At 63.3% G+C, this 46,463-nt stretch carries 49 protein-coding genes, 1 tRNA gene and 3 pseudogenes; 26 read left to right on the top strand and 27 right to left on the bottom strand.

Annotated elements, in window-relative coordinates:
• The 4 genes from kdpA to A5699_RS21495 form a co-directional block, all read left to right on the top strand.
• Positions 1-1,042: potassium-transporting ATPase subunit KdpA (gene kdpA / locus A5699_RS21480; protein WP_067773602.1), on the top strand; the 1,042-nt coding region annotated here is incomplete at its 5' end.
• A gap of 137 nt (positions 1,043-1,179) precedes the next feature.
• Entirely contained in the window at positions 1,180-2,049 is an 870-nt protein-coding gene (locus A5699_RS21485) for a hypothetical protein (RefSeq protein ID WP_197508355.1), read from the top strand.
• The gene (locus A5699_RS21490) at positions 2,046-2,768 is read left to right on the top strand and encodes a hypothetical protein (protein WP_067773608.1); all 723 of its coding nucleotides are present in this window, start codon (positions 2,046-2,048) and stop codon (positions 2,766-2,768) included. The genes A5699_RS21485 and A5699_RS21490 overlap by 4 nt, the downstream gene beginning before the upstream one ends.
• Before the next feature lie 227 nt (positions 2,769-2,995).
• Positions 2,996-3,604 carry a LysA protein gene (locus A5699_RS21495; RefSeq protein ID WP_231965793.1) on the top strand — a complete coding sequence of 203 codons (609 nt, stop codon included), beginning with the start codon at positions 2,996-2,998 and terminating at the stop codon, positions 3,602-3,604.
• On the opposite strand, the gene A5699_RS21500 is transcribed toward A5699_RS21495, so the two are convergent.
• Positions 3,601-3,969: a nitroreductase family deazaflavin-dependent oxidoreductase gene (locus A5699_RS21500; RefSeq protein WP_231965794.1), complete on the bottom strand. Its 369-nt coding sequence runs from the start codon at positions 3,967-3,969 to the stop codon at positions 3,601-3,603. The genes A5699_RS21495 and A5699_RS21500 overlap by 4 nt on opposite strands.
• Positions 3,970-4,317: 348 nt before the next feature.
• Here A5699_RS21500 and A5699_RS21505 point away from each other — a divergent pair.
• Positions 4,318-4,998 (top strand): annotated as a pseudogene (locus A5699_RS21505) (site-specific integrase); the annotation flags it as partial.
• Here the strand turns inward: A5699_RS21505 and A5699_RS21510 are convergent.
• Positions 4,999-5,523 carry a hypothetical protein gene (locus tag A5699_RS21510; protein WP_157561381.1) on the bottom strand — a complete coding sequence of 175 codons (525 nt, stop codon included), beginning with the start codon at positions 5,521-5,523 and terminating at the stop codon, positions 4,999-5,001.
• Positions 5,524-5,600: 77 nt separating this feature from the next.
• Positions 5,601-6,248: a DUF4145 domain-containing protein gene (locus A5699_RS28755; RefSeq protein ID WP_082957817.1), complete on the bottom strand. Its 648-nt coding sequence runs from the start codon at positions 6,246-6,248 to the stop codon at positions 5,601-5,603.
• Between the two features lie 885 nt (positions 6,249-7,133).
• Between A5699_RS28755 and A5699_RS21520 the strand changes: the two genes are divergently transcribed.
• The gene (locus A5699_RS21520; protein WP_013470983.1) at positions 7,134-8,525 is read left to right on the top strand and encodes a hypothetical protein; all 1,392 of its coding nucleotides are present in this window, start codon (positions 7,134-7,136) and stop codon (positions 8,523-8,525) included.
• A 457-nt stretch (positions 8,526-8,982) separates the two neighbouring features.
• On the opposite strand, the gene A5699_RS21525 is transcribed toward A5699_RS21520, so the two are convergent.
• Positions 8,983-9,429: a hypothetical protein gene (locus tag A5699_RS21525; RefSeq protein WP_013470984.1), complete on the bottom strand. Its 447-nt coding sequence runs from the start codon at positions 9,427-9,429 to the stop codon at positions 8,983-8,985.
• A gap of 214 nt (positions 9,430-9,643) precedes the next feature.
• Here A5699_RS21525 and A5699_RS30020 point away from each other — a divergent pair, with 214 nt between their 5' ends.
• The 3 genes from A5699_RS30020 to A5699_RS21540 all read left to right on the top strand — a co-directional run bounded on the left by A5699_RS30020 (position 9,644) and on the right by A5699_RS21540 (position 11,825).
• Entirely contained in the window at positions 9,644-9,811 is a 168-nt protein-coding gene (locus A5699_RS30020; RefSeq protein ID WP_231965796.1) for a hypothetical protein, read from the top strand.
• A 95-nt stretch (positions 9,812-9,906) separates the two neighbouring features.
• On the top strand, positions 9,907-11,007 hold the full coding sequence (locus tag A5699_RS21535) for a HigA family addiction module antitoxin (RefSeq protein WP_013470986.1): 1,101 nt from the start codon (positions 9,907-9,909) through the stop codon (positions 11,005-11,007).
• 107 nt (positions 11,008-11,114) lie between these two features.
• Positions 11,115-11,825, top strand: a complete 711-nt coding sequence (locus tag A5699_RS21540; protein ID WP_067773623.1) for a hypothetical protein — start codon at positions 11,115-11,117, stop codon at positions 11,823-11,825.
• Between the two features lie 238 nt (positions 11,826-12,063).
• Here the strand turns inward: A5699_RS21540 and A5699_RS21545 are convergent, their stop codons facing one another.
• Together A5699_RS21545 and A5699_RS21550 are read right to left on the bottom strand one after the other, a co-directional pair.
• Entirely contained in the window at positions 12,064-15,189 is a 3,126-nt protein-coding gene (locus tag A5699_RS21545) for an RND family transporter (RefSeq protein ID WP_067773626.1), read from the bottom strand.
• Between the two features lie 273 nt (positions 15,190-15,462).
• Positions 15,463-16,104 carry a TetR/AcrR family transcriptional regulator gene (locus A5699_RS21550; protein ID WP_067773629.1) on the bottom strand — a complete coding sequence of 214 codons (642 nt, stop codon included), beginning with the start codon at positions 16,102-16,104 and terminating at the stop codon, positions 15,463-15,465.
• 104 nt (positions 16,105-16,208) lie between these two features.
• Between A5699_RS21550 and A5699_RS21555 the strand changes: the two genes are divergently transcribed.
• The gene (locus A5699_RS21555) at positions 16,209-17,078 is read left to right on the top strand and encodes a metal-dependent hydrolase (protein ID WP_067773633.1); all 870 of its coding nucleotides are present in this window, start codon (positions 16,209-16,211) and stop codon (positions 17,076-17,078) included.
• Positions 17,079-17,209: 131 nt separating this feature from the next.
• On the opposite strand, the gene A5699_RS21560 is transcribed toward A5699_RS21555, so the two are convergent.
• From A5699_RS21560 to A5699_RS21570, 3 genes are all read right to left on the bottom strand, one after another.
• The gene (locus A5699_RS21560) at positions 17,210-18,100 is read right to left on the bottom strand and encodes an alpha/beta fold hydrolase (RefSeq protein ID WP_067773636.1); all 891 of its coding nucleotides are present in this window, start codon (positions 18,098-18,100) and stop codon (positions 17,210-17,212) included.
• 58 nt (positions 18,101-18,158) lie between these two features.
• A complete protein-coding gene (locus tag A5699_RS21565) occupies positions 18,159-18,611 on the bottom strand; it encodes a PaaI family thioesterase (protein WP_082957820.1) in 453 nt (150 codons plus the stop codon).
• A gap of 182 nt (positions 18,612-18,793) precedes the next feature.
• The gene (locus A5699_RS21570) at positions 18,794-19,990 is read right to left on the bottom strand and encodes a cytochrome P450 (protein ID WP_067773639.1); all 1,197 of its coding nucleotides are present in this window, start codon (positions 19,988-19,990) and stop codon (positions 18,794-18,796) included.
• Between the two features lie 73 nt (positions 19,991-20,063).
• On the opposite strand from A5699_RS21570, the gene A5699_RS21575 reads away from it, so the two are divergent.
• Together A5699_RS21575 and A5699_RS21580 are read left to right on the top strand one after the other, a co-directional pair.
• Positions 20,064-20,660, top strand: coding sequence for a TetR/AcrR family transcriptional regulator (locus A5699_RS21575; RefSeq protein WP_067773641.1), 597 nt, complete (start codon positions 20,064-20,066; stop codon positions 20,658-20,660).
• A pseudogene (locus A5699_RS21580) lies at positions 20,657-21,707 on the top strand (LLM class flavin-dependent oxidoreductase). Before A5699_RS21575 ends, A5699_RS21580 begins: the two are co-directional and overlap by 4 nt.
• 48 nt (positions 21,708-21,755) lie before the next feature.
• On the opposite strand, the gene A5699_RS21585 reads toward A5699_RS21580, so the two are convergent.
• The 3 genes from A5699_RS21585 to A5699_RS21595 all read right to left on the bottom strand — a co-directional run bounded on the left by A5699_RS21585 (position 21,756) and on the right by A5699_RS21595 (position 23,488).
• Positions 21,756-22,229, bottom strand: coding sequence for a DUF6188 family protein (locus A5699_RS21585; RefSeq protein ID WP_067773643.1), 474 nt, complete (start codon positions 22,227-22,229; stop codon positions 21,756-21,758).
• A gap of 78 nt (positions 22,230-22,307) precedes the next feature.
• Positions 22,308-22,979: a TetR family transcriptional regulator gene (locus tag A5699_RS21590; RefSeq protein ID WP_067773645.1), complete on the bottom strand. Its 672-nt coding sequence runs from the start codon at positions 22,977-22,979 to the stop codon at positions 22,308-22,310.
• On the bottom strand, positions 22,976-23,488 hold the full coding sequence (locus A5699_RS21595) for a PaaI family thioesterase (RefSeq protein WP_067773704.1): 513 nt from the start codon (positions 23,486-23,488) through the stop codon (positions 22,976-22,978). The genes A5699_RS21590 and A5699_RS21595 overlap by 4 nt, the downstream gene beginning before the upstream one ends.
• 102 nt (positions 23,489-23,590) lie before the next feature.
• On the opposite strand from A5699_RS21595, the gene A5699_RS21600 reads away from it, so the two are divergent.
• The 3 genes from A5699_RS21600 to A5699_RS28760 all read left to right on the top strand — a co-directional run bounded on the left by A5699_RS21600 (position 23,591) and on the right by A5699_RS28760 (position 26,130).
• The gene (locus tag A5699_RS21600; protein ID WP_067773648.1) at positions 23,591-24,283 is read left to right on the top strand and encodes a TetR/AcrR family transcriptional regulator; all 693 of its coding nucleotides are present in this window, start codon (positions 23,591-23,593) and stop codon (positions 24,281-24,283) included.
• 544 nt (positions 24,284-24,827) lie between these two features.
• The gene (locus A5699_RS21605; protein WP_013471002.1) at positions 24,828-25,145 is read left to right on the top strand and encodes a hypothetical protein; all 318 of its coding nucleotides are present in this window, start codon (positions 24,828-24,830) and stop codon (positions 25,143-25,145) included.
• Positions 25,146-25,263: 118 nt separating this feature from the next.
• Complete coding sequence (locus A5699_RS28760; protein ID WP_013471003.1) at positions 25,264-26,130, top strand: hypothetical protein; 867 nt, start codon at positions 25,264-25,266, stop codon at positions 26,128-26,130.
• Between the two features lie 4 nt (positions 26,131-26,134).
• Here the strand turns inward: A5699_RS28760 and A5699_RS21615 are convergent, their stop codons facing one another.
• The 3 genes from A5699_RS21615 to A5699_RS28765 all read right to left on the bottom strand — a co-directional run bounded on the left by A5699_RS21615 (position 26,135) and on the right by A5699_RS28765 (position 28,570).
• Entirely contained in the window at positions 26,135-26,596 is a 462-nt protein-coding gene (locus A5699_RS21615; RefSeq protein ID WP_067773651.1) for a transposase, read from the bottom strand.
• A gap of 79 nt (positions 26,597-26,675) precedes the next feature.
• Positions 26,676-28,238: an ATP-binding protein gene (locus A5699_RS21620; protein WP_067773654.1), complete on the bottom strand. Its 1,563-nt coding sequence runs from the start codon at positions 28,236-28,238 to the stop codon at positions 26,676-26,678.
• Positions 28,239-28,372: 134 nt separating this feature from the next.
• Positions 28,373-28,570, bottom strand: a complete 198-nt coding sequence (locus tag A5699_RS28765) for an AlpA family transcriptional regulator (protein WP_013471006.1) — start codon at positions 28,568-28,570, stop codon at positions 28,373-28,375.
• A gap of 195 nt (positions 28,571-28,765) precedes the next feature.
• Between A5699_RS28765 and A5699_RS21625 the strand changes: the two genes are divergently transcribed.
• On the top strand, positions 28,766-29,977 hold the full coding sequence (locus A5699_RS21625; RefSeq protein WP_013471007.1) for a site-specific integrase: 1,212 nt from the start codon (positions 28,766-28,768) through the stop codon (positions 29,975-29,977).
• A gap of 20 nt (positions 29,978-29,997) precedes the next feature.
• A tRNA-Leu gene (locus A5699_RS21630) sits at positions 29,998-30,071 on the top strand.
• A 101-nt stretch (positions 30,072-30,172) separates the two neighbouring features.
• On the opposite strand, the gene A5699_RS21635 is transcribed toward A5699_RS21630, so the two are convergent.
• The 4 genes from A5699_RS21635 to A5699_RS29345 form a co-directional block, all read right to left on the bottom strand.
• Positions 30,173-30,679: a hypothetical protein gene (locus tag A5699_RS21635; protein WP_157561382.1), complete on the bottom strand. Its 507-nt coding sequence runs from the start codon at positions 30,677-30,679 to the stop codon at positions 30,173-30,175.
• Between the two features lie 89 nt (positions 30,680-30,768).
• Positions 30,769-31,947, bottom strand: a complete 1,179-nt coding sequence (locus A5699_RS21640) for a ParA family protein (protein WP_197508356.1) — start codon at positions 31,945-31,947, stop codon at positions 30,769-30,771.
• 98 nt (positions 31,948-32,045) lie between these two features.
• On the bottom strand, positions 32,046-32,294 hold the full coding sequence (locus A5699_RS29340; protein WP_157561383.1) for a hypothetical protein: 249 nt from the start codon (positions 32,292-32,294) through the stop codon (positions 32,046-32,048).
• Positions 32,295-32,366: 72 nt separating this feature from the next.
• On the bottom strand, positions 32,367-32,768 hold the full coding sequence (locus A5699_RS29345) for a hypothetical protein (protein WP_157561384.1): 402 nt from the start codon (positions 32,766-32,768) through the stop codon (positions 32,367-32,369).
• A gap of 571 nt (positions 32,769-33,339) precedes the next feature.
• Here A5699_RS29345 and A5699_RS30340 point away from each other — a divergent pair.
• From A5699_RS30340 to A5699_RS21660, 3 genes are all read left to right on the top strand, one after another.
• Positions 33,340-33,618, top strand: a complete 279-nt coding sequence (locus tag A5699_RS30340; protein WP_067773660.1) for a type VII secretion target — start codon at positions 33,340-33,342, stop codon at positions 33,616-33,618.
• A gap of 104 nt (positions 33,619-33,722) precedes the next feature.
• Positions 33,723-34,811, top strand: a complete 1,089-nt coding sequence (locus tag A5699_RS21655) for a hypothetical protein (RefSeq protein WP_231965797.1) — start codon at positions 33,723-33,725, stop codon at positions 34,809-34,811.
• A complete protein-coding gene (locus A5699_RS21660) occupies positions 34,808-35,104 on the top strand; it encodes an ABC transporter ATP-binding protein (RefSeq protein ID WP_067773666.1) in 297 nt (98 codons plus the stop codon). The genes A5699_RS21655 and A5699_RS21660 overlap by 4 nt, the downstream gene beginning before the upstream one ends.
• 46 nt (positions 35,105-35,150) lie before the next feature.
• Here the strand turns inward: A5699_RS21660 and A5699_RS29350 are convergent, their stop codons facing one another.
• From A5699_RS29350 to A5699_RS21670, 3 genes are all read right to left on the bottom strand, one after another.
• A complete protein-coding gene (locus A5699_RS29350; RefSeq protein ID WP_157561385.1) occupies positions 35,151-35,315 on the bottom strand; it encodes a hypothetical protein in 165 nt (54 codons plus the stop codon).
• A gap of 108 nt (positions 35,316-35,423) precedes the next feature.
• Positions 35,424-35,810 (bottom strand): hypothetical protein, encoded by a 387-nt coding sequence (locus A5699_RS21665; RefSeq protein ID WP_067773669.1) that lies wholly within the window; start codon positions 35,808-35,810, stop codon positions 35,424-35,426.
• Positions 35,807-36,025: a hypothetical protein gene (locus tag A5699_RS21670; protein ID WP_157561386.1), complete on the bottom strand. Its 219-nt coding sequence runs from the start codon at positions 36,023-36,025 to the stop codon at positions 35,807-35,809. Before A5699_RS21670 ends, A5699_RS21665 begins: the two co-directional genes overlap by 4 nt.
• Positions 36,026-36,599: 574 nt before the next feature.
• Between A5699_RS21670 and A5699_RS21675 the strand changes: the two genes are divergently transcribed.
• The gene (locus tag A5699_RS21675; protein ID WP_067773674.1) at positions 36,600-37,229 is read left to right on the top strand and encodes a cutinase family protein; all 630 of its coding nucleotides are present in this window, start codon (positions 36,600-36,602) and stop codon (positions 37,227-37,229) included.
• Positions 37,230-37,273: 44 nt separating this feature from the next.
• Positions 37,274-38,416 carry a zinc-binding dehydrogenase gene (locus A5699_RS21680; RefSeq protein WP_067773676.1) on the top strand — a complete coding sequence of 381 codons (1,143 nt, stop codon included), beginning with the start codon at positions 37,274-37,276 and terminating at the stop codon, positions 38,414-38,416.
• A 6-nt stretch (positions 38,417-38,422) separates the two neighbouring features.
• Here A5699_RS21680 and A5699_RS21685 read toward each other — a convergent pair whose 3' ends face one another.
• Positions 38,423-38,731: a GNAT family N-acetyltransferase gene (locus A5699_RS21685; RefSeq protein WP_067773679.1), complete on the bottom strand. Its 309-nt coding sequence runs from the start codon at positions 38,729-38,731 to the stop codon at positions 38,423-38,425.
• A 188-nt stretch (positions 38,732-38,919) separates the two neighbouring features.
• On the opposite strand from A5699_RS21685, the gene A5699_RS21690 reads away from it, so the two are divergent.
• On the top strand, positions 38,920-39,534 hold the full coding sequence (locus A5699_RS21690; RefSeq protein WP_067773683.1) for an LGFP repeat-containing protein: 615 nt from the start codon (positions 38,920-38,922) through the stop codon (positions 39,532-39,534).
• Here A5699_RS21690 and A5699_RS21695 read toward each other — a convergent pair.
• From A5699_RS21695 to A5699_RS21705, 3 genes are all read right to left on the bottom strand, one after another.
• Positions 39,521-40,000, bottom strand: coding sequence for a hemerythrin domain-containing protein (locus A5699_RS21695; protein WP_067773686.1), 480 nt, complete (start codon positions 39,998-40,000; stop codon positions 39,521-39,523). The two genes, A5699_RS21690 and A5699_RS21695, sit on opposite strands and share 14 nt — an antisense overlap.
• Before the next feature lie 172 nt (positions 40,001-40,172).
• On the bottom strand, positions 40,173-40,631 hold the full coding sequence (locus tag A5699_RS21700) for a MarR family winged helix-turn-helix transcriptional regulator (RefSeq protein ID WP_067773689.1): 459 nt from the start codon (positions 40,629-40,631) through the stop codon (positions 40,173-40,175).
• Positions 40,628-41,044 (bottom strand): PAS domain S-box protein, encoded by a 417-nt coding sequence (locus A5699_RS21705; protein WP_067773692.1) that lies wholly within the window; start codon positions 41,042-41,044, stop codon positions 40,628-40,630. Before A5699_RS21705 ends, A5699_RS21700 begins: the two co-directional genes overlap by 4 nt.
• A gap of 152 nt (positions 41,045-41,196) precedes the next feature.
• On the opposite strand from A5699_RS21705, the gene A5699_RS21710 reads away from it, so the two are divergent.
• The 3 genes from A5699_RS21710 (at position 41,197) to A5699_RS21720 (ending at position 46,252) form a co-directional block, all read left to right on the top strand.
• On the top strand, positions 41,197-42,690 hold the full coding sequence (locus tag A5699_RS21710; RefSeq protein WP_067773695.1) for a catalase: 1,494 nt from the start codon (positions 41,197-41,199) through the stop codon (positions 42,688-42,690).
• 98 nt (positions 42,691-42,788) lie between these two features.
• Positions 42,789-44,708, top strand: coding sequence for a hypothetical protein (locus A5699_RS21715; protein WP_157561387.1), 1,920 nt, complete (start codon positions 42,789-42,791; stop codon positions 44,706-44,708).
• A 5-nt stretch (positions 44,709-44,713) separates the two neighbouring features.
• Positions 44,714-46,252 carry an AMP-binding protein gene (locus A5699_RS21720; RefSeq protein WP_082957822.1) on the top strand — a complete coding sequence of 513 codons (1,539 nt, stop codon included), beginning with the start codon at positions 44,714-44,716 and terminating at the stop codon, positions 46,250-46,252.
• A gap of 1 nt (position 46,253) precedes the next feature.
• Here the strand turns inward: A5699_RS21720 and A5699_RS21725 are convergent.
• Positions 46,254-46,463, bottom strand: a pseudogene (locus tag A5699_RS21725) (acyl-CoA synthetase); the annotation flags it as partial.

The following is a 46,463-nucleotide window of genomic DNA, read 5'->3' on the forward strand; positions in this document are numbered from 1 at the left end:
CGGCGGCACCCAGACGATCCCGGGCGGCCCCGTCGCCAGCCAGGAAGTCATCAAGCTGCTCGGCACCAACGGCGGCGGCTTCTACAACGCCAACTCGTCGCACCCGTTCGAGAACCCCGCCACCTGGACCAACTGGGTGGAGATCTTCCTGATCCTGATGATCCCGTTCTCGCTGCCGCGGACGTTCGGCCGCATGGTCGGCAGCCGGAAGCAGGGTTACGCCATCGTGGCGGCGATGTCGGTGATCGCGACGGCCAGCGTCAGCCTGATGATGCTGTTCCAGCTCCAGGCCCACGGCACCGTCCCGACCGCGGTCGGCTCGGCGATGGAAGGTGTCGAGCAGCGGTTCGGTGTCGCCAACTCGGCGGTGTTCGCCGATGCGACGACGCTGACCTCGACCGGCGCGGTGGACTCGTTCCACGACTCCTACACCAGCCTCGGCGGCATGATCACCATGTTCAACATGCAGCTCGGTGAGGTGGCTCCCGGCGGCGTCGGCTCCGGCCTGTACGGCATGCTGGTGCTGGCGATCATCACGGTGTTCGTGGCCGGCCTGATGGTGGGCCGCACTCCGGAGTACCTCGGAAAGAAGATCACCCCGCGCGAGATCAAGCTCGCGGCAACGTATTTCCTCGTGACCCCGCTGATCGTGCTGACCGGCACCGCGGTGGCCATGGCGATGCCGGGGCAACGCGCGGGCATGCTCAACACGGGGCCGCACGGGCTCTCCGAGGTGCTGTACGCCTTCACCAGCTCGGCGGCCAACAACGGCAGTGGCTTTGCCGGATTCAGCGGCAACACCACCTGGTTCAACGTTGCACTGGCGATCGCGATGGTCATCGGCCGCTTCCTACCGATCATCGCGGTCCTGGCCATCGCGGGAACGTTCGCCGCGCAGCGCCCCGGCGTCGTCACCGCCGGCACGTTGCGTACTCATACACCGACATTCGTGGTGCTGACGCTGACCTCGACACTGCTCTTCATCGGTCTGGAGTACCTACCGGTGCTCGTGGTCGGGCCGATCGCCGACGCGGTGCAATGATCAAGAAAACGTCAAAGTTGGTCTGGGCGCAGTCAACAGAACGCTAAGGCGCTGGTGGCCGCATCGCGGTCCGAGGATCGTCGGGAGGCGGCCACTGGCATGAGGTCAGTGCCTCGACGAGGAAAGAACAATCGCCGGTGAATCTCTCGGAATTCCTGACGCATGCGTTGTCCGTCCCGACACTGCGCGCCCGCGCTGCCGTGCACGGAGCGGATGCGGCGCGAAGTCCGAATCCCGATTCCTCGCTTGGGGGCGGGTTGGAGGGCCTGGCGCGCTACCAGGATTACCGCAGGATATTGCGGGGCGCAGAGGTGAGATTGCCTGCCGCGCTTCTCGACAACCGCGCAGTGGCCACGTGGGTGAGGGATCAGCGGGTCGGCGTCGACGTGCGCTCCGGGACCGACCTCGCGGCCGTTGCCGCGGCCGGCCTCCCGTATTCGCGGGCGACGGTCTTCGCCGACGCATTGTCGGAATCCGAGCTGCGAGCCGTGGCCGACCAGCGATTCGGCCGTGTCGTGGCCGGAACGGTACCGCAGGTCGAGATGCTCAGGTCGGTTGGCGCGCACCGACAGGATGTGGTCATCCGGATGTCTGACGCGGGTGTGTGTGTGCATGCGGTGGTAGGCGGTGCGCCGTGCGGTTTCCGGTTCGACAGCGCTGCGTCGGATGCCGCGATTGCCGCGATCATCGACCATGACAAATTGAGACTCGTTGGGCTGCATTGTGACGTCGGTGGCTGCGATGACGACTTCATCAGTTATCCGGCCGCGATCGGTCAGATGATCGCGAAGATGACCCAGATCCGCCTCAACCATGGTGTGTTACTCGCACGGCTCGGGTTGGGTGTGGGACGGACCCTACCGCCCGCGACGCGGCGGGCGGAATTGCGCCGGCTGGCCACGGAGATCGAGGAGTCGGTCGACGACGCATGCCAGACCTTGCGATACCCGCGACCGTTGGTGGTGCTGACCACCTCCGTCGACGTCGGGCAACGGAGCGCGGCGTGACAACCTACATCGAACGGCAGGTGCTGCTGGACGAGTCGGTGACGCTGCGGCGGTGCGCGTTGTGGCGCAACGTGTTCAAGGGGTCGTCGGTGAGTTTTCCTGTGCAGCTTATGAGTTCACCACCAGTTGCGGCCTGGATGGGGCGATGCCGGGTCACGGTCGACGTCGACACTGCCGCCGAGCTCGACATGGCTCTGGCATGCGGCATTCAGCCGGCACAGCTGGTGATGCATCCGCGTGACGGAGCCGCGCTCGCCCGTGCCGCGGCGGTACGGGCGGCTCGGTTGGTCATCAGCTCCGAGGAACAGGCCACGGTCGCCGCTCGCGGCGCACAACGGATCGAGCAGGTGCTCGTAGCCGGGGGAGCCCGAAGCCGCGAAGTGATGGCCGAGGTACTGGCGCACCGGCAACTCGACGTCGTCGGATTGCACTGCGCCGCTGACCCATCCGATGATCCGCTCGGGATGGGGGCGCTGCGGTCGGCGCTCGCGGACATGGTGCTGATCCGGCGACGTTGTTCGGTGGTGCTGAGCCGGATCAGCCTGGCTGGGCTGGACGGGGGCCAGCTGTGCCTGCGGCCATGGGCCCTGCGCCAAGTCGCCGAGGCGCTCGATGAGGTGGTCCACGAGCAGTGTGCGCGCTACCGCTATCCGCGACCGGCCCTGACGGTGGCGCCGTCCTTCTCCGCGCTGCTGCCGCGAAACCTCAATGTTGCGTGAATGTTTCGCCGGATCGCATCAAGAGTCCGCAAGGATTCTGGTCGGGCCGCGGACGCGCGGGAAGACTCAAAGCAGGCGCAGGCGGCATCCGGCCGCTGCGCGGTGAAGAAGAGGTTTCGGTGACAATGTCGACAGGTTTGCGGTCAGCACCTTCATCGCTGCTGGAATGTTCAGCCGAACGGGAGGCCATGCGCCGATGTGCGACATACTGCCGCTCGCTCGATCCCGTGGAGCTGGCGCTGCCGGCCCCGGCCCTGCGAGACACCAACGTGGCCAAGTGGGTGCGCGATCACGGGACGACGGTCGCCGTGCGCGGTAGCGAAGATCTCGCGGTGGCGATCGGGGTCGGTATCCATCCGATGCGGCTGGTGGTGCACGCCGACGGGTTCAGCGGCGACGAGGTGGTGTTCTGCAGCGCCAATCTCGGGGTGGGTCGGATTGTGGCCGACACTGCCGAGCAGATCGGTCTCCTGACTTCCTGCGCCGTGCGGCACCGCCGGCAACGGGTGATCCTGGGTGCCCTAGATGCCGAGGTGGTCACTGCCGTTCTGAACGGGCCGCGGCTCGACCTGGTCGGGCTGTACCGCGAGATCGGATCGGGAAAAGACTGGTTCACCGAGTACCCCGCCGCGGTCGGCGACCTGGTGGCGGCGATGGCCGACATCCGCCACCGGCACGACGTCGTGCTCACCCGGATCCTCGTCGGCGGCGGGCTGCGCCTGGGCACACGGGCCGAGGATCTGCCGGAGTTCGCCCGCGCGATCGAGATGACCTTGGACGACGCGTGCGCGACGCTGCGCTTCCCGCGGCCTGTCGTCGTGATCACGGCTGACTAGCCGCTCGGCCCCAAGGACGCGACGAACCTGGCCTTCTGATCTGTGGCGGGGATGATGCGGGGCTTGCTCAGCCGGTAGCGCCTGCCACGGTGCACCACCCCGGCGCTGCCGGCGGCTCGGACATTGCGCACCCAATCGGACGTCTCGCCATAGTTCAGCACCACAGAGACGGACTTCTCGTCGATGAAGGCCATGACCGGGGTGCGATACGGCTTGCCCGACGTGCGGCCGGTGTGCTCGATGACGGCCATGTACGGCAACCGTGAGGCCACGAGCCGCTGCAGTGGGTTGGTCACGTGCTTGTTGAACCGGGCAAGCCTCCGCATGTTCCGTGGCCCAAGTGTGATCGCGATCCGTTCAGCCACTACGGCAATGGAATTGGCGATACTGCTTGGCATATGCGACCCCCGACGCTGTGCACCCCTTGCGCACATTCAACCACCGCGGCAGACCCCCTCTGTGCACCTCTTTGGCCCCACCCCTGCTGCGCGAGCGTGCGCGTCTGCTGCCCGACACTCCGTGTCCGGGCAGCATTCCGCGCACCCTCGTGAGACGTGGGCTGGCAGTCTCCGGTCCCCAGGCCGCCAGGTACGGTGCTTACCGATCGCCCCCATAGCCCAATTGGCAGAGGCAGCGGACTTAAAATCCGGATCTCCGGTCTGATTAGAGTTGCTGTACCGCCGCCTCGAGATCCAATTTCGGATCTAATCCGCATCTACGCTCTAGCTGTCCTGTTTGCCGCGCATACCGGAGTACGTGCCAGTGAGCTACAGGGTCTACAGGTCCAAGACATCACCCTCCCCGCCACGGTTGATAACGGTGAAGTAGCTACCGTTCGCATTTCACGCACAGCCAAGCGCAAGGGGCGGCAGTGGATCTACGGCACGCCCAAGAGTGAGGCGTCCACTGATCGCGTAGTGCCGCTAGCTCCATGGCTGGCCGACGAGCTGCGCCAGTACCTGGACACCGTCCACCCGTTTGCCGGCCAGCTGCGCGACGGTAAAGGCAAGACGCACTACATTGCCCACGCGCCGCTGTTCCCCGGTCGCGGCAACCGCTACACGTTCGATTGGGCGCACCCTGTCCACGCGGGCAACCTGTACGAGAACTACCTAGCTCCGGCCTGCCAAGCGCTGGGAATCGATAAGGCAGTAGGCGGTACGGTGCGCTTCCACGATCTGCGCCACACCTTCGCCACGATGAATCTAAGCGCGGGGGAGCACTACATGCAGGTGAGCAAGTGGCTGGGACACTCCACTTACGTACTGACGCTGAGCGTTTACGCGGACTACATCACCGAGGAGCAGGTGGTTGTGCCCAAGGTGGGGCGTGGCAGCTCTGGCAGTGCTGCGCTCCCGAGCAACGTAGTGCCATTACAGCGGAGGGCGAGGTAGTTACTTCAGGCCGTCAACGGCAGCCGTGATCGCCTGTTCAGCCGATTTGAAAAGCTCCGTTGCACGCTTCTCATCGACGGTGCCAGTTGGATTCAAACGGAGGGCCTTCCATACCTCGATCAGCTCGTCGTGAAGCTTCAGCAACGCCTTATAGGCGACTCCAAACTTGTAGATGGGCAACTTAGTAGTGGCGACCACGTACTCGTCCGAAAGTTCCCACATCGGCCCCGCCTTCATTTTGGTGATGTTCGCAATTCGCTCAGCTGGGTCGTCGAGTTTGTTCGCATGCTCAAGGGCTCGGGAGTACTTCACAGCCGCACTCCATGCGTCACTCAGTACGGCGACCTTCTCCGCTCTGCGGTTCTCCTTCCGCGTTGTGCGGGTCGTGAGCGTCACACCAAGGAAGGCAGCCACAGCGCCAAAACTCGCGATCACCGCAGCGATCACCGTTGCCGTCGGTTGCGTGAGTCCGCCAGTCTCGACAGCGGTAGGACACGTATCCGCAGCAAGCCATACGTGAGTCATGACTAAAGCGTGGACGACAAACGGAGCCTACGGGACACATTTCGGCTCAAAAGTTGCCAGCCACGTTCTGGCTCTACTCAGCTGCTGCCGTCGCTGTCCGCGTCTGTCGGGCCTGCAATCATCGCGTCCAGTTCGTATGCCAGATTGATCAGTTGTCGTGTAAACGTGGCCACATCGTTTGCCTGCGCAACCGAGACTGCGGCGAGGTCGTGGTTAGCCTCGTTTCCTACGTCTTTGATCCGTTCAACCCAGGGCCGCATACGGGTTGTAAAGACACCGCACGCTTCGAGGTGATCCAACGCTTCGACGAAGGTTGGCGCACGGCCCCTCGAATCCTTATCGGGCAGTCCGTGTTCAACCGCGACGTGGAATAGCAGCTTGCGACACATCATTACTGCTGCAGTAGTCGCGCCGACGGACAAGCAACGCCGCACTTCCTGCCAGGCCGCCAGAGCTTCGCCTGTGAGCGCTCGTGGTGTGTCGAGTGGCAGCGTCGCGGGGCTGACCCCATTGCCGTTTCTAACGATTCCACGCAAGCAGTTGGTGCAGCGAAGCCACTGGACATACTCTTCGCTTCCCGGATCCACGGTGTTGAACCCGATAACAAGCATTTGTGTCCCTCCGCAAAATGGGCAGTCGAGTCGCTCCCATGAACGAGGATCTTTGGTTTCCAAACTGCCGAACCGCCCGGCGGTAACGAACAGGTCCGAGTTCAGACTCACCATGTACTTGATGATCTCACTCGGTGCTCGCGTCTAGCTCCCTGCCAGCGCCGTGTGTTGTGCACGGGCTAGGGTTGGCGCGTGCTCAGCTCACGGACAGGTTGCGTCCACATGTGGACGTGGTGTGGACGTAGCGGGCTGACACAGCCATCCAGCGCTTGCTGGACAGCCCAGTAATAGGCTCTGAGCTGGGAAAGCCCCCATAGCCCAATTGGCAGAGGCAGCGGACTTAAAATCCTCTGAACTGGGCGTTTGTTGTGTTGGGAAGTGGCGGTAGCCGCCGGAAGAACCGTATCTAGCTGCGGATTTTGTGTTGGCTGCGTTGGCGGTCATCGAAATCGGACGAGAGCACTGCGGTACTCACTGCGGTATTTCCCTGGTCATACTTCGTGCGAGAATTTAACTAGCCGCGCGCCACTCGAGATCGGGAAAGACGTCCGCTGGACATGGACGAACTGGACTCGGAGGCTAGGAGTTCTCATGTGGCCCCGAGGATGACCGCATTCGCAACAACTCTCGGGTGACTGAGGACGGTCGAGTGGCTGCGCAGCGCGTGGAGGCTTCGCTCCTGGCACCCGGCGATGGTGTCTACGGACGAACTGACGCTTGGTTTCGCCTCCGCACCCGCATCCACAGGCGTTCACGGCGTTGTCGTCCCACCTCCCATCGCTCTGCGGTGCCTTTAGCGATCGCGCGAGCGGATTCTATTAGAGAGGTACGACCAAATCGCGCCCAACTGAGGCCGCCTGCTGCTGTCGCGCATAGTCGGCCTTTGTAGGGAACGCCAGGAAACTGTCGTGCGTTCTGTCGCACCTCTGTGCGATCCTGTATGGCTGCCCACCAGAAGGGAGCCACACACGATGTGAAAGATCGAAGAAAGGCACGCATGTGGAGGCCGACGAGCAGGAAGAGATAGAGCGAGTACGAGAGTGGATCGGCCGGCTTGAAGCCTTCGCCTCTGCACTTGACGACATCGAAGGCAACAGCGCCACTGATTTCGCCAACGACGTGCTTGAGGCAATGCAGTCCGTGGTGATGCCGCACGTGGCCCCGGCACGGGTTCCGTCAATGCTGCTGGCGTTGGAGGCCGCGAGCACGGTGACCTGGGCAACGACAACCGTGATCATGGACTGGGCGGACACACCTGACGTTCGGGATCGTTACACACGGGACACCGCGCAGCGGCTCGTGAAGGACGCGCTGGATCGCGTGCTCTCGAACTGCACGCGTTGGTTTTCCGACGGCCTACCTTCCGAGGAGGAAGTGAAGCAACGTATCTCGACCGCGGCGAAGGACATGCGAGACGCGCAGGAACTGCTTGGCAAGCGCAATGCAGAGCATGACGCGCAAGACGCAGAAGCTGCGGCAGACCCCTACGGCGCGATCCTGGTTCACCTGGACCCCAGCCGATCTGCTGATGCTCCAATCTTCGAGAAGGTGTGTTCCTTGACTGAGGACGAAGATGAGCGTTATCGCGATGCATACGAACAACTTCGGCGCATGATCGACAGCGAACTATTGCAGCACATCTCGGACGAGAGCGACCGGCTCTGCGACGTGGTGATGGCGCTGCTGACTGACCTGCGGTACAACCGGATTCCAATCTTCGATGAGGATGCTTGGGACGAACACAGGCGCAAGGTGCGGTCCGCGTTGATCTCATTTACTGCCGCGCTGTACAGCCACAGGGAGCAGACGGTCAGGACGGCCAAGAAGACCCTCAATCGCGGTCCTGAGGTCCAGGCGGTCGAGAAATTGTTTGACGAGCTGCGCAAGACGTCGTTCGAGTACGGCTGGCTGGAAGAACTGCGTGGCGCGCTGCAGCACGGCGACATCAACGCCTTTAAGTGGGGCTTCGGGGCATCGATGAACGAAGAACCGGTGGCGAACGTGTACATGAGTCGGGAGTTCATGCTCGACTTCACGCGCAACTCGTCGCAGAAGAAGTGGTTGAAGCGTCGGGAACTGGAAGACATGGATTCTGATCCGAGCGTGTTGGACATGATCAAGGCAATTCAGCCGCTCATGGGACCGCTTCAGGAGAAGCTTGACACGATTCTGTACCCGAACGTGGCGGATGATGTTGCGACCGTTCGCGAACTGTTGAGCCGCTACCCGCACCCGAACGGAGTGCATGCGCTGCAGGACGGTCCTGGCTTCACGCGTCGCAAGATGTGTCCGCCCATGAGCCCACTCGCCCCGCGCGTGCTGTCCTTCGTCGCTTCGTACGAACCTGACGACGTGGGTGCCAGTGATGCAGGTGACGGGACAGCGACCTGACAGCAGCGCGGCAGCAATCCGGCTGCCTGCGACAACGAGACAGCACCGGCTACAGTGCCCGTTCTCGGAGCCGTACCCCACCGCTGAACTGGATATTGACGGCCCTGTTGGATCGCGACGAAGCGTCGTAGAAACCCTAATCAGGCAGGGTATTCGGGCTTAGAAGTTCCTGAACTGGGCGTTTGTTGAGAATCGCTTCGCGCAGAATGCAGTATTGGCTGCGTTGGCCGGCGTCGGGGCCGAGTGAAACGACTGCGGTACCGCCTGGCTTGGCTCAGGGGTGTGTAGCCGGCGACTGCCGCGCTGCAAACGGTTCTATCCGGTACCGCAGTTTCGGTTCCATGTATCGGTTACCTCTCCCCGAACCGGACCGCTACGACGGTGAGCCACTAGGCGTCATTGAAGCCCGGGCCAGGCCGGAATCGGCGGGACAGTCGCACAGCCCGCGACTGGGTGTCTAGCTAATCGGCCTGATGTGATCACGTATGTACTCCACGCGGGCGGTGATCGCTGAATCGTGCGATTTTCGCCTCAACCGAAGCTCCCACAGCACGAACACCGGAACAACGAGTAGGACCACCGCGGCGGCGACCCAGCTGCCCGTCCGGTGCCAAGCCCACGCAGCAACCAAGGCCTCGACCGGCGTCAGCATTTGCCAAAGGTCTCTCCTCCCCGCGGCGCGTATCTGCTGCTCAGCGGACAGAAGCATGACGCGTTCTTCGACGTAGAAGGCGAGCATTCGTCGAGCCTCAGAGTCCCCCGGCAACTTCTCCAGCAGGTCGAGGTCGCGTGCGATGCCATCCCGGAGGTCTCGGCGGTCCTTGCGCGCCGCGAGGTAGGCGGCAGCGATCGTCGCGAGACCGGCGATCAGCGCCACGCTGAGAGGGACGACCCACTTCTCCATGGGGCAAGTATCTACGGTTGGGGCGCCAACCTTGGCTAAGCATGGCCGCAACACCTGACGGGGAGAATGCCTGCGCGCGCCCTCTGGGTCGTCGCCTCTGATGGGCATAATGTCTCCAGTACGTGCGTTAGACTGTAACGAGATCGGTGACATCCACTTGGAAGTGCAGTACGAACACAAGAAGCTTAAGAAGCTGTGCACAGACGAGCGGGAAATGAAGAAGAGGCGCTCTGACATCGCGGGGAAGCTGCGGCTGCGGATCAAAGCGCTGGAGACAGCGAAGTCTGTTGGCGAGCTGTCCACTCACGACCCGCTGGGGGAATGGCACCAGCTCAGCGCTGACCGGGACGGTCAGTGGGCGGGAAAGCTCAGCGGCAACTAACGCCTTGTGATTCGTCCACACGACGCAACTGAGCCGTGGAACTCGGTGACCGTAACCGTGATCGAAATCGACGACTACCACTGAGAGGAGAAGCCATGACTGCGACCAACTACGCCGTTGCTCCAGGTGAATACCTGGAGGAGTGGATAAACGAGCACGGCTTGTCTCAGCAGCGCGTCGCCGAGCAGCTGGGGTGTAGCCGCAAGCAGGTCAACGAGATCGTCAACGGGCGCGCACCGATCACTAGCGATACCGCGGTTCGCTTGGAGCGCGTCGTCGGCATCCCGGCCGACTCATGGCTCCGCTACGAAGCCGCATATCGCGCTGACCTTGCACGGATCGCCGATGAAGAGAACCTAGCGGCGCACGCAGACGAGATCGATCCGGGCGCAGTGACCTACCTTCGAAGTTTGGGCGCGACTAAGGCGACACGGAAGTCACCTGGGTCTCTGGTATCGGATTTCCTGGCCTTCCACCGCTGCGGTACTTGGGATGCCTACATTCATCTGCATGAGACCGCATCCACGGGCGACTATGCGCTCGCCGCTCTGAAGGAGTCCGGCGACGCCAAGATCGACGCGACGGTGCTATCGACGTGGTTACGCGCAGCAGAGCTCGCCGAGCCGTTTGAACGTGGGCGGCGCTACGTCTACGACCCAGACCGGCTGAGAAAGGCGCTTCCACAGCTGCGAGCTCGAGCAGCCGAACCCGGCGCCACGATGCTTCGCGACATCGCGAACATGCTTGCCGATGTCGGAGTCGTCTTCATGGTGGTCGACCCGCCCAAGAAGTTCCCGCTGCATGGCATGACGCGTTGGATCGACAAGCGAGTACCTGTGATTCAACAGACCGGGCGGTGGGGCAAAGATGGCTTCGTCATCTGGGCGTTGTTTCACGAACTCGGCCACGTGCTGAACGACCCCCGCGGAGAGATGCATCTGGAGTACAAGACGGAGAAGAAACGCAACAGCGAAGCGGAGAAATCCGCCAACAAGTTCGCGATGGACGTCTTGTTCGGCGAGACCGGGATCAAGCCGTTCGAGGGACTGACGCGCGATCGCGACATCGAGACCGTTGCGAGACAGCTAGGTGTCTCGCCAGGTGTGGCCGTTCACCAGATGCACCGACGCAGACTGCTCGATTACCGGTTCGGGAACAAACTCTGTGTCGACCTCGCTGGAACCTTCACGGCATAGATAGCGGCTTGGTGCATCGTCACCCGGGACCACGCGGGAATTCGCCCGCAAACTTGGGATGATGCGGCTGTGACTGTTGTCCTCTCGGGCCACGGTTTTGGATACGAATGAATCCACCGAAAAGCACCACCAGCACCGACGCCAACGGGCTGCGGTGGAAGCAGACCCTCGACGGCAAAATCGAGCGGGTGCTATCCACCACCGCGGTGCCCGCACCCCGCACAGCTGACAGCGTGCAACCCTATTCGCAGATTCAGACCATTACCCCGGAGGAAGCCAAAGCCCATCGATTTGGTGGGCCAGACGTTCCCGATTTCGGCGACGAGGAGAGTGGCGATTCTGCTGAGACTGAAACGGCAGCAAGGAACATCGTCAACGACTGGACTCCCGTCAAACGCATCGGCGCCCCGATCGTCGAGCCGCACCACTCCGATCCGAAATTGCTGGCGATCGAAATCGGCTACGCTCCGGACGCGCCCCAACCTTGGTACCAGTACTTCAGGGACGGGCTCCGCGCAGCCGGCATCCGCTCGAACCAGAGTCATTCGCAGGGTCCGTACCAGTCCTCGACCTTCGAAGCTGCGAGATCTGCTCTGCCGCTCGTCATCGAGGGGTTCGATGCAGCCGTCAAGTCCGCGAACGAGCGATTCGAGACGGAGCACTTAGTACGGCTCCGTGAGCGTTTAGCCAAGCTGGATGCTGCGAATGCACGGCAGGGCGAGCTCGATAATCTGGCCGAGCACTTCAGAGAACCCGGTCGGTTGCCATGGGATCAGCGCGACTTAACCCACCCGGGCGATGACGACAACCACGAGTAGCCCGTTTGAGGTGTTCGACCTGCGGGGAACTGGGTGTCGCGAGAAGATTTTCAACCGGTCCATCCCTCGCCAACCTCGCGGCTCTTGCCGCGAAACTACTACGCCGTTGTGAAGGTGTTTCCGAACTTCGTCCGTCGATAGCCGACGGATCTTACTGGCGCAGGGGTCGTATTCATTCGGAGTGAATACGCCTTCACGCTGGTCGGCATGTAGCGCCGGGCATTGCCCTGTTCGCTTCTCACCGATCCTGGACCAGCACGTGAGGTGCGTCCTTCATGCCTCCTGCGTTGGTCTGACCACGTCGCGGGGCTGTTGCTTTAGTGGGCCACCAGCTGGCTTCGCGTAGGAGTGTGGCGATGGCGGGCACGGTGAGGGTGCGCACGAGGAAGGTGTCGAGCAGCAGTCCGAAGCCGATGATGAGGCCGGCTTGGATCATGATGGCGACTGAGCCGACCATGAGGCCGAACATGCTGGCGGCGAATATCAGGCCAGCGGAGGTGATGACGGCTCCGGTGTTTGCCACGGTGCGCAGGACGCCGACGCGGATGTTGGTTCCGGATTCTTCGCGGAGCCGTGAGACGAGCAGCATGTTGTAGTCGGCGCCGACGGCGACGAGGATAATGAACGCGAGTAATGGTACGGGCCAGGCGATTTCGTGGCCCAGTCCCCATTGGAAGACCACAACGCCGATGCCGAGCGAGGCGAGGTAGTTGAGCACGACGGTGCCTAGTAGGTAGAGCGGTGCCAGGAGTGCTCGCAGCAGTAGGACCAGGATGACGCCGACGATGATTATGGTGGCGATGGCCAGTTGTGCGAAGTCGGCCCATAGGAATCGTTGGATATCGGAGTTGACGGCGGGGAAGCCGGCGACGGACACGGTGGCGTCGGCGAGTGACGTGTTGGGTCGTGCGGTGTTGGCGGTGTCGGTGATGCGGCTGGCGAGGTCCATCGCTTCAACGCTGTAGGGGTCGTAACTGCTTTCGATCATGAACCGCGCTGTTTTGCCGTCCGGTGAGAGAAATTGTTCGGCGACGTCGGTGAATTGCCGGTTCTCGAATGCGTTGGCGGGCAGGTAGAAACCGCTCGAGGAGTCGGAGTCGGCCGCTGCGCGTGAGGAGTTTTGCAGTTGGGTGGCGATCTGGCTCATGCCGGACAGCATTTCGATGTTGCTGTCGGCGAGGGTGCGGACGCCGGTGGCGAGTGCTTGGGCGCCGGAGGCGAGCTGGCCGATTCCGTCTTGCAGTCGGCGGAGGTTGGTGGCCAGGTCGGCGGGGTCACCGAGGGCTCCGAATGCCTTGTCCAGCGAGGCGACTGCGTTCTCGACGTTGGCGAGGGTGCCACCGACTGTGGCATTGGTGGCGGGATCGTAGCGGTCCCCGAGGTCGGCGATCTGGGTGAAGAATCCGCTGTCGCGCAGAGTGACCAGGATCTTCACCTGGTCGCGGATTTGGGCGCATTGCGGGGTGGTGGCACACCACGGTGAGGTGTTGAGGGCGCCGACGAGTGGGTCGAGCTGGGTGATTGCGTTTTGGGCTTGGTTGGCCAGCGGTCGTAGTCCTGGGCCGGATTGGATGGCTTGGTCGACGGCGGGGGCAGTGGCGGAAAGTTGTTGGAGCAGTGGCCGGAATTGGTTGACCTGAGTTCCTGCGGATTGGGCTTGGGTGAGGATTCCGGCCAGTGGTGTGAGGGCGGTGCGCACGGTGCTGTCGAGTTGGGCGAGGCCGTCGGCGAGCTGGTCGGCGCCGCCGGTGAGTTTGGCGAGGTCGTCTTTGCGTGAGTTGCCCTCGGCGACCGCGCCGGCCATTTTGTCGCCGATCTGGCCGTTCTGCCAGGCTAGTTCTGCTTGGTCGAGGCGCTCTCCGGTGGGGCGGGTGACTCCGGAAACCTTGGTGACGCCGGGGATCTGGGAGACGCGGGAGGCCATCTCGTCGAGATCGGCCAGTCCTTTCCCGGTCCGCATGTCGGTCGGGTTTTCCACGACGAGGAATTCGCTGATGACGACGTCTTTGCGGAAGTGGCGGTCCAGCAGGTGGTAGCCCTGGTTGCTGGCCGTGGTGTCTGGTTGTCCCTTGCGGTCGTCGTAGCTGATTTTGATGGTTGCAGCGGCTGCCGATAGGGCGAGCAGGATGACCAGGCTGACGATCAGTAGTGGCACGGGACGGCGGACCACGGCGACGGCGACGCTGTTCCAGTAGCGGCGGGTGCGATCGGGTTTGGGTTCACCGATGCCGCGTTTGGCGGCTAGCGACAGCACCGGTGGCAGCAGGGTGACGGTGGCCAGAAATCCGAACAGGACGGCGATGGCACACGCGGGGCCCAGGGCGGCGAAGACGCTGAGCCGTGCGAAGACCATGGCCAGGAACGCGAGTGCGACGGTGGCGGCGGAGGCGAGGATGACGCGCCCGATGCTGGCGGTGGCGTGGATGATGGCCTGATCGGCGGGTACTTGGGCGCGGCGCTGTTCGTGGTATCGGCTGATCAGGAACACGGTGTAGTCGGTTCCGGCGCCGAGCAGGATCGCCGTCATGAAGGCGACGGTGAACTGGGAGACCGGCATGCCCAACTCGCCGAGGACGGACAGCACGCCGCGCCCAACTGCCAGGCTCAATCCGATTACCAGCAGCGGCAACAGCGCGGTGAACACCGACCGGTAGACGATCAGCAGGATCAGGGCGATCACGCCGGCGGTAGCGATTGAGATCAGCAGCAGGTCGTGCTCGGCGGAGGCGATCATGTCGCTGAAGGTCGCCGGTGGTCCCGTCACTTGGACGGTCGTGGCCGATCCGGTGAACACCTCCGCGGCGATGTCGCGCACCACGTTGACCGATTCGGCGGCCGTGGGGTCTCCGAGGGTGCCGGCGACGCCGACGGGCAGGTACCAGGCTTTGCGGTCGGCGCTGACTGCCTGGGCTTCGGTAATCGGATCGGACAGTAGGTCCTGCACCAGCAGGACGTGGTTGCCTTCGGCCTGCAACCGGCGCACGAGTTCGCTGTAGCCCTGCCGGGCAGTCGGAGTCAAGCCATTGGGGTCTTCCATGGCGACGAACACCACGGTTTTCGAGCCTTCTTCGCCGAAAGCGGCGCTCATGCGGTCAACCGTCTGCAAGGACGGCGCATCGCGAGGAATGAGGTCCACCGACTGTTGGCGCACCACGGTTTCCAGCTGGGGGAACAGCAGCGCAAGGACCACCGCGGCGCCTAGCCATGCCCCGATGACCAGCGCTTTGTGCCGGAGGGTGAATCGGGCTAGCGCTGCCAACCGTTCGCTGTACTCGCGGGTGTCGGCCGGGTCGGGGGAGGATCCGTTGGCCCGCCGGCCACGGCGCGTGGCCTGGCTTGGGGAATCTGCAGTGCCGTCGGCCACTGGACCTCCACTGGTAGCGAATCGTATCGATACTGTCGGTATCGCTACGCTACCGCATGTAGTGCAAGTTGGTGCGGCCGCTATTCAGTCGGGCCCCGGCCGCCGGTCACAGTCGGCAGAGGAATCGTCGAAACTCAGTTGGCTTCTATAGCCAGGCCGACGTTGTTCAGTCGACGACACTGGCCTTGGCTGCCGTTCAGGGTCTTGCTGTTGCTGGCCCAGGCGTTGGCATCGAGGCACGCACGGCCACATCGTGTAGCGGGCCGCGGGCCGCTACCTGTGGGGTCGGGCTTCGGTCGTGGCCGACTGGCCCGTGTTCTGCAGCAGCACGTAATTGCCGAGGCTGCCCAGGAAACCTGCGCAGTGCTGAACGAGTTCATCGGTGGTGAACTCCAGTTCTCCGTCGAGTCGGCGGCGCAAGACTTCGAATAGCCCTCCCACGCCCAAGGTCGAAGCCAAATGGGCAACCCCCACGGCGGAGTCGGCGATGTCGAGGTGGAGTCTGGCCTCGCGCAAGACGAGGTCGGTGAAACCGGCCATCAGTTCGCTGCGTAGCTCCCGGAGCAGCGGCTCGGTTGCAGATTCCACGAACAGGATCCGACCCAGCCGAGGGTCGTCGTCGATCATGCTGACCAGCCTGCGGATCGGCGCGTACGCCAGCACCTCCGGTGGCTCACCGGCATCGGGGATCGCGTCGACTATCACCTCCTGGAAGGTGGCATAGAGCTGCTGGTAGACAGCTCGCAGGAGTGCGTCTCGGCCGGAGAAGTGCTGGTAGAAGTAGCGTGACGTGACACCCGATTCAGCGCAGATGGCAGTCACAGTGGCGGCGGCAACGCCGCGCGTGCCGATCAACTCCGTTGCGGCCTCGATGAGACGGGTGCGCCGGTTCCGGTGACGCTCCTCGGCGGACATCCCGCTATACACCCGCGCCGAAACCACATGGATAGCTTGCCATCTAATTCTGACAAGGCTTAGAGTCAGATTGCCAGCGTGCCCTTGACGAACGGGAGAACAACATGAGCGACGATTCGTCCACACGGCCCACCACGCGGGTCGTCCCGAAGCCCCGCCGTGTTCGATTCGACATGCCTGCCGGGTCCAGACGGCAGCACTTCGTCGATGGCGACTTGGTGATGAGCCATTTTGTGTCCACCTTGTCGGCCACGTTCCCCGAAGGCGAAGACTTCTTCATCCGGTCAGTCCGCGAGTACGGGGAACACGTCAGCGACGCCGACCTCAGGGAGGCGGTCAAGGGATTCATTGCACAAGAGGCCACCCACCGACACCAGCATCGGCTGCTCAACGATCGGCTCCAAGCGATGGGCTATCCCACCGAGGGTATCGATCGGCATATCAAGAAGTTGGTTGGCCGACTCGAGAAGCGTTTTTCTCCCACGATGCGCCTGGCTGTGACGGCCGCCCTCGAGCACTACACGGCGACATTCGCCGAGATCATTCTCACCAGCGACGAAGCTCAAGAATTGATCGGCGACACCGAAGTGCGGCCTATTCTGCTCTGGCACGCACTGGAAGAGTGCGAGCACAAGGCCGTCGCTTTCGATGTGTACGAGACGGTCGGTGGAAGCGAACGCACCAGGGTCTGGGGGATGCGGATCGCCAGTCTCCTCTTGTTCAGCGAGTTGGTCATCCAGACCACCCGCTCTCTGGCCGGTGACCGTGCCGCCTACAACCCGGTGCGGTTGCTGCGCAGCCTTCGAGCCTTCCGTCATAACCCGCTATTCAGCTCAGCAGCAATTGAGCGCTTTCGTTCCTACACCCGCGCCGGATTTCATCCCGACGACTGGGACAGCGCAGAAATCCTCGAACGCTGGACCAAGGAACTCTTCGACGCCGATGGTGGCCAACAAGCGCGAAGTAACGTCTAGCTCGACCAGAGCCCGTCGCGGTCAGAGTCGGCCTTCAGCGAAGAACAATTCACGGGCTTCGCTCCGCGCGCAGTGAAGTCAAGCCCAGTTCTTGCTACTGGCCTCTCGCTGGTGCTCGATCACGTTGCGACCTACAGGAAGCTCCGGCCGAGGAACTCGGTGACGGCGGCGCCGAAGGCGTCGTTGTCGTCGCCGGCGATCATGTGTCCGGTGCCGAATACGTCGACGGTCTCGGCGTGGGGAACCAGTTGCTTGAACTCGTCGACGGTGGCTTGGGAGACCACGTCGGACAACAGGCCCCTTACGAGAAGTGTTGGGGCGCTGACCCGTCGGGCTCCGTCGATCAGCAGGTGGCTGATTGCGTCGAATTGCTCCGTTCCCGTGGTCGATTCGTCGCGGATGAAGTCGAAGTTGGAGTGAATGAATGCCGGGTCCCACCGCCAGATCCAGCGGCCGTCGTGACGCTGCCGCAGCACCTTGCGCAGGCCGTCGACGTTGGCCGGGCGCGAGCGATGGGGGTTGTACGCGGCGATCACCTCGGCGGCGTCGGAGAGGGTGCCAAAGCCATCGGGATGTGCGGCCATGAACGTCACCACGCGACGAGCGCCCTGGAATTCAAGCCGCGGGGTGACGTCGACCAGGACGACCGCCGCCCACGACGCCCCGGACGTCAACAGATGCGTGCCGAGCACGGTCATGCCCCCAAGGGATGCACCTACGACGGCAGGGGCGGTATCGGCGCTGAAGTGCTCACGCACGGCGAGGAGATCGGTCGCGAGTCGCTCGAGGTCGTACCTGCCGGCTGGGTCCCAGTCGCTGTCGCCGTGACCGCGGGTGTCGTAGGCGACGACTGTGTATCCGCATGCGTGGAGGCGACGCGCTGAAGCGCTCCACGCGTGCCGGTTCTGGCCGCCGCCGTGCAGGAGCAGCACGACGGGACGGGCGTCCCCGTGGTCGTAGCAGTCGGCGGCCAGGGTGATCCCGTCCTGGGTTCGGACCCGATGCTGCACGGCGGAGGTCATGACACCTCCCTGGCGAGATCGGAGTCCGCCCGAAGCGTGCGACCGGCTACAAGCACCTTCATTGTGCGTTGCCCGCGGCGTTCACGATCGTGACCGTGCCCTGGGCTACGCAGACGGCTTTGTCTCCGTTGCTGATGTCGATGCGCGCTACTCCACTGCGCTTGCCCAGTGACACGATGTCGGTGACGGCGACACACACCCCGCTGGACACGGGTCGCAGCAGGTTCAGCTTGAATTCGGTGGTGGCGACCCATGATCCGGCCGGAATGACGGGGTAGAACACGACTCCGAGACAGTGGTCGACCATCGCCGATAGACATCCGCCGTGCAGGGTACCGAAGGGTGTGAGCAGTTCGGCGCGGGTTTCCATCTCTGCCACCAGCCGACCGGCGGCGAGTTCGGTGTGCCGAAAGCTCAGGAACGTCGACAGTCCACCCGCCGTGTTCGCCGATCTGAGCAGCTGGTCGGCGATCTGCTCATCGAAGTGCGCGAATGTCACTGCCACCACCAAGCCCCTTTCTCCTGTCCGGTCATGGGTTCGATCACCGTTCGAGCCTGCGAATCGTTTGAGCATGTCGCCGAATGCGCCGAATCCGCCGACGTCGCCGTGCGCGGCGGAGGGCTCGACCTCGACGGCGATGGACCTGGCCGTCGCGGTGAAGCACACGACGCGTCGTCGAAAAGGGGCACGGGCTAGACCGGTGTGGTCCAAGTGATGGGCAGCGATGTGTAGCCGCGGATCGGCCCGGACCGCAGCCGCCGCGCCGATTCAAGATCGACCTCCCAGTCAGGCACCCTGTCCAACAACGCATCCAGAGCGATGCGGGCCTCCATCCGCGCCAGCGCCGCACCCAGACAGAAGTGAATGCCGCGACCGAAGGCGACCTGGTGCTCACTGGTGCGCTCGATGTCGAACACGTCCGGATCGGGGAAGGCACGCTCGTCGCGGTTGGCCGACCCGAACAACAGCAGCACCTTCTCACCTTGACGCATCGTCGTCTCGTGCAGGGTGACGTCGCAGGTCAGGGTTCGTGAAAGTCCCTGTGCAGGTGAGTCGTAACGCAGCAACTCCTCGACCGCAGGCCCCAACAGTGTTCGATCGGCGGCCAGGCGTCGGCGGGTTTGCCGATGCTGGGCCAGCACGACCGCGGAGTTCCCCAGCAGATTGGTGGTGGTCTCGTAGCCCGCGACGAGCAGCAGCGCGCAGAAGCCGAGGACTTCCTCGTCGGTCAGTCCGATCCCGTCGACTGTGGCGTTGGCCAACGCCGACATCAGGTCCTCGCGGGGGTTCTTGCGGCGGTCGGCGAGAAAGTCGGTGAAGTAGGCGTAGATCGCGGCGGCGGCGGTCAGTGCGTCGGTGGTTTGTCCGTGGTTGACGTCGACCTGGACCAGTTGGCTCGACCACACTCGGAACTGATCACGATCCGTGGCGGGAACGCCGAGCAGATCAGCGATCACCGCGGCAGGCAAGATCGCGGCGAAGTCGGTCACGAAGTCCGCTGACCCCGACCCCTCGTCGAGCCGCTCGAACAACTCCGCGGCCATCTGTGTGATGGCGCCCTGCAGGCCGGCCACCCGCCGGGGAGTGAACGCCCGGCTCACCAGGGCACGCAACTGGTCGTGGCGCGGAGGGTCCATCACGATCATCATCGGCAGGAACGAGCCGATGAAGTCCGATCCCGGCGGGGTGGGGAAGATGCCGTCCACCGAGGAGTACGTGCCGTGATCCAGTGCTGCGGCCTGGACGTCGGCGTGCCGGCTCAACACCCAGGTATGGGATTCCTCGGCGCGGTACACCGGAGCCGCGTCACGCAATAACCGATACGTCGGATAGGGGTCGTTGAGGATCGTGGCGTCGAACGGGTCGTAACGAATCTGCACCGAGACCACAAGACCTCCTACCATCAAAGTAACGACGGTTTAGACTGGCAGTCTAAACCGGCCGAACGGGACAGGTGGGGCAATGCGCAAGATTCCACGTCAGATCTCTGACCGGCTTCCCGCCGCGGCGGACTTGTTCGCCGAGAAGGGGCTCAACGACTCCAAGATCGAAGACGTCGCCGCGGTGACCGGTGTGCCGAAAGCGACGCTGTACTACTACTTCGCCGGCAAAGAGGACATCCTTGCCTTCCTGCTCGAAGACCTCCTCAAGGACATCTCCGATGCCGTGACCACGATCGTGAACACCGACGGCACCGGTGCCGAACGCCTCGAACTCGTCATCCGCGCACAACTGCGGGCAATGGCGCAGCGGCCAGCGGTATGCCGTGCACTCATCGGCGAACTGGGACGAGCGGCCCGCATGCCGGCCATCGCCGAGATGATCAATACCGCCTACCAACAACCCGTCGAAACTCTGCTCGTCGAAGGGGCCCGCGACGGATCCCTCGTCGCTCAGCCCGATGCACGATCGACGTCCATTGCGCTGTTCGGCGCGGTCACCATCAATGCACTCATGTACCTGGTCACCGGTAACCACCTCGACGAGACGGTGGTCGCCGGCACCCTCAGCGCCGTCATGTTCGACGGCCTGCGCCCGCGCACAGGAGACCAGTCATGAGCACCTACGGCCTGTCGGTTCTCGGCGCGGATTTGAAGTCACTGGCCCAGACCGCCCAGGCCGCCGATGCGGCCGGGTTCGACGCCGTATGGGCCTCGGTAGTTCTACTCCCGGTCCGGATCGATCTCCATGGCCGCGATGGCCAACAGCACACAGAACTGCCGGATCGGTTCCTCCATTCTCTACGCCGTCGGCCGAAGCCCCCTGGTGCTGGCCACCGAGGCACGCGATCTCGACGAACTCTCCAACCGACGACTGGTACTCGGCATCGGCAACGGCACCAAACGGATGATGAGCGACTGGCACGGCGTGCCCGACACCTCCGCACCCGCCCTGCGGATGGAAGAACTGGTGATGCTGCTGCGCCGGATATGGAACCTGCATGAAGGCCCGATCCATCACGAGGGCCGTTTCTACAGAATGAATCTCACCCCGACCGGCGACGTGGGACCCTCCAGCCGGCCGATCCCGATCGTCACTGCCGGTGTCCGGCCCCGGATGTGCGAGGCGGCCGGGCGGGTGGCCGACGGCCTGGCCGGACATCCCCTGTTCACCACCACCTACGTCGAGGAGATCGTCCGGCCCGCTATCGCCCGGGGTGCCGCGCACACCGGCCGCGACCCCAATGACGTGGAAATCATTTCCATGGTGATGTGCGCCATCCACGACGACGCCGAGGTTGCCAGGCGCGAACTGGCGCAGCAGATTGCGTTCTACTCCTCGGTCAAATCCTACGAGACGGTACTCGATGTGAATTGATTCGCCAGCGAAGGCCGAACCATCCGGGAAGCATTCGCCCAGCGCGATTTCCCGGCGATGTTCGCCGCGGTGTCCGACGAGATGATCGACACCATGGGCGTCGCCGGGACGGCACACGAAGTCCGTGAACAACTGAGACGCTACGACGGCGTCCTCGACCACATCATGCTGTATTCACCGTCGGTCGGCATCGCTGCGGAACGCGTGCAGCAAAACGTCGACAGCATCATCGGGGAATGCTCGCCCGCCTCGATGTCGCGAGGGCGGTCCGGTCCACGTTCAACCTGATCCACGCATTGCCGCCCACGTCGACCCGTCGCCGCGTCCGCGGCCGCATCAGTGGCTCTGCCGCGCCGACCCCGCCGATGATTGCGTGGCGCTGTTGACGATGTTGACGATGTTGGCGTCGTCGGTGTCGGGGAGGTCATGGCGGACCACGCGAACCCGTCCTTGAGGTAGGCAGGCCATGTAGCCGTGGCGCATGCCGTAGAGTTCCCACGCTGTCTGTTCAGTGTCGGGATCGACATCGATGCGATGTCCGCGCGAGAAGCTCAGGTGTAGTCCTCCATCGTCGCTAGAACAGGCCTGGGTGCACACTGCGCCGGCGAGGTTCAGCAGTGGGCGTTCGTGGGTCGCGATCCTGAGGGGGTCAATGCGCACCGCCTCGATGGGGTAGGTGTCGACGGCCGGAAGGGTCAATAGCAGGGGGCAGGAGATGACGATTTCGTTGTAGTCATCGAAATCCAGAACCAGGCCGCCATGCAGCGAGAGGCGTTGTACGACAAGGTTTTCGATCCATTGGGTGTACATGGCAGTCTCTTTTCGACGCATCGTTGAGCCGTATCCCCAAAGAGTACGCTAAGTAGCGCTGCGATACCAGTAGTATCGTTATCGGTTGGCGGTGGGCCGAGCGGCGTTGGTCACGACGCGCCTGGTGGCTCGGTCAATGCGGTCGCGGGTGTCGGCGGCTGTCGCGCGGTCGCCGCTGAAGGCCACGAGGTTGGCCAACCAGATGTCGGAGATGACCCCAGCGACGTGCAGATCGGCGGGGGTGGGTTCGCCGCCCCTGAGCGTGCGGGCTAGCAGGATCTGGATCTCATCGGCCGCGCGGTCGAGTTCCGCGGCGGCGCGGGTGTCTGCGACGGCGAAGGCCCGTGTCATGGCCGTCGTCAGCCATGGGTCGCGCTGCCAGCGGTCATGCAGATGTGCGGTGAGCCGTTCGAGCCGTTCCAGCGGTGTGCCCTCACCACCCGCCCAGTCGCCGGCCGAGTCGAGTCGACGGAACTCGCGCGTCAGCGCTGCTACCAGCAAGTGGGTTTTCGCCGGGAAATAGCGGTAAAGCGTGCCGACGGCGATGCCGACCCGCTCGGCAACCGTCCGCATCTGAACCGCCTCGTAACCACCCGCCGCGGCCACGGCCAAAGCTGCATCCAGAATCGTTTCCCGGCGCCGTGCGGAGGCGCGTGAACGCGACGCGTTAGCGGCCCGCTTCTCTGTAGCGACCGAGTTCGCTTCCGAAGGCAGGGTTTTCCCGCGGCTGCGCGCCTGAGGGAAAGTCATGACGGCCCCGGGTCCAGACCGCCGCGGCGCGAGAACTGCTCCAGAAGATCGCCGAAAGCGCTGACATCGCCGTGTGCGGCGAAGTGCTCAGGGCTGACGACAATGAACACTGCACTGGCGGTGAAGCGGGCGATCCCGCCCTCACCCGTGCCTGTCGCCGTGACATGCAGCGCCCGCCCTTCACGAGAGACGATGTGGGCAGTAATCCGGTGGGTCTGATGCAGCGGCACCGGCCGCAAATATTCGACCGTCAGGGTGCGGGTCACCGCCGGGGTGCCGGCGATCCACAACGTGAAGCCCAGGACGTCATCACAGGCGGCGGCCACTGCCCCGCCATGAGCCAGGCCCGGGGCCCCCATATGGCGCTCGTCGAACGTCACATCGGTGTACACCGCGTCGCCGCTGCGATGCACCACCAACCGCAGTCCGTGGGGGTTGTCCGGGCCGCAACCCATGCAGGTCGTGGTGTGCGAGGGTAGCCGCTCCGGCGGCAACACGCTTTCGGGCACCATCACCCTCCAATACGAGCGGTTTCGCTGCGCTACCGTTAGTACCACACTGCTAGACTGCAGTGACAGCATCGCGTGAAGATCGGCCGCCGAGGTGAAAGAGTGAGCGACAGCCAGTCAGTGCCAGTCCCTGACGACGACGTGGACCCTCGGCGCATCCGGTCACGCACCCGGCTGCTGGATGCTGCTGCAACGCTACTGAGCACCGGTGGGGTGGAAGCAGTCACTATCGATGCCGTCACCAAAGCATCCAAAGTGGCCCGAACCACGCTGTACCGCCACTTCCACAGTTCGTCGCATTTACTCGCAGCCACGTTCGAACGCCTACTTCCACAAGTGACCACTCCGGCACCGACCAGCGGACCCCTCCGTGAGCAGCTGATCGAACTGCTCAGCCGCCAAGCCGCCCTTTTCAACGACGCACCGCTGCATGTCACGACACTCGCGTGGCTCTCATTGGGGCCCACCGGCTCCAATAACGATGCTGATGACCGCCACACATCGGGCGCGTTACGGGCTCGAGTCGTTGACCAGTACCGTGAACCGTTTGACGCCATACTCACCAGCCCGAGAGCACAAGCCGAACTTGACGGCTTCGACCGGGAACTGGCGCTCTGCCAACTCGTCGGACCACTCGCCTTCGCCCGAATGACTGGGATTCGCACCATCACCCACAATGACTGCGCGAACATCGTCGATGACTTTCTCGCCGCACACCGCAAGACCGACAGCGACGCCAAAGAGTCGAAGATCTCAACCAAGCAGACGGGCCGCCCCGCGCGTCTAGCTCGGTAGGCACAACGAAATCACAACGTCCAGCCGGCTGGTATTCGGGCTCTTTTCGCCTTCTCGCAAATCGCGTCGGCGATGGCATCGAAGGGCCGTTCGGCGCCGTCATCGGCGAGGCCGTGTGCGCAGATTCCATGGGCATCCGCGTGACGATTCGTGCCGGCAAAGTGAGTGCACCACCCCAGTGTTCGGACCGCCGTTTCCCGCGTTGAGAACTCTTCCCCCTACGTCCGTGAGGTGTCTCGCAGGCAACTCCTCCCATCCGCGGTCTCGCACTGCTTGGGGCGCGGGGTGTCCGCGCCGAGGATCTTTACCCGAATATCGTCCGTCGTTGAATGATCGTGCTGGCCCCGGAGTGCAAGAGGTGTGTGCCTGTCTGGCCGTTGCCGCTTGGCCGTGCGTGAAGGCGGCAACACGCCCTCGGAAACGGCACGTCGGGATCACGTGCGGTTGAGTAGCCCTCGGGGAGCCTGTCGTTGGCTCGCTTTACTTTGGGCGAATATGGCTGTGGTGGTGGCCGCCGACAGGAGCGGGGTCCTATCGTTCGGCCGTGGATAGAAAAACGCGTACCGACAATGCCGACGCCGAACGGGAGTTGGCCAATATGGCCGATGGCGTGATCCTCACACGTGCACTGGCTGGCGTTGCCGAGGTGCAAGTGTGGAAGCTCGAGACTCTCTCGGCGGCTGGCGATGACATCGATGACCATGAGCGCGTTGAGGCTTCGGCGGAACTCACCATGTCTCTGTGCACGTACAGCAAGCAGGTGAAGCAGATGGTTGATTCCGGACAATCGTTGGCCGACATCGCCCACCTAACGGGCCTGGAAGTCGATGAGCTTCGGCTGGCTGTGTCGTACGCGCCTTGACCGGTGGCTACATAGGCCTCGGGGCTGTGCTTGTTGGCGAACGCACACGAATCTGGGTTGTAGGCGAATGTGGCTGTGGTGGTGGACTATTTCGTCCGTCGGTTCGTAGGTTGCAGGCATGGGAGCGAACGAGAAGCTGAAGGCCCGGTATCGGGCGGTCGAACTGCAGCGCAAGAAGAATGCTTCGCGGGCTCGGCGGGATCGCGCCAATGCGTCTGATGCCGAGTCGATCCGTGCAATGCTGCACAGAGTCGGTGCTGTTGATTCATGGGAGCGCAAGCGTTTTGACCAGGCGGCGGAGAACATCCGTGCTGATGCCGTAAAGCGCAGGGCCGGTCACTTTCGTGGTCTGCAGGCGCTGGTCGGGCAGATGCGTGGTCGTGGTCTGACCTTCGCGCAGATCGCTGAGCTTGTCGGTGTCGATGTCCGTGAGATTCAGGCACAGCTGCGCCGGGCCGGGGGCGAGGGTGGACATGATTCGGCAATCTCCCCGGCAGCACGTTCGAGAGCTGCTGATGTCGTACCCGAAGGCGCTGCAGTCAACGATGATCCGATCTGTGATGGTGTTGAAAGAAATGAGAGCGAGGGCGGTGCCTACGATCCGACTCGGTGTGTCCGCTGCGATGCGGTGATGCTCGATGAGGACGCCACTCCTAGACGTGGCCGACGCCGGCTGTATTGCTCGGATACGTGTCGTCGGGACGCATCGGCGGCCCGTATCGCCGCACAGCGATACGGGGCGCCGATTCGCGTGATCGAAGTCCCGAAAGCCGCTGCATCGCAGAAGCAATCTGCGGGAACACCCGAGCCGCACCGGCCCGTCGCACCGGTGGATGCCGCCAACAGGGTCCTGGACGATGGCGAGGCTTTACGCGGGTTGCTTACTCGCTTGGCAGAGCAGGCTCGGCTCAAGAAACTTGATCGTGCCACGCTGACGGCTGCCCGTGACCTGTCCAATGCCGTTCATCCGCGCCGTAGTTGGTGAGAAGTCAGCTGATTCGGCGAGGGCCATTTCTATTGGGACGTCGTGCGGCGGGACTGCGCCCGGTCATGCTCGCGACGGTACGGCCAGCGGTGTGCGTAACCGTCTGAGCGAGGTCATCGGCTAGGTACTCGATGCTGGCCTCCAACTCGTAAACGGCGTCCTTTCGTGCTTTGGTGATCATCGTTGATGCGTACTCATGATGAGGCAAGTACCCGTTCTGCCGGCCGAAATCGTCGATCATGACGTCGATGGCGTCGTCGAACCGGGTGGCCAATCGTTGGGCTTCGGTGTCGGCGCGTTCCTCGATGAACTCATCGCGCTCGTCCGGGGTCCAGGATGGCGGGAACCGCAGATGCGTCCGGTATAGGTCGCGGATCGCCGCATCAAGCCGGCCGGAGAATACGATCTCGGGCCAATCGCTGACCGCGGCAGTGGCCAAGTTCTCCAGGTCGTCATCAAGGCTCATCGCAGCTGCTCCCTCTCGGCTGCTCCTGATACTGCCTGCAGGCACCGACAGCTCGTCGAATCTGGACCGCGGGGTGCCGTTATGCGGAGAGGTCGTCGCGGCGCTCGTCGGCGCTAGAAGTGGTCGGGTTCTCTCGGGCGGGCGCTGCGGGGGGACTGGGCCGTAGCAGCGAGGGACGCGAGGGCTGCGAGGCTTGATGGGCAGCCACATCTTTGTGTGGTGGATAGATGGTCCACAGCAGGACGTTGCGGTGGTTGCGGGCTCCGTCGTTCTCGATCGCCCATCCCAGGTTTCGCAGCGCCGGCGCGTGTCTACGGAGCAGGCTTGTCACATCGCGGCCGTTCTTGGGCCATTCCTTGGGGCGTCGCCAGTGATCGCCTGTCGGGGTGAAGAGGGCGAGCAGGTCGACACCGGACTGTCCGCGCAGCGGTTCTAATATGTGGTGGCGCAGCTGTTCGATGAAGAGATCGCCGGACAAGCTGTCCTCCGCGAGCTGATCTGCGCGGGACATGTAGCGGCGTAAGCCATGAGTCGACAAAAGTTCGTCGACGGCCGCCAGCACGCGACCAAAGTCCGCCATGCGTGGCGCATCATCGACCACGATGGTTTCGAGGCGTTGATGAACGGTGGCGGCCAGGTTGAGGAGCCCGCTTAAAATGCCTGGTAGAGCCGTGCGCCACTGTTGTCGCAGAGTGGCCTCAGACTGTCGCGTGTGGCGTTCGATGCGTCGCAGATCAACCATTGCCATGCGTTCGGCGAGGTCGGGACGTATTGCGCCGACGTCGATGCCGTTAACGATGATGCAGCGGCGGAACTTGATCACTGCGAGGTCCGCATCGGTGTAGAGCGCGCGTTTGACGTTGCCGTCGCCTGTCGCAGCTCGACACAGCGAGTCCGACAACCACGGTGGGATCGCGGACAAATTGTCCAGGGCCACTACCCAGGAACCGGAGGCAGCGGTCACCCACGAGTCGGCGTCGCGGGGCGCCTGGCGCACTTCAATAGAGGAGGGGTCGATGAGATCGACCAGCATGCGCGTCGTCGTGGTTTTGGCGCTGCCTTGCTCGGCGAACAGCGCCAACACAGGGTGCGGGACATCGCACTGGACGAGCGCAGCGATGAGCACTGCAAGCAACACGGGTTGGTCCTCGACGGCAACGTTAACGAAGTTCCATAGCTTGTTGACGTCACCGTTGGCGGGTGGGAGAGGCATCTCGGCGGTCAGCGCTGTCCGCAAGAACCGAACCGGAGCTGAGTCGGCGACTGTCCATCGACCCTGGCCGATGCGGATGACCTTTCCGTCTTGTCGGCCGGTGTCGATGTAGCTCGTGCCGTGGTGGTCGGCGATGCGCAGGTGCAGTTTCTCCGGGGGCTGGTTGGCGGCCAAGCCTTCGAGGACCAGCGTGGCGTCGGTGAGGGCCTGGCCGCCGGCAACGGTCCCGGTGTCATTGAAGTACCGGGAGGCGAGCTCGGCGCGCAGGCCAGCTTTTCCTGCGCGCAGTAGTATCGCCAGATGGGGCCGGCTGCGTTCGGCGCCGAAGGGCTTGCCGTCTTCGGAAACTCCGAGGAGATAGCGTTCTTGGGCCATAGTGACCAGGCGTGCGGCGACGGATTTCTTGTCATTATCTGCGTTGCTGCTCATAGGCAATCAAGCCTGTGGTGCTTCCGCAGGCCGGCATGACGGGTTAGTCTCATGGGGAACTTCCGTTTTGGGTAATCGGGTGGTTCGAACGAAAGGCCTCGGCTAGACCCCGAGGTCTTTCTCATTCGTCGGCGTCACGCGGCGTCGCCGCCTCCGCGCCGGGTTGTGCTCTCCCGCTGGGAGATCCATCGCAGAACCTCATCGCGTCGATAAACGACCCGGCGGCCCAAGGTGAAGCTCGCTGGACCGATGTCCGAATGACGCCAGTACCTCAGCGTCCCAACCGGGACACCGGTCAGGTCCGAGACTTCCTTGGCTCCTAGCAATTCCATCAGATTCCTCCTGAATTACGGTTGGTTTGGCTGAGCCAACAGTGACTGCGGCTATGGCGCCGTGTCCACCACCACAGCCACATTGACCGAAAAGTATTTCCGGTCATGGTGCTTCGGATTGAGTTGGCCGAAGGTCGAAGAACGATGGATCGCAAAGCGGACGGATGACGCGGGTTACTGCGGTATGTTCGATTCGTGATCACCCGGAACGAGCGAGCGGGTATCGACGACCGCTGGCACAAGCGCGTCAAAGATCCGGACGGAACGATGCGCACCGAGAGATCCGCGGTGTACGGCAAGGTGTCGCGCTGGCGCGTCAGGTGGGTTGATGCCACCGGAGCCGAGCGCACCAAGAGCTTCCAGCGCAAGCCGGATGCACAGGCCTATCTGAACGGTCTCACTGCGGACGTTCAGCGCGGTGAGTATGTCGATCCCCGCAAGAGTGCCGAAACGTTCGGCACGGTCGCCGAGCAGTGGTTCACCACCAAACAGCATCGGAAGCCGAAAACCGTTGCAGGGTATCGCTCGTTGCTCGACACGGTGGTGTTGCCCAAGTGGGAAGACGTCCCGCTGAAACGGCTCGACTACGAGTCGTACTCGACCTGGCTGGGCGCTCTGTCTGTCGATGGTGGGCAACGAGGCGCGGGTCTGTCGGCAAGCCGGATCACCCAGGCGCACCAGCTCGTCGGCGCTGTCCTCAAATACGCGCAACGAACCGGCAAGGTCGCGAAGAACGTCGCTCTGGAGATAAAGCGGGATGAGGATCTTCCCGAACAAGCCGAGCGTGAGCGGCGGTATCTGAGTCATGCCGAGCTGTTGATGCTGGCCAAGGCTGCCGATCGGTTCGAGACGCTGACGCTGGTCCTCGGCTACTGCGGGCTGAGGTTCGGCGAAGCCGTAGCACTGAGGCGCCGGCATGTGGGTGACCGCGTGCTCACGGTGCGATCGTCCGCGACCGCGGTCACCGGTAAGGGCATCGTCGAGTCAACGACCAAGACGAAGCGGGATCGCCACGTGCCGGTACCCGAACCTGTGTGGAAGCGGCTTCACGCTGAATTGCCTACCGATCCGAATGCACTGGTGTTCCCGAGCCGCAAAGGCGGGTTCTTGCCGCTCGGCGAGTACCGGTGGGCGTTCGACAATGCGTGCGCCGAAGTCGGGATCGAGGGGCTGGTACCCCATGGCCTAAGGCACACCACGGCGTCGCTGGCGATCAGCGCAGGCGCTAACGTCAAGGTCGTGCAACGGCTACTTGGACACGCGACGGCGGCGATGACGCTCGACCGCTACGGTCACTTGCTCAACGATGATCTGAGCGGTGTCGCCGATGCGCTGGGCAAGGCCATCGACAGTACTGCGGTATCACTGCGGTACTCGGGACGTCAGAAAAAGGCCGAAACGGCCTGAAGTATGCTCTGAGCTGCAAAGCCCCCATAGCCCAATTGGCAGAGGCAGCGGACTTAAAATCCGCCAAGTGTCGGTTCGAGTCCGACTGGGGGCACAAGGAGTGCCGGTAGGGGCAGGTTTGGCGCCAGCTGACGCAGTGTTGCCCACACTTTCAGCCTGCTGCGTCCACACCGCGTCCACATTGGTCAAACTCAGTTACAACAGGGAGTCCAGAGCTTTGACAGTGTCCTCAATAGTGTCAATCGCAGTGAGAGCGTCAGTGTCCGACAGCGTTAGGTAGGGCGCCACTCCCGAAGGATCCATGTCGCATCGGTGGACAATCTGGTTTCGTCTACGGACCACCACGCTCAGGGCAGTTTTCGCAGCCTCAGCGTTTCCGAAGGCCGTGGACCAAATCGCTGTAATACCGACCATCGCGAACGCTTTGGCGATGTCGTCCGGCTTTTGGAACGTCTCCACGCTGAGTCTTTCATTGACTAGTGCCTTCGATCGCATCTCCAATTCCAAGGCGTTCGGCGCGGACAGCAACTGAGTCGTGGCACCCAAATTCAGCCCTAGCTTTGTGTTGCTACCGGGAGGTCTTAAGCCGATCAAAATTTCGACCGCCATATCCAGCACGACGTCGTGCACCCATGCGTCAAGTGCAGCGACTGCCTGCACGAGTGCCGCTCGGTACATATCAGTGAGATCGAGTGGAGTCATGCTGGACAGAGCTTGTCCCAAACCTACGAGCTCGCGTGAACGGCTGATGTTAGTGGCGAATTGGGCTAGACGTGCAGCCGCCATTGTCTTTAGGTATCCGAATTGGTTAGCGACTCGACGCGTTCAGCCAGCTCGGTAAATGTCTGTCGAAAGCTCTCGATGTTGGATTCTTGGTTTCCCCATAACTTTCCTGCGCGACCCACTTCCTCCTGCGTGAGGGTAAAGACGGGCTTCCTTTCTTGCTGTGAATGTGCGATCAAAGTATTGAAGTCTGGGATCTCGGCGAGAACAAAATGGTCGTCCATCCCAACCGCGTGGTAAGCGTCAGCGGGCAACATTGCTCCCGCTTTCGCCAGCGCAGGCACGAGGGTCTGCGATATGGCCTCATTTAGCTTATCGAAATACTTCTGAAATGCCTTGGTCGGCTTGCCGCTCTTGAGGCGGAAGCGCTGAACTAGGACGCCAAGAAATTTCAGGTCAGGTGAACTGAATGGATAATCGGCTTCCTTTAGTACATCAAGATTCGCGGCTCGCTGTGCCCAGTTAATCCATCTGGGGACAACACGCGACAACGAGTCAATCGCCATAACCGAGAACACATCTGGGCTGCAGGGAACCATGAAGTAATCGGCGGTTGCCACGAGATTCTGGTTGACTGCGCCAAGACCGGGGCTGAGGTCCAATATGACGTAGTCTGCTTCGTATCTTTCGGCCGTCAAAGCGAACAAGCGCTTAAAACTGCCGGGCTGATTACGAAGACCTTGCAGGGACTCTGAGAGCTGTTGGGCGATGCCGAGTGACGTCTCGTCCTCCGCCAGCGCCACGTGGCCGGGGATGAGGAACAGTCCATCACGATCTGGCACCTCCACACAATCCACGGCGACGAGAGGCTTGGGCTGCGATTTGAAGGCAGGCTCTAGAGCGTCTTTGAGGTTTCGGCCGGGGTTAGCCTTGTAAAACTCATCGAGTGCATCTTCGCCGCTCAGATCCAACACCATGCCGGTTAGATTGCACTGAGGATCTGCGTCAACAAGGATCACCTTCTTGCCCTGGGAGGCAAGCATCCACCCAAGGTTAAAGCAGGTCGTGGTTTTGCTGACGCCGCCCTTGTTGTTGAACATGGCAATGGTGGTGGCCAAATTTCCCCCGAGTCTAGAACCGATCAATAGCCGGGCTATCGTATACGCCGGCTCTGACATTGGAGGGGTCTGCTGCTGCACGATCAGTTGACGGTGTCGGTTCGTGGCCTGACCGGCCGGTGTGGTCATGACGGCTTCTGTTTGATCGAGGTCAACAGTCTGAGTCCGGCTTGGCGTCGGCGGCGGTGGTAGGTCCGTTCGATCCAGGTAACGATGGCGATGCGCAGCTATTCTCGTGCCAGCGACGGCGATCGAGCAGGTTTTTTGGACAGGGGGAGGAAGCTTCCCATGGCCGAATTGTCGTCGGCGGCGCCTACGTGGCCCGTCGATGCGAGCATCTCGTAGCGGTCGAGTTCGCGGACGAATCTTCTTGACCTGAATTGGATGTCTGCGATCGGAATGCAGAATGCAATCGCCACATCACCGCGGCGTGCCACCGCATTACTGTGGGCTGCGGTGGCCAACTGGGACTTCATCCGGAGTCGATCGAATACCCAACGATGCTGTTAGAGAACACGTCCTTGATCGCGCACAGATAAAGCTTGCCTTCATCGGTGCGGTGTTCGGTGATGTCGGCCGCCACAACTGATTTGGTTCATCAACGGTGAAGTCGCGCTCGACAAGATCATCGTGGACGGGCGGTCGTCCTTTGCCGTTCTTGCAGCGCTTGCTCTTGGTGAATACGGACACAGCGATTTGTGCGGGCAGGTTCGCCAGGCGGTGCGTTCGACCATCGGCTGACCGGCATCGCGGGTTTCGTCGACCAGATAGCGGTAGCCGAACTTGGGATCTTGGCGGTGGGCGTCGAACAGTGCGTTGGCGCGGTAGGCCTCGACGAGTTCGGAGTCGTTGATGGGATCGGCCAGCCAGCGGTAGTACGGTTGGCGGGCGAGCTCGAGGACCCGGCACGTCACCGCCATGGGAATTCCGTCGGGGGCGAGCTCTTTCACGAGGGGATAGAGCCTTTTCCCGGCAGGTTGCCTGCGATCGATGGGCAGCGGACCGGCGCAGCACTTCGTTCTCCTGCTCGAGCAGCTTGATCCGGCGCCAGGCCGCATGTAGCTCACCAGACTCGCTGGTGCTCTTGCCGCCGGCGCCTCGTCGATGTCGGCCTGGCGCATCACTTGTGCAGCGTCACCGGTGAACACTGAAATCAGCGGTGGTCTGCTCGATTTTGCGAATGAATGCCCTGGGACCGCTTGTTCTTTGGTTCGTCGGTTGTAGAGTCGGGTTCCAGCCGGCAATTGTCCTGTGCCAATTGCCTAGCTGCTTCCAGCTCTTTCGTGTGTCGCGACGTTCACGCACTCGGGTTTGTCGCGGTCGCCTGCCTCCGCACCTTCAGTGTCTTGGGCTCATGCCGACACCTATGCTGTCGCGCTGTTGTAGATCCGGCGAAACGCACTCGGCTGCCAGCTCGGTTTGCCAAGTGGACCGCTTCGCTGGCGCATCAATCGGCTTCACGGCGCTCAGCAACACTGAGGTACGCTCGCAACCAGTGTTTTGGCCGGTTGGGGGATTGGCATGGCAAACGAACTACATGTGGATGCCGCTGGACTTCGGACTGCATCGGCAAGCAGCGATAACGTGGCAGCGGGCCTGGGCAGCGGTTCTTTCGAGGTCGCCGCCTCCTCACGGCCCAGTGGCGCTGGCGTGGCTGCGGTCAACGCTGCGCTCACTGCCATGAGGAATCGTCAGTCGGAGCGCATGGCCGGCCAGGCCGATGCCCTTTCGGTGAGCAGCACCCGCTACGACATCACAGACTCCGATGGTCACGACGCCATCACCACGGTGTCAGTGTGAGTCCCGCAGCCGCATCCGCTCCTCTCCCCACGCGATCCGATATCGAGGAATGGAGCATCTCGCACCTCTCCGATGCCGCCCGTAGTTGGCGGATCGCGGCCACCGTGAGCGAGGACGCCTTCGATCAACACCGGCAGAACATCTCCGCACCAGGCGGGACCACCTGGGAGGGTGGCGCCAAAGACGCGGCAGTTGACCGGGTTGCCAATGATGTTGTGGTGGTAGGCCGCCAGAGCGGCGTGCTGCGTGAGGCTGCGGACCTCGCCGAGAACGGCAGCTACGACATCAAAACTGCCAAGGACAAAGCCGTGGAGGCGATCAGGGCAGCCGAGAACGACGGGTTCAGCGTTGGTGAGGACCTCTCGGTGACCGATGCCCGCAAGTACGACATCACCACGATCGTCGAGCGGAACAAGGCCTTGAAGGAGCATGCCGAAGATATCCGCTGGACTATCGAGCAGCTCGTTCAGGCCGACAAGCTCGTCGGAGATCGCTTGCAGGCGAAGGCAACCGAGCTAAATGGAATTCTGTTCGACGGTGAGAGTGAGCGCATGTCCGTCCAGGCGGCTAGCTTCGGCTCGGTGCCGGAGTCTCCCCAGTTCCCGCTGCCGGAGAAGCCCTGGGAGTACAACTTGGACCTGACCACCGATCTCAAAGTCTCCGGCGGCAAGAGTGCGGGCGAGGGGATTACGGTTGATGATGTGTGGAATGAGCTGCACCGGTGCTTCAACTGCAACTTCCCGATGGGAGGAGCACCCAAAGAGTTCCCCAAGGTGGGCGACAAACTTCCCCTGGAGATCAAGATGGCCGGCGTGAAAATGGCCAACTTCCCCGTGCAGGTCACCCAGGCCGAGAAAACGGGGTCTGAGATCAACATCGAGTTCGTTACCCTGCCCGGCCACGTGGACGGTCCGGGCAGCACCATTCACTTCCGCTTCTTCGAACACGACGGGGAAATACACCTCGGCGTCAACGCGCACATCACAGATCCCGGCCCCGGTACCCAGCCTCCGCCTGTGGGGCCAGTGCTGAGGGGTATGTATACGGGCGTGGCACATCTGAACTGGCAGCCCTACATTGATCGTCTGGCAGACAACATTCAACAGTCGCGCGGGGTCGTACCGAACACAGGCCCACCGGTGGTGCCGCCAGGGCTGCCACCAATCGCCGTGCCGAATACGGGGCAAAGATGAAGCGAGCGTTGACGGTTGCGGGTTGGCTCGTCCTCGGCGTTCTGGCTGGCCTCGTTCTTTACGCGGTGTTCGCGGTCATCCTTGGCGCTGCCCTCTACTCGTTAGGCGTGAGCACAGCGTTTGTGGTCGCTTTTATTTTTGCCGCAGGCGGCGCGGTTGTAACGTTGCGCCGTCGACGAAATTCCAGCCTCTATGCGTTTTGGGCCGGTGCGCTTCTGTTTCTTGGGATTTCATCAGTGCAGATATTGGTGCTTAGCCCTCAGGCAGTCTGGCCGCTCAATCTTTGGGCCTAGCCACCTTGCCCCGGTGCACAACTTGGAAGCGCTACGCCGCTGGGCATCACGCCTCCCACATATTGGCCTCGGTGAGGCCGGCCGCGCGCTCAGCGTCCTGCAAGGGCAACCGGTACCCGTAGGTTTCCAGGTAGAACGCGCGCGACTGGGCGATCTCGTCGAGGTCGGTCACAACGCGAGTTCCAAGCGTGCCGCTATCAAGTGCGCTCATTTCGTGCCACCTCTTACAGCATCCAAGGGCGGAAAAGGCTTTCACGGGGAACCCTTGCGAGGGCCAATGCTAGCTGCGACCCAACCTCGCCGCAGCAGACCCAGTCTGTCATCGCCTGCTGCATTCAGCGTGAGTTCCGTGGAACTGTATGTGTGCTCCAGGAATGCCCCCGATTACGTTGCGGCTGAACTCGTATCGAAATAGCGGCTCTTTGCCGTTCGGCTCGACGAAAACATGGATCTTGGACTTTTCGATCGCCATGAATTGGTTGTGGCCGTCGTAAATGCATATGTAGTCGACCGCCAGTCGCAAGATTGGGGCTTCCCTGTCGCAAAGGATGACGCCGCTTGCAGGTTCGTGTCGGACACGAAACGCGTCAGCCTCCTGCAGCGCAACCGCGAAGAAGGCCGGGGTGTCCTCTCCGACGACAGCGCGAGTTGTCAGGGTGAGCTCGTTTGCAAAGTCCTCTGCTTGCTGCTCGAGCGATGTCGTCACTTGTCGGAGGTGGCCCGCCCCAGCAGAAACTCGAGGGCACGGATATCCGAAAGCACACCGCGTTCGTCGGCGTCAAGATCCCACGCTTCGCCGCGTGCTTCCAGCTCGTCTCGTGTCACGTTGACGCTCTTGAGTAGGCGTTCAATCTCCAAGCGCGCATCTTCCGGGGTCACCATGTGGACGTGTGCCTCGTGTCGTCTAGCTATCGCAGTCATGATGCCCCCTTTCATGTGGATAACCTGGTGAAACTCCACGCCCTATGTATAGCCCCACCGTACGACAAGTATGCCGGAGCCGCCGGTAGACCCGCAGATGGCCAGCAAAGAGCTAGGGGCGCGGGCTTGATCGCACTCATCGAAATCCCCCGTCTGCGAGCGCCCGGTCCGGGCGAAGAACGCATCGGTCAGCGGATACTGTCGGCGACCGCCTGGGATGAGGCGCAGGCCGCGGTATGCCGAGTTCTCGTCAGAAGGCGATGAGGTCAGCACCGGTAGGAGTGTCCGCTGGGAAACGCCGATCGGCCTGCCCTACAGCCGACGCTAAAGCCTGCAGCAGGTGTTCATCACGAATTGCCATCAGGCACAGACAGTGTCAGTGAACTAACGCGGTGCGTTTGAGCAGTTAAACCACTGTGGCGAGTCAAACCGGGGTCGCCGGTTCGAGTGGTGTGTTGAAATCACCATCCCGGCCGGAGGTCACCACGTCTGTCCGCCGGTCAGGCCATGAATCGCCCGAATCGGATGTCCACTGATCGGGGGAACGCCCCGAGCGGTTCTACGATCGATCGGTATGACGAGCAAGCCTGCTTTGATCTTGACGTTCGCGGCATTAGCCGTTGCCGCTCCGATGGTCACCTCCGCTCCCGCCACCGCCGCACCCTGTCCTGATATCGAGGTGGTGTTCGCCCGCGGCACCAACGAACCGCCCGGTTTGGGCAGCGTCGGCGCACCGTTCGTCGACGATCTGCGGGCCCGAGTCGCGCCGCGCACCGTCGACGCGGCGGCGGTCGAGTACCCGGCCACCAACGATTTCAACGTCAGCACGCCGGCCGGCACCGACGCCTCGCGCACCCTCATCGAGTCGATCGCCGCCACCTGCCCGAACACCAAGCTGGTGCTCGGCGGCTATTCCCAGGGCGCGGCGGTCATCGAACTGGCCACCAATGAGGCCTCGCCCCAGACCGCCGAACACGTGGCGGCGACCGCACTGTTCGGCACCCCGCGCACGAGCTTCTCCGGCCTGCTCGCGGGGCGAGCATTGCCGACGCTGACGCCGCAATACGCCGCCAACTCCATCGACCAGTGCAACCAGGGCGACCCCATCTGTTGGGAAGGCGGCTGGGACATGGGTGCTCACGTGTCCTACGTGCAGTCCGGAAAGGTCGCGCAGGCAGCTGATTTCGTTGCCGGCCGGCTTTAGTCCGGTCACCGGACAAGCTCGGTGTGGCGACGTAGTGTTCAGACATGACTGAGGCACTGCCCAAGACGGCTCTGGAACTGCGGTCATTGGTGACCGAGGACGGCACGCTGGAGCTATCGCTACATGAGGTGGCGGTGCCGACACCGAGCGCCGATGACGTCGTGGTTCGGGTCGAAGCCGCGCCGATCAACCCGTCGGATCTCGGTCTGTTGATTCCCAGCTCCGCCGACATGTCGGCGGCTACGGTCACGGGCACGCCGGACCGTCCCGTCGTCACCGCACCACTGCGCGACGGGGCGCTGGCCGGGCTGGCGGCCCGCGTCGGCATCTCACTTCCGGTGGGCAACGAAGGCGCGGGCACCGTGGTGGCGGCGGGGGAGTCGGCACAGGCGCAGGCGCTCCTCGGCAGCAAAGTGGGCATCGCTGGTGGCGCGATGTACGCGCAATATCGAGTGGTCAAAGCCGAGGCGTGTCTGGTGCTGCCCGAGGGAGCGACGGCCAAAGACGGCGCGTCGTCATTCGTCAACCCGCTCACCGCGCTGGGGATGCTGGAAACCATGCGCCGCGAAGGACATTCGGCGCTGGTGCATACGGCGGCGGCATCGAACCTCGGCCAGATGCTCGTCAAAGCATGCCTGGCCGACGGGGTGCCGTTGGTCAACATCGTCCGCAAGGCCGAGCAGGAGGAGATCCTGCGCGGTCTCGGCGCCGCCTACGTCTGCAACTCAAAGTCACCGTCGTTCGAGAAGGATCTCGTCGAGGCACTCAAGGCGACGTCGGCGACGCTGGCGTTCGACGCCACCGGCGGCGGCACGTTGGCCAGCCAGATCCTCAATGGCATGGAGCGGGCCGCCAACGCCACCGCCGCGCAGTACTCGCGATATGGGTCGAGCGTGCACAAGCAGGTGTACATCTACGGCAGCCTCGACACGAGTCCGACTGTCCTGACCCGAAACTTCGGGATGGCCTGGGGCGTGGGCGGTTGGCTGCTCACACCGTTTCTTGCCAGTGCCGGCGTGGAGACCATCGCGCGGCTGCGGGCCCGTGTCGCGGCGGAACTCACCACGACGTTCGCGAGCACCTACACGCAAGAGGTCTCCCTGGCCGGCATGCTCGAACCCGAGGCGTTCCACAGCTACCTGCAGAAGGCGACGGGGGAGAAGTACCTGGTCACGCCGCAGGCGTAAGCGCACTCACCGATCGGTGATGTCGGCATACTCCGGATGTGCATCGATGTACTCGGCCACCGCCCAACACGTCGGCACGATCCGCAGCCCGGCGGCCCGCGTCGAACGTAGGGCTTCGGCGATCAGGATCGTGGCCAGGCCGCGGCCGCGATACTGCGGGTTGACCTCGGTGTGCGGAAAAATGCGGCGGCCGTCGCGATCGTGGAAATCGGCCAGGCCCACCGTTTTGCCCTCGACCTCGATGGTGAACCGGTCGGAGTGCTCGGTCACGGTGGTCGCCGCACCGGTGCGGTCGAGCTGCGTCTCGGAACTCATTGGTCCTCCTTCGCCGATACTCCACGATAACCACGCCTTCGAAACTGCTTCGTTCCCAAGGCGTTAGCTCGCCGCTCTGAAGGGCGCCGCACCGGCTGGCGAAAATCGGCGAAAGCGCCTAGTAGATGGATCTACGGGTATCTCGGTATTTACACACGTGTCGTTGTCTCCGGTGTTACGTTCGGAAAATGAACCCAAAGCTGATCAAACGCACAGGTGTGCTCGCTGCAGCTTTCGCCATCGCCGGCGCGGCTGCCGTTGCATGCTCTGAAGAAGCCAAGGACCAAACCAGGGACGCCTTGTCGAGTGCGACGAGTGCCGCCTCCTCGGCGGTCGACGCCGGCACGAGTGCGGTGAAATCCGGGGCCAGCTCGGCCTCGACCGCGGTCTCCTCCGCCGTTGAAGGCGCACCCACCACGATCAACGCTCCCGGTGTCGGTGAGGTGACGCTCGACGCTCCGGTCGCCAAGGCCTATTCCGAAGCCGGCGGTGAGGCCACGTTGGGTGCCCCGACGGCGCAACCGGAGAAGGTCGGAGACGGCACGGTGCAGGCCTTCGCCAACGGCACCATCTTCTCCTCACCCTCCACGGGCGCCCACGTGGTGCAGGGTGAGATCTTGCGGGTGTACAACGAAAATGGCGGCCCCGCAGGAAAGTTGGGCTTCCCCACGGAAGATGAGGACGAGACGGGCGGCGGTCCGGATGCCACCAACGGCGGCTGGATCACCGAGTTCCAGCACGGCAGCATCAGCTGGCTGAACAAGGGCGGCGGCATGTTCGCCGAGACCGTCACTCCGAAGTAACGGCTACGCCTCCGCAGACCCAACCCTCGGGAAGGGCAGCGACGCTGAACAACTCGGCCAGTTCGTCGAGGTCACCCTGTGGCAGGGTGCTGTCGGCCTGAGGGTAGAGGATCCGCTCTTCCTTCATGTTGTGAGAGTTGAGCTGTTCCAACAGCTCTCGGCACACCTGCGCGGCGCTGGCGGCGTCTTTGTCGTCGACAACCAGCCGCTCGAGCTTGTCGAGAAGGGGCCACATCAACCCGTGTTCGTGCACCATCACCATCACGGGACCGAACAGACCGGCTGCGCGTAGCGGGGGAAACAGGTACTGCTCTTCGATGTAGATGTGACGCCGGAGCAGCGCGATGGCATCCAGCAGGCCGGTGCGCTGCTCGGGGGTCACCGTCGCCGCGTCGGAGCGAAGGAACGCGAAAATGCCGTCGTCGATCGTGCGGTGTTCACCTTCGAGGGTGGCGCTCACGGTCATTCGAGTTCGGCTTCCACGCTGATCTTGGCCCCGGCGAACAACCGGGACACCGGGCACAGTGCAGCGGCCTCATCGGCGATGCTCATTACCCACCCTCCGCGTTTTTACAATATGGACTTGTAGAAAAACTACGCCGAACTCCGGAGTATGGCCAGGGGCAAGGACGAGATGGCTACAGCGGTATCGGCGTCGGCGCATCAGCGCGGCCATCGTCGAACCGTTCGTGCAGGGTGGCGAGGACGACCGCGCAGGTGGCCCGCTCGGCGGGGTCGATCTGGTCCAGGACACGGCTCAGCTCGCGGCGCCGCCGGACAGCGGCCTGTTTGACCAGCTTGCGTCCCTGTGGCGTCAGCTCCAAGGCGACGATTCTGCGGTTCGACGGGTCGGCAACCCGCACCAGATGGCCTGAAGCGTGTAGCCGGTCGGCCAGGCGGGTGACCGATGACCCGGCCACGCCAAGCACCTTCGCGCACTGCGTGGAGGTGGACCGGCCCCGCTCCTGCAACACCGCCAGCAGCCGGAACTGTGGCAGCGAAACCTCAAGCTGTTCCAGGCTGCGCAACGCCACCCCGACCAGATCGCGGGTCGCCGTTTCGAAGGCCAGCAACTCGTCGACGGCGGTTTTGGTCATCCGCGTTCGGCAAGCTGACGCCGCAGCTCGCGGGTTTCCTCGAAACGGGCGGTGACATCACGCAATGTGGCGGCGATACCGAGCAGTTGGCCGTGGGCGTCGGCCAGCGGGTGGATGACGAACTCCACCGAGATCGTCGAGCCGTCTGCCCGCACGGCCGGCACGGCGAGCATGTCCCCGTCCCCGTAGCGGCTCTTCCCGGTCTCCATGACGTGATGCCACCCGGCCCAATGCCGAGCGCGCAGCCGCTTCGGGATGATCAGGTCCAGCGACTCGCCGACGGCTTGCTCGGCGGAAAACCCGAACAGTCGCTCGGCGCCGCCATTCCAGAACGTGATCAACCCGTTTCGGTCTGCGGCCATGATCGCATCAGGCCCGGACAACAGTGCAGTGGCGATCATCGTCTCGTCCATAAATTTCAGTATTGCACTCGACAACTCTTGCTTTATGCAAGATTGGTGGTCATGGTGACGCCGAATACCGGATCGACGAGGCGGAAGTGATGTTTTGGGGTATACGCCCCGATTGACAGCCCAGAAAACAGCCCAACTGAACGGAGATCGACATGAGTGCATCCCCAACCGGTTCGAACACCGGCAGCGGAGCGCCGGCTGCCAGCGACCGCAATTCGCTGACGGTCGGCGCCAACGGGCCCATCGTCTTACACGATGTGCACTTTCTCGAACAGATGGCGCATTTCAACCGGGAACGCGTGCCAGAGCGCAGCCCGCACGCCAAGGGATCCGGAGCCTTCGGCGTACTGAAGGTCACCGAGGACGTCTCGCAGTACACCAAGGCCGCACTGTTCCAGAAGGGCACCGAAACCGACCTCCTGGTGCGGTTTTCCACCGTGGCCGGGGAGCAGGGCAGCCCGGACACCTGGCGCGACGTGCGTGGCTACGCGATGAAGTTCTATACCTCCGAAGGCAATTACGACCTCGTCGGCAACAACACCCCGATCTTCTTTCTGCGTGATCCGATGAAGTTCCCGCACTTCATCCGCAGCCAGAAGCGGCTACCCGATTCCGGGCTGCGCTCAGGCCAGATGCAGTGGGATTTCTGGACTCTCAATCCTGAATCAGCACACCAGGTTACATATCTGATGGGGCAGCGGGGCCTGCCGCGGACCTGGCGGCACATGAACGGTTACGGCTCGCACACGTTCATGTGGGTCAACGCCGGAGGCGAGAAGTTCTGGGTCAAGTACCACTTCCACACCGAGCAGGGCATGGAGTTCCTCACCAACGCCGAAGCCGCGGCATTGGCCGGTGAGGACGCCGACTTCCACCGCCGGGACCTGTTCGAGGCCATCGAACGCGGGGAACATCCGAGCTGGCGACTCTCGGTGCAGGTGATGCCCTACGCCGAGGCTGCCGACTACCGGTTCAACCCGTTCGACCTCACCAAGACCTGGTCGCATGCCGACTATCCGTTGATCCAGGTGGGCACCTACACCCTGAATCGCAACCCGGAGAACTTCTTTGCCGAAATCGAACAGGCCGCCTTCTCCCCGGGCAACACCGTGCCCGGCATCGGCCTGTCGCCGGACAAGATGTTGCTCGGCCGCGCTTTCGCGTACAACGACGCCCAACGCAACCGGATCGGCACCAACTTCCACCAGCTGCCGGTGAACCAGCCGCGCGATGGCGTCGACGTCAACACCTACATGTTCGACGGCCAGATGACGTATCACCACTCCGGTGCCGCGGCGGTCTACGCGCCCAACAGCACCGGCCGCTCGTTCGCAGACATCACCGGGCCCGCCGAGGACGGCTGGGAAACCGACGGCGAGCTGCTGCGTGCGGCCTACAGCCGGCATTCCGAGGACGACGATTTCGGTCAGCCCGGCACGATGGTGCGCGAGGTGTGGGATGACGCGCAACGCAGCGCGGCGGTCGAACAGATCGCCGGTGCGCTGCACGGCGCGGTCACCGGTGACGTCTTGGAACGCGCTTTCGAGTACTGGCGCAACGTCGATACCGACCTCGGTGAGCGCATCGAGAAAGCCGTACGCCAGGGCGGTGTGCCCGAACCCGTCGACGGGATGAGCGAGGCCTGACGCCCGGCTGCACCAACTGATCTCGACGAATCCCGCCCGCAAAGCCACTGCCTCCCGTTAGCGTGCCAAAGGTCGAAGTGGACGCACAGGGGGCGGGGATGACACGAGTCGCAGCGTGGGTGGGTGCCGGGGTTTTCACGGCGGGGATATCGGCGGCCATGCTCGCCGGCGCGGGAACTGCCCATGCCGATCAGGACGGGGGATCGAAGAAAGACGCGGGGTCGGCCGCCACGCACAACGATTCCTCGCAGCGATCCCAGCAGCGGAAGGCGCGCACCGCGAAACAGCGGGTGAAAGCCGAGGTTTCGGGCGCCAAGGCAGTCAGAGCTGCCAAAGCAGAGAAGGCAGAGAAGGCCGACAAGGAAGACAAAGCCGAGAACGCCGAAAAAGTCGACAAGACGACCACCGCCGACGCCCCCGAGCACGTCACTGATTCAGTTACGGCCAAGGCGCGCACGTTCTTTCGGGATGACAGCGCGGCCACCGTCGAGGAGGCACCACAAGCCGTCGAGGTCCGCGTGCGGCCGCCGATCAGTATCCGCTCGGCGCTCACCGCGGCCCGTGAGCGGGCGAATCCGCCAGCGCCGACATCGACGCCCACGCCGGCCACCGAACCCGAGGCCCCGGTCGGCACGATGCTGCGCGCCGCCATGACGAAGGATCAGGCCGACGCCGGGCGTATCCGAAGCCTCGCCTCGACGGCCGCGACCCCGAGCCCGCACGATCCCCTCGAGCCGATCCACGATGTGCTGCGCAGCCTCGGAGCCCTGGCGCTCAACCCCGAGCCGCAGCAATACCCGAAGCCGTTGTCGCTGCTCGGTGACGTCATCTTCGACACCCTGGCCACGCTGGAACGCGTGGTCGGCGGTGACCCGGTGATCCCGCCGGGCCTGCGGGATTCGGTCCAGGTCAGTACCTCCACCCTGGTGATCTCCGAAGGCCATGAGGTCGAATCGAATTGGTATGTCCCCACCACGCAGGAGGGCCAGCCCGGACCCACCCGGATGATCTACCTGCAACACGGGTTCCTGGCCAACGGCCCGCTCTACAGCTACACCGCGTCGTACCTGGCTCATTCGACCAACAGCATCGTCGTCACCACCACCTTCACGTCGAACCCGTTCGAGGCCGACGGCATGTGGCTCGGTGGTGACAACCTGCACGAGGCAGTCGCTCAGTTGTTCCTCGATCCGGACCGCACCGCGCTGAACGCCAGCCTGGACACCGCCGAGCTCAAGGCCGGTCGCACCGGCGATCTCGACGTGCCGTTGGACTTCGTGCTCGTCGGGCACTCGCTCGGCGGCGGCTTTGCCCCCGGGGTCGCGGGGTACTACGCCGAGGGGCTGACCCGCCGGCGTGACGAAGGCCTGGAGGCACCTAATCACCTGGCCGGTGTGGTCACCTACGACGCGGTGCCCATGGGGTCGATCGTCCCCGACGCGATGAGCCGGCTCGACGAACTGGAAACAAACGGGACGCTCGATCCGAGCGACGACGATCCCAACGACTACATCCCGATCTACGAGATCGGCGCCCCGCTGAACTTCCTCAACGTGTTCAGCGACGTCAACGACCAGTTGTCTGAGGCCAGGCCGGGGCAGTTCACCGGTGTGGTGCTCGAAGACGGTGTGCACATGGATCCGATGCAGGGCGGCAACCCGCTGATCCAGACCGTGGCCTACCTCGTCGCCGGCTTCCCGCAACCGCAGAACCCGCTGGCGGTGCGGGAGCTGTCCTCCGGATGGATCAACGACATGTTCGACGAGAAGATCGATCCCAAGACGGGGGCGTGCCAAACCGACTGCGCGGGGCAGTACGGCGACGGCGACGACACGTTCACCATCACCACCGCCGAGGGCAACGCCGTGGCGGTGTTGATCGGCACGCAGAAGGCCACCGATCTCACGTCGTTGAGCGCCATCAGCTTGACCGACTTCATCTCCGCCATCCCGGCCGGCGTGCTCAACGGGTTGGAGACGACGTGCGATCTGTTCTCCGGCGGCAGATGCGTAGTGTGACCGGAATGCTGAGCAGTATCAAACACACGCTGCAGCGGGCGGCCGAATCGGGACAGGCGGTCAGGCGGCTGGCCGCCACCGGCGTGCTCGACCTGACGGATCTCAAGTCGACGGTCCGGGCCGCCAAACTCGCCCCGGTCTACGGACCGCAGGCCACGATGGCGATCCAAGGCGCCCACCGATTCCCGACCCTGCCGGCGATCGTCGACGAGCGTGGCACGTTGACCTACCAACAGGTCGACGATCAATCCTGGGCACTGGCACATGGATTGCAGTCACTCGGTGTGGCCGAAGGATCGGTGGTCGGTGTGTTGTGCCGTGACCACCGCGGTTTGGCGGTCGCGATGGCCGCGTGCGGCAAGCTCGGCGCCCGGATGGTGTTGATGAACACCGGCTTCGCCAAACCGCAGTTCGCGCAGGTTTGCGAGCGCGAGAAGGTCAGCGTGATGCTGCACGACAGCGAGTTCCTCGGGCTGCTCGACGCGCTGCCCACCGATCTGCCGCGCGTGGTGACCTGGGTGGACGACGGCGCCGAGCTGCCCGCGGGCGCCCATACGCTCGACGAGCTCGTCGCCGCGAATTCCACCGCCCCGTTGCCGGCGCCGACGACGGCGGGCGGTTCGGTCATCCTTACCAGCGGCACCACCGGGCTCCCGAAGGGGGCGCCCCGCGGTTCGGTGTCACCTCTGGCCACGGCGCAGCTCATCGACCGAATCCCGTTCCCCCGCAAGGGAACCATGGTCATCGTCTCGCCGATCTTTCACAGCACCGGCTGGGCCACGTACGGCGTCGGCGCGGCGTTGGGCAACAAGATCGTGACCGCCCGGCGGTTCAATGCCGAGGGCACCCTGAAACTCATCGCGGAGCATTCGGCCGACATGCTGGTGGCCGTTCCGACCATGCTGCACCGGATGGTCGAACTTGGCCCCGACGTCATCGCCAAGTACGACACGTCGTCACTGAAGGTCATCCTGATCGCCGGGTCCGCGCTGAGCCCGGAATTGTCCACGCGGGTGCAGGACACGTTCGGCGACGTCCTCTACAACATGTACGGCTCCACCGAATGCGCCATCGCGTCGGTCGCCACCCCAGCCGAGTTGCGCGCCGCGCCCGGCACCGCGGGCCGGGCTCCGGTCACCTGCGAGGTGGTGCTCTACGACGAGCACGACCAACGCGTCCACGGCCGAAACCGCCGCGGCCGCATCTTCATCCGCAACGGTGCGCCGTTCCAGGGCTACACCGACGGTCGCACCAAGCAGATCATCGACGGCTACATGTCCAGCGGCGACATGGGCCACTTCGACGACGACGGTCTGCTGTTCGTCGACGGCCGCGACGACGACATGATCGTCTCCGGCGGTGAGAACGTCTTTCCGCAGGAAGTGGAGAACCTGCTGGAGCAACGCGACGACGTCGCCGATGTGGCGGTGGTCGGTGTCGACGACGTCGAGTTCGGAAAGCGGTTGCGGGCCTTCATCGTTTCCGAGCCCGGCGCCACGCAGGACCCGGCCGACATGCTCGTGGACTACGTGCGCGTCTGGTAGTTCAGGGGTCGACCTGCATCTCGGTCAACACCCGCCGCAGGAGCTTTCCGGTGGCGTTGCGCGGCAGTTCGTCGATGAACACCACGTCGCGTGGCACCTTGTGGCGCGCCAGGTTGTCCTTGACGTACTGCTTGATGTCGGCCGGGTCCTGCGTGGCGCCGGGCTCGGAAACGATGAAGGCCCGCAACCGCTTTCCGAACTCGACGTCGTC

The organism is Mycobacterium sp. E802, from assembly GCF_001666875.1.
In the GTDB taxonomy this organism is placed as follows: domain Bacteria; phylum Actinomycetota; class Actinomycetes; order Mycobacteriales; family Mycobacteriaceae; genus Mycobacterium.

What these genes read in the sequence shown, in the direction of transcription:
- A5699_RS21510 (WP_157561381.1), bottom strand. Translation starts at nt 5,523, where the DNA reads ATGACTCACGTATGGCTTGCTGCGGATACGTGTCCTACCGCTGTCGAG.
- A5699_RS28755 (WP_082957817.1), bottom strand. Translation starts at nt 6,248, where the DNA reads ATGGTGAGTCTGAACTCGGACCTGTTCGTTACCGCCGGGCGGTTCGGC.
- A5699_RS21525 (WP_013470984.1), bottom strand. Translation starts at nt 9,429, where the DNA reads ATGGAGAAGTGGGTCGTCCCTCTCAGCGTGGCGCTGATCGCCGGTCTC.
- A5699_RS30020 (WP_231965796.1), top strand. Translation starts at nt 9,644, where the DNA reads ATGAAGAAGAGGCGCTCTGACATCGCGGGGAAGCTGCGGCTGCGGATC.
- A5699_RS21535 (WP_013470986.1), top strand. Translation starts at nt 9,907, where the DNA reads ATGACTGCGACCAACTACGCCGTTGCTCCAGGTGAATACCTGGAGGAG.
- A5699_RS21540 (WP_067773623.1), top strand. Translation starts at nt 11,115, where the DNA reads ATGAATCCACCGAAAAGCACCACCAGCACCGACGCCAACGGGCTGCGG.
- A5699_RS21550 (WP_067773629.1), bottom strand. Translation starts at nt 16,104, where the DNA reads ATGTCCGCCGAGGAGCGTCACCGGAACCGGCGCACCCGTCTCATCGAG.
- A5699_RS21555 (WP_067773633.1), top strand. Translation starts at nt 16,209, where the DNA reads ATGAGCGACGATTCGTCCACACGGCCCACCACGCGGGTCGTCCCGAAG.
- A5699_RS21560 (WP_067773636.1), bottom strand. Translation starts at nt 18,100, where the DNA reads ATGACCTCCGCCGTGCAGCATCGGGTCCGAACCCAGGACGGGATCACC.
- A5699_RS21575 (WP_067773641.1), top strand. Translation starts at nt 20,064, where the DNA reads ATGCGCAAGATTCCACGTCAGATCTCTGACCGGCTTCCCGCCGCGGCG.
- A5699_RS21585 (WP_067773643.1), bottom strand. Translation starts at nt 22,229, where the DNA reads ATGTACACCCAATGGATCGAAAACCTTGTCGTACAACGCCTCTCGCTG.
- A5699_RS21590 (WP_067773645.1), bottom strand. Translation starts at nt 22,979, where the DNA reads ATGACTTTCCCTCAGGCGCGCAGCCGCGGGAAAACCCTGCCTTCGGAA.
- A5699_RS28760 (WP_013471003.1), top strand. Translation starts at nt 25,264, where the DNA reads ATGGGAGCGAACGAGAAGCTGAAGGCCCGGTATCGGGCGGTCGAACTG.
- A5699_RS21615 (WP_067773651.1), bottom strand. Translation starts at nt 26,596, where the DNA reads ATGAGCCTTGATGACGACCTGGAGAACTTGGCCACTGCCGCGGTCAGC.
- A5699_RS21620 (WP_067773654.1), bottom strand. Translation starts at nt 28,238, where the DNA reads ATGAGCAGCAACGCAGATAATGACAAGAAATCCGTCGCCGCACGCCTG.
- A5699_RS28765 (WP_013471006.1), bottom strand. Translation starts at nt 28,570, where the DNA reads ATGGAATTGCTAGGAGCCAAGGAAGTCTCGGACCTGACCGGTGTCCCG.
- A5699_RS21635 (WP_157561382.1), bottom strand. Translation starts at nt 30,679, where the DNA reads ATGACTCCACTCGATCTCACTGATATGTACCGAGCGGCACTCGTGCAG.
- A5699_RS21640 (WP_197508356.1), bottom strand. Translation starts at nt 31,947, where the DNA reads ATGACCACACCGGCCGGTCAGGCCACGAACCGACACCGTCAACTGATC.
- A5699_RS29340 (WP_157561383.1), bottom strand. Translation starts at nt 32,294, where the DNA reads ATGAAGTCCCAGTTGGCCACCGCAGCCCACAGTAATGCGGTGGCACGC.
- A5699_RS30340 (WP_067773660.1), top strand. Translation starts at nt 33,340, where the DNA reads ATGGCAAACGAACTACATGTGGATGCCGCTGGACTTCGGACTGCATCG.
- A5699_RS21660 (WP_067773666.1), top strand. Translation starts at nt 34,808, where the DNA reads ATGAAGCGAGCGTTGACGGTTGCGGGTTGGCTCGTCCTCGGCGTTCTG.
- A5699_RS29350 (WP_157561385.1), bottom strand. Translation starts at nt 35,315, where the DNA reads ATGAGCGCACTTGATAGCGGCACGCTTGGAACTCGCGTTGTGACCGAC.
- A5699_RS21670 (WP_157561386.1), bottom strand. Translation starts at nt 36,025, where the DNA reads ATGACTGCGATAGCTAGACGACACGAGGCACACGTCCACATGGTGACC.
- A5699_RS21675 (WP_067773674.1), top strand. Translation starts at nt 36,600, where the DNA reads ATGACGAGCAAGCCTGCTTTGATCTTGACGTTCGCGGCATTAGCCGTT.
- A5699_RS21680 (WP_067773676.1), top strand. Translation starts at nt 37,274, where the DNA reads ATGACTGAGGCACTGCCCAAGACGGCTCTGGAACTGCGGTCATTGGTG.
- A5699_RS21685 (WP_067773679.1), bottom strand. Translation starts at nt 38,731, where the DNA reads ATGAGTTCCGAGACGCAGCTCGACCGCACCGGTGCGGCGACCACCGTG.
- A5699_RS21690 (WP_067773683.1), top strand. Translation starts at nt 38,920, where the DNA reads ATGAACCCAAAGCTGATCAAACGCACAGGTGTGCTCGCTGCAGCTTTC.
- A5699_RS21695 (WP_067773686.1), bottom strand. Translation starts at nt 40,000, where the DNA reads ATGACCGTGAGCGCCACCCTCGAAGGTGAACACCGCACGATCGACGAC.
- A5699_RS21700 (WP_067773689.1), bottom strand. Translation starts at nt 40,631, where the DNA reads ATGACCAAAACCGCCGTCGACGAGTTGCTGGCCTTCGAAACGGCGACC.
- A5699_RS21705 (WP_067773692.1), bottom strand. Translation starts at nt 41,044, where the DNA reads ATGGACGAGACGATGATCGCCACTGCACTGTTGTCCGGGCCTGATGCG.
- A5699_RS21710 (WP_067773695.1), top strand. Translation starts at nt 41,197, where the DNA reads ATGAGTGCATCCCCAACCGGTTCGAACACCGGCAGCGGAGCGCCGGCT.
- A5699_RS21715 (WP_157561387.1), top strand. Translation starts at nt 42,789, where the DNA reads ATGACACGAGTCGCAGCGTGGGTGGGTGCCGGGGTTTTCACGGCGGGG.
- A5699_RS21720 (WP_082957822.1), top strand. Translation starts at nt 44,714, where the DNA reads ATGCTGAGCAGTATCAAACACACGCTGCAGCGGGCGGCCGAATCGGGA.